Below are 57,671 nucleotides of genomic sequence, written 5' to 3' on the forward strand. Positions count from 1 at the left end.
AACTGGATTACATCAACGTATGAAGACAAACACAATTAAATATTTTATGACCCATTAGCTCAGTTGGTAGAGCATCTGACTTTTAATCAGGGTGTCGGGCGTTCAAGTCGCCCATGGGTCACCATTTAAAAAACAGGACTGCAAGAGATTGCGGTTTTTTTATTGCCGATAATTTCATAGTGATTAAATAAATGTTTTTAAATCCTTATAAAATCCTTACAATTACCCTTTATCATATAAATATCAAAAGAAAAAGGAGTAATTATAATGAAAGACATTATATTAGAAACAAGAAGTCTTACTAAGACATTTAAAAAACAGGTAGCAGTGAAAAATATTTCTTTATCACTCGAAAGAAATTCAGTGTATGGTCTATTAGGACCAAATGGAGCTGGAAAATCCACGATTCTAAAAATGATTACAGGCATGTTAAAACCTACTGATGGAGAAATTATTTTCAATAATCATCTCTGGTCGAGAAATGATCTTTCACAGATTGGTTCGTTGATTGAATCAGCACCTTTATATGAAAATTTGTCAGCGAGGGAAAATTTGAAGGTACGTACCCTGGTATTAGAAATTCCTGATACTAAAATTGATGAGGTTTTAGAAATTGTGGATCTAAGGGATACCGGAAAAAAGAAAGCTGGTAATTTCTCAATGGGTATGAAGCAGCGTCTTGGTGTGGCGATTGCACTTTTAAACAATCCAAAACTTTTAATATTAGATGAGCCTACCAATGGGCTGGATCCCATTGGAATACAGGAATTGCGTGAGTTGATCCGTTCATTTCCGGAGAAAGGAATTACAGTCATTCTTTCCAGTCATATATTAAGTGAAGTTGAACAGATTGCTGACCATGTTGGAATTATCTCCGGAGGTGTTCTTGGTTATCAGAATGAACTAAAATTAGGCGATAATTTAGAAAAACTGTTTTTAGAAACAGCAGCAAAGTACCGAAGGGTTGAAGCATAGATGACAACATATTTAAAAGCGGAAAATATAAAAATAAGGCATACAGCGATTCCGAGACTAGCTCTTCTAGCGCCGCTTGCAACCATTCTTCTATCTTTCTTTCTGGCATGTGATTTTTTTATGGTAGATAATTATAACTGGTGGTATAGTATGATTTTGCCCCTTTACATTACCATTATTAGTGGAATATTGATGCAGAAGGACGGAAAAATGGGAAATCGCGCCGTTATCTCATTACCGATTGACTTGAAAAAAATATGGATTGCCAAAATAATGATTGGAGTGGAACTACTTGGGGTATCCGATTTACGGGATATTATTCGCTCTCGATTAGTGATCCAGATTATCTGATGTCGATGATGGGAGATGTGCAGTTTGGTATCGTGACAGCAACTGTTTTAACTGCTTCGCTATTAGTTGCGGCAATTGTTTGGTTTTCTAATTATGAATCAAAAAATTGCATCGAAAGTTAAGTTTAGTGTTTGGATTGATAGGATAAAAAATAGCAATAGTTGGAGCGAAATTTGAAGATTTTTAATTTAAGGATACAGAAATATGGCAAATATTTTAGCAGTTGATGATGAAAAAGAAATCCTAATGATTATAAAACGGGCACTTGAAAAAACCGGTCATCGCGTAACAACAGTAGTCAGCCCGCTGAATATACAAGAAAACCAGTTTTCAAATTATGACCTAATTCTTTTAGATGTGATGATGCCGGATATGGATGGCTATGAATGTTGTCGGAAAATACGTGGATTGGTGGATTGTCCAATTATTTTTCTTACTGCTAAAGTCATGGAAACCGATTTAATTACTGGTCTTCGTGTTGGTGGCGATGACTATATTACAAAACCGTTTGGAATTGGTGAATTAAGAGCGAGGGGGGAGGCCCATCTCAGAAGGGATCATCGAGAAAAGCAAAATGTGTTTGCCATATCCGGGCTGCGATTTCACCTCGCCGCCAAAGAAGTCTATGTTGAAGCAGAATTAATTGAGGAAACGGAGCTTAATGAAGAACAGCGTGTCTGCAGTGTCAGTGTTCAAAAAAGTGTTGCCGATATGGAACGATATCTAATGATTCTGATGGATATCATTGAGTCTGAAAAAGAAAATAATCTGGTCTTTAAGGATATTTCTTTTACAACATTAATGGCGACAATCATTTCGGATGCTCGGTTAATCGCGGGCCAGAAAAACATTAGATTCACTCTGATTCAAGAGTCGGTTCCAGCTATTATCACCGTGGATGAAACAGCAATAAAGCGTGGTCTGATGAATGTGATTTCTAATGCGGTGGTACATACACCGACAGGTGGAGAGATCCTTTTAAATGTATCTGAAAAAAGAAAGTTTCTCTATTTTACAGTGGAAGATTCCGGGAAAGGATTTTCACGTGAAGAAATGAAGTCAGCATTGGAACCGTTTTATCAAGGAGAGAAAAGCCGAAATTCAAGGGAACATTATGGATTAGGTTTGTATATTGTGGATAATCTTGTAAAAAATCATGGTGGCAGTGTAAAGTTATTTAAATCGGATAAAACTGGCGGAGCTAAGGTGGATATTAAAATACCGGTAAATCATTTACTGATATAACCATATTAAAAACAGTGCCGCTCTAACTTTATATTTTATATAACGTTAGAGCGGCACTATTTTGTTAAGTAGACATTTGTTGGAACACTTTAAATATTTAATTTAAACACAACGTCAGTTTATTCTTAAGATTTTTTCTAAAGCTTTTACGAGAGCAGTGAAGCCGGATAACCAGCTTCTGTTAAGGCAGCGATGACAACCGCATCATCAATGCCATCAATTGCATTGAGTTTCGTTTCGACTCGTTTTACACAATGTTGACAACTCATGTCATCAATCTTCATTAATTATTCAATGGATTGAGAAGTTCTTCCTTTGGTTTTTGTTTCAAAATATTTACCGAGGGTAATTAATACTAATATAACGGTTATTGATTCAAAATACAATTCATGTCCACATTGATGGACTAATTCCATATTATCTTTAGAAAACCATAAACGAGGATGAAAACGACGACTACACCATATAAAAATGACGTACAAGTTCCCACTGCTTTAATGCCATTAATTTGGTTAAGTTTTCGTTGAATGGTGCCGTCGCAAGCTGTGCAGGTCATTTCATTAAATTTCACATCATTTTAATAATCATTATTAAAAACATAATAAAAATAGTATAAAATAACTTTAAAACAGCATATTACATGTTGTAGGAAAGGAGCACTTTTATGTTACACAGTGAAGATGCGGATATTAATATTGTTATTAGGGAAATTATAAATCTGGATAAAAAGGCAATCGACATTAAAAAAAATGTTGATGCAAGGGCAGTCGAAATATTGGAACAAGCAAAAAATAATATCAAAGAAAGAGAAAAAGTTGAATCAGAAAATGCTCAGAAGCTGGCGAAAAAAAATTATGAAATCGAAATGACAAAAGCAAAAGAGGAACGCATTTCAATTATCAATTCAATGGAGAAAGATTTGCTACAAGTGCGCTATCGGTATGATGAGAAAAAAGAAGAAAAGGCAATCGAAGTCCTGGAGATATTATTCAAAACGCCAACTGATCATATTTAAATATAAATTTTGAATTTAGAGAAAAGTGAGAAATTATATGTCTAAAAGTAAATATGCATGCATAAGTGTAAAAACACTTGCCATGAAGGCTCAAAAAATCAGAGAATTGGATTATCTTGAGCTGATCAAAGCGAAAAATATGACAGCTGTATTTCTGTATTTAAGAGATCATACCTATTACGGCGAGTTTTTAAAAAATCTGGATCCGTTAAATCTTCATCGCACGGAGATTGAGGTATGCTTAAGTGATTTCAAGGTCAAGGAAACTGAAAAACTCATGCATTATTTATATGGTAAGGATAAATCGTTTTTTAAAATGCTTTTAGTTCAGCTAGAGGTGGAATCTCTGATAGTTTTAATTCGTGGTATTGCCAGAAACGACGATTTGGAATCCTTACGAGACCTTATTGGATACTCTAAGAAATATACAAATGTGCCTTTTGAACGTTTGCTTCGTGTAAAAGATTGGGAGAAATTTAAAAAACTGCTTATTGACACTGATTATTATCGGGTCCTGGAAATTTTTAAAGATGCCTCAATTGAGCAGGATTTGGTGATGATTGAAAAGAGTTTGGATCGATATTATTATGATTTGTTAAAAAAAAGAATGCTTGAACTGGATAAAAAAATTAATCGAGATTTGATTAAGGCCCAACAGCGAAATTTTGATTTGCATAATTTGGTATGGATTTATCGTGGCAGAAAGTTTTATAATCTTTCGCGCGAAGTGTTGATTGCCTATTCATTGAGAGGTGGATTGGAAATTAATGAGAGGCGTTTATCAAATCTTGTTGAAGCAAAGAACACAGAAGAAATGAAGGAACAATTGATTAATTCAGATTATGCGTTTTTATTTAATCATACGAAAACCATTGATCTGTATATGGAGCGGCGAATGAAAAGGTATCTATATTATCTATATTTAAAACTATTTAGGATAGGAAGCGATAACTTAGGCAGGGCGTTTGCATATATTCAATTATTAGATTTCGAAATTGCGGATATAACTTCAATTATTGAGAGCAAGCGATATCGAATGGAGCCGGCAGAAATAAAATATTATTTAATCAGATCCTTTGACTAGGATGTGAAAGGAGGGTCTAAATGGCAATTGAGAATGTAATCATGATGGATGTCGTGGGAAAGATTGAAGATGTTGACAAATTTACTAAAGATATTTTTCTTTTCAATGACATCCAAATTATTGATGCCATGCGTGAAATAGATTCCGGCAGGTTTATTCTTCCCATACAAGAAGAAAACATTAATGGACTTTTGGGGTTTTCGCAGCTCATCTCAGGGGAAGCGAAAATGGGAGAAAAAAACTATATAAAAATGGTATATAAGTTGAATGAGCTTTATAAAGGATCCTTAAAGTTGAATATGAATTCTTTGGCAAATGGGGAAACTGATCTTGACAAGGCGTTAGAAAAAGTCGCTGAATTTGAACGCAATATCGTTGCTGAGTATGATGAAATCACGCACATCAATATTCAAATTGAAGAGTTGAAGAAAAGCAGAACCGCTTATTCATACATCAATGAAGTGAATGCTCGAATGTCCGAGCTTGACAGTTTAGAAAATTTCTCCTATAGTATCGGCTCGGTTACAAAGGACAATGCCGCTCGTTTGAAAAGCATATATAATAGCGTCACTTCAATTGTGTTTCATGTTGGGAACCAGCAAGATAATGAAGAAGTATTTATGATTATCACTCCGAAGGATTTTGAAATAGAATCCCATCGCATACTAAAAGCTCTTAATTATAAATCGATTGAAGGCTTTCGTTCGGATTATACTGAAACGCCCAGAGAAATTCTTCAATTGATTGAAGAAAAGATCAGTGAATTACAAGTGAAATGTGCGGTTCTGTTTAAAAAGTTAAATATCCATTTAGAAGAAAGTCGAAAAGATGCAGCAGCTAGTTTCAATACGCTTAGTTTATATGGAAATCTGAACATCATTGAAAAATACATGGCTTTCAGCGAGAAAAATTTCTATTTTTCTGGGTGGATTTCAAAACGAGATAAAGAAAAAATGGAAAATATTGGAAAAAAATATCCAGATTTGATTATGATGTTTTTTGAAATAAATAGTGGCAGCGGAAAACCGCCGACAAAATTAAAGAATAACTGGTTTTTTAGTCCTTTTGAAGCACTGGTGAAGATGTATGGGGTTCCTTCATTTGACGAACTGGATCCGACGCCTTTTCTAAGTATTACGTATATGTTTTGTTTCGGATTTATGTTTGGTGACATCGGACAGGGTTTTATTTTATCAGTTGTTGGATTCATTCTTGGGAAAAAAGGCGTGGAACTTGGAAAAGTGCTGTTGCGATTAGGCATTTGCTCCGTTTTTTTCGGATTTATGTACGGCAGCGTTTTCGGATTTGAAGAGATCATTAAACCAGTTTGGATCAGGCCATTTGATGAGATCAATACCATGTTAATGACGGCGGTTATCATTGGTATGATGATGCTTTTAGTTGCGTATATTTACAGTATTATCAATAAATTGAAGAAAAAAGAAATAAAAGAAGGTGTTTTTGGAAAAGATGGTATTTGTGGATTAATTTTATACTCGTCACTTTTAGGCCTTTTAGGACTCAATATGGGTATTTTCAAACAGTCAGGGCTATTTAATCTGATATTAATAGGAATTGCGATTCTAATGGTGGTGATTGTTCTTATCCGGGAGCCGCTTTCAAATTATCTATTTAAAAGTAAACAGCTTTATCAGGAGGAGGTATCAGAATATTATGTTGAAAGTGGATTTGAAATTTTCGAAATGCTTCTGGGAATGTTAAGCAATACGCTCTCATTCATTAGAATCGGTGCCTTTGCCCTAACCCATGTTGGCTTGTTTATGGCTTTTCAAACACTTGCCGTGATGGTTCAAAACGGCGTGATGAGTGTGGGAATACTTATTTTTGCGAATATTTTTATCATTACATTAGAAGGTTTAATCGTTTCGATTCAGGCACTAAGATTGCAGTTCTATGAATTGTTCAGCAAATATTACACCGGTGACGGAATCGAGTTCAAACCGATCGATCTGGAAATAAATTAATTTTAAAGGAGAAAAATAATGAATGTGCTTACACTCATAGCAATTGGAGCAAACTTGTTAGTATTAGGAACCATTGCCTTTGGGGTCTATTTTCTTTACAATGATTGCAGTGAGAATCGTTCGAAAATGAAACGATTTTTGCGCATTAATCTTACGACATTTATTCCGATGGTTGCGGCAGCTTTAATTTTTATGGCACCCAATATTGTGGCAGCAGCGACAACCGGTGCCTCTAACGGATTTACAGACGCTGGTTTAGGTTACATTGCAGCGGCGCTCTCGACTGGTTTTGCCTGTGCAGGAGCCGGCTATGCGGTGGGCGTTGTTGGCTCGGCAGCTCTGGGTGCAGTATCGGAAGATCCTAAAATACTTGGAAAAACCCTGATCTATGTTGGACTTGCAGAAGGGGTTGCTATCTATGGTTTGATTATTGCAATTCTGATTATTGGAAAATTATAAAATGAAATCATACATTATCAGTGAGAATCGGGATTCTTATTTGGGAATGAAATTGGCTGGCATCGAAGGTGTCTATTTAAGAAAAAAAAATGAAATCGAGATAGCGTTTAAAGAAGCACTGAAAAACAAAGAAATCGGGATTGTTTTTCTTAGTGAAAAAGCTTCTCTGATGATTGAAGATGAGGTTTTAGAAGCAAAGAAAAAATACTTTGTGCCGTTAATAACAATCATTCCTGACCGATATGGATATCAAAGAGAAGAGGGCATGATTATGCGGTATATTAAAGAATCTGTGGGATTGTAAGGAAGTGATCAAAATGATTTCAGTTGAAGAAAAACTTCGCGTATTTTCCCAGTATCTTTTAAATAAGGAAAGAACAAGGGGAAAGGGCATCATTGAAGAGGTGAAGAGTAAACAGCTAGAATTGCTGGAAGCATCGAAACAAAAAATCGAGAAAGAAAAAAAAAATATTGAGGAGCACAATAAAAAAATCATTTTCCGAGACAAGAATAAAATTATCTCAGAGGGTAAAAACAGGGCTAAAACACTGGAACTTGAAGAAAAAAATCATATTCTGATTGACTTTAATCAATTGATTATGGCAAAAGCGAAAGAATTTGTAGTAACGGATGTATACCGTGATTATCTCAGAAATTGCATGACCGGAATTCCTGAAATATTTGGAGAAAAAAGAGAGCTGGTAGTTTTTGTGAACAAAAGGGATTTAGATTATGTTAAAACATTGATTAACGATCAGATGATTGATTATACCGTTGAATATCGGAAGGAAATAAAAGACAGTATTGGTGGGATCGTTGTTGAAGATGCCGAAAGTCGAATTCACTGTGATTTTTCTGTTGAAAATTTAATCAACAACAAATATAAATTCATCGGAATGACTCTAAATGAGTTTATGGAAAAACAGGTGAACTAAATGGTGATGAGTAAAATTAATAAGGAAATCGGAATTATTTCCGCGATCAATGGTCCGGTCATTAAAGGAAAAAATATGTCTTCTTTTAAAATGCGGGAAATGGTTACGGTTGGTGAAAAACAACTTATCGGTGAAGTCATTGTCTTAGAAGGAGATATCGGAACGGTTCAGGTGTATGAAGAAACAGAGGGCCTCAAAACCGGTGAAGTCATTATCCCAACCGGCCGGCCACTCAGTTTGAAATTAGGACCCGGATTATTAAAAAATATGTTTGATGGCATTCAGCGACCGCTCAAGAAAATTCAAGAAATATCTCCGGTTTATATTCCTGAAGGGATTGGATTGCTCTCCATTGATGACAAAAAACTTTGGGATACAACGATCACTGCCAAGCTTGGCGATGTTTTAGCAGAAGGGAATATTTTTGGGCTGGTGCAAGAAACCGAAGTGATTCAAAATCGATTGATGGTTCCGCCTAATATTTCCGGAACCGTCGTTGAGGTTGTTACAAATGGCTTGTACACAATTGAAGCCGTGCTGGTAAAAATACAGGATGAAAAAAAAGAATTTCATGAATTGAAAATGGCTCAGGAATGGCCGGTGCGAACACCCCGTCCGAATGCATATCGACGTGAAACTTTAGTACCTTTGGTAACCGGACAGCGAGTGATCGATATTTTTTTTCCGATCGCCAAAGGCGGTACGGCCGCAATTCCCGGCGGCTTTGGAACCGGTAAAACCATGACCCAGCATCAGTTGGCAAAATGGTCAGATGCCGATATTATTGTTTATATCGGCTGTGGCGAACGGGGCAATGAAATGACGGAGGTCATTGAAGAGTTCCCAAAACTGCTGGATCCGCAGTCAGGAAAATCAATTATGGAACGAACGGTACTGATTGCCAACACCTCAAATATGCCGGTTGCCGCTCGCGAAGCGAGTATTTATACTGGCGTTACCATTGCCGAATATTATCGTGATATGGGTTATGCAGTAGCGTTGATGGCTGATTCAACTTCCCGGTGGGCAGAAGCCTTGCGAGAAATATCCGGCCGACTCGAAGAGATGCCGGCGGAAGAAGGATATCCGGCCTATTTGCCTTCGCGAATTGCAGAATTTTATGAACGGGCCGGAAGCGTTGAAACCCTGGGCGGCGGTGAGGGATCCATTACGATTATCGGCGCGGTTTCACCGGCAGGAGGAGATTTTTCAGAACCAGTTACGGAGAATACTAAGCGTTTTGTAAATGTTTTTTTGGCGCTTGATAAAAATCTTGCTTACGCTCGGCATTATCCTGCCATTAACTGGCTGGAAAGCTATAGTGGATACATAAAAATCCTATCCGATTGGTATGAAGACAATGTCGCTGAAGACTGTATCGAGTTACGAAATAAAATGCTTGAACTTTTATATGAAGAGAATAAACTTTTGGAAATGGTTATGCTTGTGGGTGAGGATGTTCTGCCAGATGATCAGCGCTGGATTCTGGAAATCGCAAAAATAATTAAGGTTGGTTATCTTCAACAGAATGCCTACAACAAAGAAGATACCTATGTGCCGCTGGAAAAACAATATGCCATGTTAAAATCGATTGAATATCTCTATGAAAAGGGTCGGGAGGGATTAAAACTAGGAATACCAACATCTCAGCTTAAGGATTTAGATATTTTTAATCAATTTATAAAAATGAAATATACGATTCCAAACGATGATCTCAGCGGTATTGACCGACTAAAGGATGATATTGACAGGTTCTACGATAAACTTTTAAAAAAATATGTAGATTTGGAGGGGAACAATGAAAAAAGAATATTTAAAAATTGACAAGGTAATTGGTCCCCTTATTGAAATATCTGAGGTGGATGATGTTTTTTATGGTGAAGTTGTTGATATTATTGATATTGATACAGGAAGTATAAAAAAAGGAAAAGTTATCAAAATTGAAGAAAAAAATGTAATCATTCAAGTTTTCCAAAATACCGCCGGTCTGGCGGCTGGGAACAGCATTATTAAATTTACTGGAGAGTCCTTTAATTTACCGATGTCTTTGGATTTGCAGGGCCGTATTTTCAATGGTGTTGGCGAACCAATTGATAATGGCAGTGCTATTTTCAGTGCCATTGAAGCGAATATTAATGGGCGGCCAATTAATCCGATGTCAAGGGAATATCCGCGAAATTTTATCCAAACAGGCATTTCATCAATAGACACACTGGCAACGTTAATTCGCGGTCAAAAGCTGCCGATTTTTTCGGGAAATGGTCTGCCTCATAATGAACTGGCAGCTCAGATTGTCAAACAGGCACAATTGGGCGAGAATACCGGCGAAGTTTTTGGCGTCGTTTTTGCTGCGATTGGCGTCAAACATGATGATGAAAAGTTTTTTAGAAAGAGTTTCAGCGAGGCTAACATCATGGATCATGTGGTTATGTTTGTCAACTATGCGGATGATCCCATAGCCGAGAGAATCACAACCCCGCGTTGTGCGTTAACCGCAGCCGAGTACCTTGCTTTTGAAAAAAACATGCATGTTTTAGTTGTTATGACAGATATGACAAGCTACTGTGAAGCGCTAAGAGAAATTTCATCCGCAAGAGAAGAGGTGCCTAGTCGAAAAGGTTATCCCGGGTATATGTATTCGGATTTGGCAGCTCTTTATGAACGTGCGGGAATGCTTAGGGATCGCAAAGGATCCATAACATTTTTACCAATTTTAACCATGCCGAATGATGATATTACCCATCCAATTCCGGATCTGACCGGGTATATTACCGAGGGACAGATTGTTTTAGGCAGAGATCTGTTTCAAAGAAGCATTTATCCGCCGGTAGCAGTTTTACCATCGCTATCGCGATTGATGAAAGATGGCATCGGTGAAGGTTTTACTCGAGAAGATCATGCTGATGTTACCAATCAACTTTTTGCATCATATTCAAAGGTTCAGGAAGTAAGAACTTTGTCACAGATTATTGGTGAAGAAGATTTAAGTCAGACAGATAAAAAATACATGGCTTTTGGTCGGGCTTTTGAGGCAGAATTTTTAAATCAGGGGTTTGATGAAAGTCGGAATATAATTGAAAGTCTTGACTTGGGATGGCGGCTTCTTTCGTTACTGCCATTGACTGAACTTGACCGGTTAAGTCCAGAGAACATTAAAAAATATTTTTCTCAGGAATCATAGGTGGTGGTATTATGGCCATAAAAATCACACCAACCAAGGCGAACCTGATAAAAACAAAAGGCCGGTTGAATTTTTCCGAAAAAGGATATGACCTTTTAGATAAAAAAAGGACCATATTAATTCAGGAAATCATGCAGTTGGTCAAGAAAGCTGAGCTTATTGAGAAAGAAATTGGACAATTATTTGGCGAAGCTTACGAGGCTTTGCAACAGGCTTGTATCAGCATGGGTCTTAATCATTTAGAGGAGTTTGCATTATCCGTGAACCCGGAGTTGCCTTTTGATATTCGTGCCAGAGGGGTAATGGGGGTTGATATACCTGAAGTGATTTATGCAAATGAAGAAGAAAAAGTTTTACCCTATGGCTTTTATGAGAATAATCCGGCCTTGGATATTGCGCTAAAGAAGTTTTCAGATGTGAAGTATTTATGTTATCAATTAGCACAAGTTGAAACAACTGCTTTCAAACTATCCCTGGAAATTAAAAAGACCCAAAAAAGTGCCAATGCATTGGATAAAATTCAGATTCCCCGGTTAAAGGAGGAGATCAAATATATTCAGGATACGATTGAAGAGAAAGAAAGGGAAGAATTTTTCAGATTAAAAAGAGTGAAGAATAAACGGTAAATTATTTTCTTGCATAAAAATTCCCATTGCATCCAGATGGATACAATGGGAATGCTTATTATTTAGAGGGTTTCCAGGAGCTTTTCAGGGAAACAATTTCGTTAAAGACCAGCTTCGCGGGCGTTGAATATTTTGGATCAACTGAGAAAAATCCGTTTCGAATAAACTGAAATTTTTCATACGGAGTTGCCTTCATAACTTCAGGTTCAGCGTAGGCTTTAACAATTTCAAGAGAATTGGGATTGATGTGTTCAAGGAAGTTGTCTTTGTTTATTCCCGCCTCATCATCAATGAGATAATCATAAAGATGAACTTCAATTTCTTTGGCGTGATTGATATCGACCCAATGGATGGTACCTTTAACTTTTCGTTCGGAAAAACCGCTGCCAGAACGGGTAGCCGGATCATAGGTGCATTTCAACTCAATAACATTGCCGTCTTCGTCTTTGACAACTTCGTTGCAGGTGATAAAATAAGCGCCTCTTAAACGAACTTCATTGCCAGGAAATAAACGATAGTATTTTTTCGGAGGCGCTTCCATAAAATCAGCTTTTTCAACAAATATTTCACGGCTAAATGGGGTAGTATAGTTTCCCATATCCGGATCTTCCTGATTGAGCGGCAGTTCAACCCATTCCACCTGATCTTCCGGATAATTGGTAATGGTCACTTTCAAGGGATCCATTACTGTCATTAACCGGGGTGCCTTTAGCTTCAAGTCATCTCTGATAAAATGTTCAAGCATGGCAATATCCACGGTACTATTGGTTTTGGCAACCCCAATGGCTTCACAAAAGGCCTGAATGGATTCAGGGGTATAGCCTCTTCGGCGCAAACCTGAAATCGTTGCCAGACGGGGATCGTCCCATCCATCAACGATTTTTTCGTCAACTAGCTGTTTTAAATAACGTTTTCCAATAATTGTTTTGGTCAAATTGAGTTTTGCAAACTCGATCTGTCGTGGCGGCTCATTTTGAAAATCATCAAGATTTGATAAAACCCATTCGTAAAAAGGACGATGGTCTTCAAATTCCAAGGTGCACAATGAGTGAGTGATGCCCTCAATCGCATCTTCGATGGGATGAGCATAATCATACATCGGGAATATAAACCAGTCCTTATCAGCGGTGTGATGTTTGATGTGAAGAATCCGGTAGATTGCGGGATCCCGCATATTCATGTTAGGGCTGGCCATATCGATTTTTGCCCGGAGAACCCGTGATCCTTCAGGTAGTTTGCCACATTTCATTTGCTCGAAAAGTTCCAGATTTTCTTCCACACTTCGTGAACGGTAGGGACTTTCTTTGCCCGGTTCGGTAAGATTTCCTCGGTACTCGCGCATTTCCTCAGAGGTGAGGTCATCCACAAAGGCCAATCCCTTTTTTATCAGTTCAACAGCATAGGCTGCCATTTTATCGAAATAACTGGAAGCAAAAAAGAGACGATCATCCCATTTGATGCCTAACCAGGCAAGGTCTTCTTTAATGGAATCAACGTATTCCATATCCTCTTTACTGGGATTGGTGTCATCAAAACGCAGATTGAATTTTCCTTGATATTCTTGCGAAATACGGTAATTGAGAAGCGAAGCTTTAGCATGACCTATATGTAAATAACCGTTTGGTTCCGGTGGAAAGCGGGTGTGAACACGATCATTGGTGTAGACCTTGTTGTCGATATCATGATCAATTGCATTGGTAATAAAATTTGTCTTTTTTTCTGTGGGCTCCATTAAAATCCTCCTGTTTTTCATATCAGCCAATAATATCATAAAGTGCCTTTTTTTACAATACAAGGTATGGGAAAGCTGAATCCCATTTATCGCTTTAAAAATTTTCCGTTTTTATAACATAGCTCGTCATCGGCATAGATTTCTCCGCCATCTTTCATGTCGCATAACATATCCCAATGAAGCAGAGAATCATTGACAGGACCACACTCGGGATAGGAGCTGCCAAGGGCTAGATGAATCGTACCACCTATTTTTTCGTCGAAAAGCATGTTTTTCGTAAATTTTGTGATACCATAATTGGTACCAATTGCGAATTCGCCGGCAAAATGCGAACCTTCATCTGTATCAATCAGAGACAAAAGCAAATCTTCGCCACGTTTGGCGGTGGCATCGGTAACTCTACCATTTTCAAAGGTAAGCCTGATGTCTTCAATTTCCTGTCCACTGTAAATGCCGGGGAACGTAAAACGAATGGTGCCATTAACACTTTCTCTGACCGGGGCGGTAAAAACTTCGCCACTGGGAAAATTATGGTGACCGTCTGAGTTTATCCAGGTTCGGTTGTCAGTGCTTAAGGTTAAGTCGGTGTCTTTGGCAATCACATGATAATTTTTTTTGGTATTTAAATAGTTAACCATTGCTTGCTGATCATCATGGATTTTTTTCCAGGAAGCAATCGGATTTGGGGTATTAATGAGACAGGCTTCAAAAACAAAATTTTCGTACTCTTCCAGGGACATATTGGCTTCTTGAGCACCGCTTTCAGTGGGATAGAGGCACAGGGTCCAATCCATCAAGCCAAGAGAAATACGGTCATTAAAGATTTTGGTAAGGGGAGCTCCGGCACGACGTTGAAGTGCAATTCGTTCACTTGGTATCGATGTGAGCGCTTTTAAATTATTGTTTCCTAAAATAGTGAGGACTTTATCGGCCTTTGAATAAGCTTCCATCATTAAGGGTGAATTAAATTGCAGCTGGTCATTGCTGGCTTCCTTCAACATGATTTCAGAAATACCATCCGGAATGAGTAAAACACTGGGATGTGCACCGACTTTCAATATTTCTCGATAGCATTCTTTAATGAGCGGCATGGCCAAATCTGAACCGCGGATGACGACCCATTCATTCTTTTTTACATAAAGGGAATAGTTGACAAGGCTGTGGGCATAATTTATTAAACGATGATCTCTCATGATTTATCTCCTTATAATTGAAATGATAGTATTAAATATATACGAAAAAAGAATTTAACTCAATAAAAAAATAAAAAAAAAGGTGACAAAATGACAAGAATATTGTATAATGTCACCAGTATAGATAATGATTAAAAGTTCATAAATGGTAACCACGTTAAGACAATACGTCCATGCTCCATTTAAAAAGAATAATCAGATCCTGTACAGTAAAATTAAGTGGAGGTAACTCATGGAAGACAGAACTTTAATTTGTCAAGATTGTGGTGAAGAATTTGTGTTTACAGTTGGTGAACAAGAATTCTACCAGGAAAAAGGTTTTGATAATGAACCAAAAAGATGTCGTGAATGTCGCACAAAAAGAAAACAAACTAGAAGACCAAGAAACAGCAATTTCTAGGAACAATTCACAAAAACAAATAAGATCCCTTTTAGGGATCTTTTTTTCTTTTGATGAAATTATTGCTATTATATAAAGAATCGCATTAATTTAAGATAAAAAAATGATAAGAACCAAAAATGAAAGAAAGACAAACAAATGATAGACAAAGCTTACGTTTATATCGTAGAATGTAAAGATGGTACATTATATACTGGCTGGACCAAAAACATAGAAGCGCGAGTAAAGGTTCATAATTCAGGAAATGGTGCAAAATATACGCGTTCTCGTCTTCCGGTGAATTTAGTTTTTTGGGAAGAATTTGAGACAAAATCAGAAGCGCTTATTCGCGAAGCGGCAATAAAGAAAATGACAAGAAAGCAAAAGTTGATTCTAATTAATGGTTTAGATAAACAGGAAAGAGGACGTTAATGAATCAGATAATGAATGAGTTGTCGGTTAATAATAACCTGGCAGATGGAAATGTCATTATTATTATTTATGATTTATTTATCGTTTTCCTTTTTATTTTTGAGCTTTTCCTTTTTTATAACAAAGATCAGTATGTAAGAGAACTAACACAGAATGGCAAGCATAAAATCAAGCCATTCAGACGTTTCTTTGTAAAATTAACCGTTAGCAATCAATATCAGGGAATTTTGACCGTGACCGGCGTTTTATTAGTCATCTCGCTCATTGTGGTTTCAAGTCACCATACTATTTTGCCCCAGGAGTTAATAGCTGTTTTAGGGAGCTTTGCAGCTTTTATTGTTGTTGTTATTTTTGTACAGCATTTTTTTATGAAATTGGATGAATTTCAAAATAATGTCGTATCCCGTTTTGTTCAACTCATTTATTATTTAATATTGGGCCACTCTTTTGTATTGTTTGCGAATTTTATTTCGCCACCGAGTTTATCCATTGGGCTAATTGGTTTAGGTGTTGCATTGATTTTATGCTTTTCGGTAATGATAAGCGCCATTGCTAATCCAAATTTGCTGCGAAGTTCGGTGTCGAAACATCGAAAATATCAAGTGACTGCCAGTATTCTAAAGGGTATGCTGGTTTTGGTTATCAGCGAACTGGGAATATTGTATCTGATGGTTTATAATTGTTTTAAAATAAATCATGGTTTTTATGCTTCAAGTTTAAATCGAAGTTTGGATGCCTTTGATATGTTGTATTATCTGATCATGACATTTGCTACTGTTGGTTACGGGGATATTATTCCTGTTCGGGTCGATGGTATGATTTTTAGCGAACTCGTTGCAATGATTATTGGATTGGTCAGTATGTTTAGTACAGCCTGCTTTGTTGGAGCAGTTGTTGCCGGTGCGGCACAAATGAGTTGGAGTCAAACAGAAGATGCCGATAAAGCAGAAAAGCCAGATCCGGAAGTCAATTCTGGTAATGAAGGAATATTAGCTGTGATTAGAAAAAAATTAAAAAACAAAGATATTTAAAAAGAGAGGCTATTCATAATGAAATTTTATTTTGCACTTTGGTTGGCAAAAATACTTGGCGTTGCCATTAATCTTGTCAGCAAGGATCGTGGAACGAATCTTCCAGGAGAAAAAGCTTTGGCAATTGATCCTAGCTTTGTGAAGAATTTTAAAAATATTGACTATTCAAAAGTAATATTTATTACCGGAACGAATGGAAAATCGTCGACAACCAATTTAGTTGATCATATTCTAAAAGAAAATGGAAAAAAAATCATATCAAATATTGAAGGAGCCAACCTTTTAAGTGGAATTGCGACGATATTAGCAAAAGAATCAACACTGACCGGAAAACTAAAGGCAGATTATTTTATTTTTGAGACCGATGAGCGATATCTGCCACTCGTATATGCTCAATTGCCGGCAGAAAATATGTTGATTACTAATCTGCAAAAAGATCAGGTCCAAAGAAATGGCGATCCTGATTTTATTTATCGTAAGTTAAAAGAAGTGATTAATCCCCAAATGACATTGATTTTAAACAATGAAGAACCGCGTTCTCGTTCCTTTGAAGAAAGTTCATACCGCTCGGTATACTACGGGGTTGAGCGTCATGATGAGTCCTTTAACAAAGGGATCGACTATCCAACTCAAGCCTGCCTAAAATGTCATCATGACATGGTGTTTGATTATTATAACGTGGACAGTATCGGAGCCTTCCATTGCGATTTTTGCGGTTATGCCAGTGAGACAATCCCGGAATATCAAGTAAATGATATTAATTTTAAAGAAAAAACATTTAAACTCAAAGGCGTTGACTATAACATGCCATATGATTTGCCTTTTATGTTTTATAATTATGCCGGGGCGCTGGCAATTTGCCAGGAGATCTGTGATATTTCCCCTCAAAAAGCGGCCAAAGCCTTCAATAATTTCAAGAATATTGGAGGACGGTTTGAAGTTCTGAAGTATAAAGACAAAACGATCAAATACATGCGGATCAAACAGGAAAATCCCGATACGCTTCAAAGTGCATTGAATATCATGGCGTTTGATAAACAAGAAAAAATGGTGGCATTAGGGCTTTATACGTTGGTTGACTTTATTCCGCACTATGCCAACACCTTTTATGCCTTTGATTGTGATTTTAAACCCCTGATTGACTCAAAGGTGGAACGTTACCTTTGCTTTTCGGAACATGTTTCCTATGATACCGCAAACCGACTCATTTACGAAGGGGTCGACAAAGAAGATATAACCATTATGGACAGCGATAATATAAAAGAAATATTTGCAGAAATTGATAAGGCAGAAACCAATAATATTTATTTAATCACATGGATTTCTACTTTCGAAAAGATGAAGAAATTTATCGAAGGAGGGCAGAATTAATGGATATGATATTAAAAATAGGGTGGCTCTTTCCTAATACATTTAACCTTCATGGTGATCGGGGCAATATTTTAGCGATAAAAGCTGAAGGATTGCGGCGCGGCTATAAAGTGGAGGTGTTTCAGATTAACCTGGAAACAAAAGATTTTGATCCTATGGATTATGATTTCATTTTCTGTCCGCCTGGGGAAATCGTCCATTTTAAACCGGTGATTGAATTTTTGAAGCCTCATAATGAGGCTCTTATGACGTTTATTGAAAACCGTCCGATGCTTGTTACCGGCACATCGATAGGAATTTTTGGAGAAGAAATACACCGCGACGATAACAGCAGCATAAAAGGACTGGGGATCGTCAATCTTGAAGTCTATGAGAGTCATGTTGTTTATGGTGACGATCTTTATTATCATTGCCAATACAATGGTAATAAAATGGAAATTATTGGGAATCAAATCCAAATGATGCATGTTGAGATTCAGGAAGAATCACCATTTGGACAACTGATATACGGTTATGGAAATACTGGCAATACAAAATTCGAGGGTGCCCGGAGCGGAAAAGGAATTTTCACCAATACGCTGGGTCCAGTGCTTGTTTGTAATCCCTGGTTAACGGAAGAAATTGTCAATCTGATTGAAGTCAATAAAGGCTTGCCGGTTTGGGAAGAAAAACGAGATAATTCACTGGAATTAAATTCTTTAAAAACTAAAGTAGCTTTGATCGAAAAGAAAGAGTCTAAGCTTATTAAAATAAGTGAGCGTTAAAATTAAAGAAAAGAATGTTGAGCTAATGTGTAAAAAAAAAGTTATTATCGGATTAAGTGGTGGAATTGATAGTGCCGCTTCTGCCTATCAATTAATAAAAGAAGGTTACGAGGTTATTGGCGTAACCTTCGATTTTTTTGGTTCGGAAAAAACCTTGGCAGCCGCTGGATTAGTGGCCGAAAGACTGGGAATAAAGCACCATATTGTGCATGCCCAAAAGCAGTTTCAAGAAAAGGTCATCGAGCCGTTCATTGCTGGCTACAAAAAAGGACAGACGCCCAACCCCTGTCTGTTGTGTAATCGGGAAATGAAATTTAAATTGCTGACCGAATTTGCAGACAGAAATGATCATGCTTTAATCGCAACCGGTCATTATGCCGAGGTTGTAAAAGTGGGAGATGAATTTAAACTTTTGGCAAGCCTGAATCAGGACAAGGATCAGTCCTATTTTTTATATCATTTGGATCAGAATGTATTAAGTCGAGTATTATTCCCGCTTGATTGCTTTCGTTCGAAAGATGCGGTCAGACAAAGCATTAAGGTATTATTACCAGATCTATCAACTGGAAATGAAAGCCAGGGGATTTGCTTTATTCCGAAAAAGAATCATACGCTGTTTCTGAAGGAAGCTGTTTTTGGTTCAAACCCGACACTACCCGGGAATTTCGTGGATACTGCTGGAAAAATACTGGGAATCCATCGGGGCATTCATGGATTTACACTGGGTCAGACCCGCGGCTTGGGAATCAAACAGTCAAAACGTTTGGTGGTGATTGACATTATTCCAGAGACAAACACGGTTGTCCTGGATGAAGAAGCGGCTCTTTTTAAGAATGAAATATGGATCGAACAGTTATACTTGCATTCAGGAGCAGATTTAACCGGAAGTGAATTGACTTTTAAAACGTGTCGTTGGGGTAATCATTATTACGGAAATGTTGAATGTCTTAACAATGGTCAAGCCATTGTCCACTGTAGGGAGTCGGTTAGAGCACCGACACCTGGACAAGCCCTGGTTTTTTATCGAGGACGTCAGGTTCTCGGTGGCGGAATTATAAAAAAGAATTTGATATAATTCAAACTTAGGTTATAATAATTTCGACTGTTTAAGATTACAGATAAATATTTTATTAGTATAGATGCTGATAAAGCAAGGTCAAATTGTCTTAAAATCTGAGATAAAACAAAGCAAATTAGGAGAAAACATAGATGGGAAAATTATTTGGAACAGATGGGGTTCGGGGTATTTTTGAAAAAGAACTGACTTTGGATTTAGCGTATCAATTGGGGCAGGCAGGCGCAGCTGTTTTAGGAGCCGGAAGGCATCAGGCAAAGATCGTGATTGGTATGGATACTCGTATTTCTGGGTGTGCTTTAGAGAAATCTTTAGCAGATGGTATTATGTCTGTCGGGGGAGAGGCCATTCTCGTTGGCGTATTGCCGACTCCAGCGATAGCGGTGATTACCAGAGAAGTAAAAGCAGATGCTGGAATTGTTATTTCGGCTTCCCACAATCCTTTTGAATTCAATGGAATTAAATTCTTCAATAACCGGGGTTTTAAATTACCAGATGCGATAGAAAATGAAATTGAAAATATTATTTTAGAAAAAAAAGAAATTATCCTCAAAAATGGCGGCATCAGCAGGCGCCTCGAAAGACCTGAGATTTATTATACAAATCATATAAAAAAGGCAATGAGTGGCAATTTAAGCGGATTGAGGGTAGTCCTGGATTGTGCCAATGGGGCAGCCTACATCATTGCACCAGAATTCTTTCAAAGCTTAGGCGCAGAAGTGATTGTCATGGGAAATAAACCCAATGGCAAAAACATTAACGATTGCTGCGGCTCTACCCATTTGGGACCATTGCAAAACCGCGTGATTCAAGAAAAAGCAGATATTGGAATTGCTTTTGATGGCGATGCTGATCGCTGTCTGGCTGTCGATAATTTTGGAAATGTGATTGATGGTGATAAAATCATGAACTTGATTGGCCGCAAAATGAAAATAAAGAATGTCTTGAAAAGAGATACTGTGGTTGTGACCGTGATGAGCAATATTGGACTGGATATGGCATTGAATGAAGTGGGTTGTAAAAGTATAAAAACAGACGTTGGTGATCGCTACGTTCTAGAAGCAATGATTGAAGGTGATTATAACCTTGGTGGCGAACAATCCGGACATTTAATCCTTTTGGATCACAACACAACCGGTGATGGGATGCTGACAGCGCTGATGCTTTTAGAATTATTGCGGGATGAATCACGGGATGCCAAAACGTTGGCGGATTTAATGACGGTATATCCGCAAATATTGGTGAATGCCAAGGTTGAAAATAGAAGAAAACAGGATTATATAAATGACGATCTCATTCAAAAACGAATTCATGAAGTTGAGACACATTTTCAAGGTCAGGGTAGGGTATTAATCCGGCCATCCGGTACTGAACCGTTGGTTCGGGTGATGATTGAAGGAAAAAATCAGGAAGAATTGACCGTTATCGCCAATGACCTGGCATCATTGATTGAACAGCGTTTAGGCGTGTAATAACTTTATAACAGTTTAAATCTTTTAAGAAGTGGGGGCTTTGGCGCTCATTTCTTTGTATTGGGAAAGCTTTTATGTTAAAATCATAACGTATGTTTTTCATGGTTTATAATTTTAATTGGGCCGCTGACCATGAAGCATTCAAAAAGCGCCAGAACTCAAGTGAAGGTCCACACATGATTTGAGTTGACGAGGACAGGGAGTATCGAAAATTCGGCGGATGCCCTGAAAGATAGCTGTACAAATCCGAAAAGTGATTTTCAAAACAAAAACAGCTTCAATTAAAGATAGAATAGGTGAAAAAAATGTGTGGAATTGTAGGTTATATTGGTGACAAGCAGGCACAGGAAGTTTTATTAGAAGGACTTTCACGATTGGAATACCGAGGGTATGATTCAGCCGGGATTGCGACCATTGAAAATGGCGTGATTCGGGTAGAAAAGAAAAAAGGGCGGCTAAAAAATCTAGAAGATTTTTTAGCAAAAGAACCACTTGCGGGAAACGTTGGAATTGGTCACACTCGCTGGGCAACGCATGGCGTGCCTTCTGATGTGAATGCTCATCCTCATTGTAGTTTGAATAATGAGATTGCGGTGGTCCATAATGGGATTATTGAAAACTACATGGCGCTTAAAGAAGAATTGATCGGTTTGGGTCATCAGTTTATTTCAGATACGGACACTGAAGTCATCGCGCATCTGCTCAATGAGCTTTACACCGGGGATATTGTCGAAACAATTCAAATGGCTCTGAAACGATTAAGAGGTTCTTATGCATTGGGAGTTCTTTGTGCAAATGAACCGGATAAAATTATCGCGGTAAGAAAAGATAGTCCCTTGATTGTTGGATTGGGACAAGGGGAAAACTTCATTGCCTCAGATATACCAGCCATCCTGAAATATACAAAAAATGTTTATCTGCTTGAAAACGGCGAGATGGCAATTCTGACCAAAAATGACATTAAAATTCTAAATGCTAAAGGTGAAACCGTCAATAAGGAAGTCTTTGTAGTTGATTGGGATCCGGGAGATGCTGAAAAAGGCGGTTACGATCATTTTATGATGAAAGAAATGATGGAACAGCCCAAAGCGATGAATGATGCCATAACAGGGCGTTGTAGCGGAAACAGCGTTTTATTCAGTGGACTTCACTTGGATTCTGAAATGATGAAACACATCAATCGCATTCAAATTGTGGCTTGCGGAACAGCTTACCACGCCGGGATGGTGGGTAAATACTACTTTGAAAAATTTGCAAGAGTCAGCGTGGAAATTGAAGCGGCCTCGGAATATCGCTATAAAAATCCCATTGTGGATAAAAACACCCTGTTGATTGTTATCAGTCAATCCGGGGAAACAGCGGATACGCTTGCCGCCATTCGGCTGGCAAAGGACAAGGGAGCCTGGGTTTTAGCCGTTACAAATGTTGTGGGGAGTTCGATTGCCAGAGAAGCTCAGGATGTTATTTATACTAATGCCGGTCCAGAGATTGCTGTTGCTTCCACTAAAGCTTATGTCACACAGGTGGGGTGTATGCTTTTACTGGCTTCCTATCTGGGGCAGCTAAATGGAAAACTGGGAGAAAATGATGCTGCCCGTTTATGTCATGGTTTATCCATCACTTCAGGACTAATTGAAACGGTATTAGACAACCAGGATAAAATAAAAAAATTCGCAGACGCAAACCATGAAATTTACGATTTGTTTTATCTGGGTCGTGGCCTTGATTATTGTACCTGCCTTGAAGGATCATTAAAACTTAAAGAAATTTCTTATATTCATTCTGAAGCTTATGCGGCCGGAGAACTCAAACATGGTCCCATTGCGCTCATCGATGAGGGAACCATCGTGGTGGCGGTCTGTACTCAAGAACATGTTTTCGAGAAAATGCTCAGCAATATAAAAGAAGTCAAGGCCAGAGGCGCTTATGTTTTAGCGATTGTCCAGCAAGCTCACGAAGAAATAGCATCTGAGGTTGATGAAGTCTGGACCATTCCTAATATGGATGATGATATCACACCGATTCCCACCGTAGTTTATCTTCAACTGTTGGCTTATTATTTGGCGGTTGCCAGAGATTGCGATGTCGATAAACCAAAAAATTTAGCAAAAAGTGTGACGGTTGAGTAGTTTATAAAGACAAGATATAGTAATTGTAGCTGCGCAAAAAATGACAAAAACCGCTTGATTTTCAAGCGGTTTTAATGGCGTTTCGTAAGAGTCTGGTTAGCTGAAAAAAAATTTACTGGTTACAAACAAAGCGGATGATCGCGATATTATCAGGATCATCCGCTTTGTTTAATTTATTTTAGTAATTGAGAAATTTTAACAATTTTAGTATGTTCAATCGGTTCCCAGTTTTCAATCGGTTTTAAGAAACAGACAACATTAATGGGGATCCATGAGACAAGGTAAAGCCAAAAGGAAAACATCGATATATTATTTAGTTGTCGAATCTTCTTACCCTCTAAAAAATTATTCGAAGGAATCTAATTTTTACAGATTTCATCAGAAATGGTGCTTATTATTGACAAATACATCATTTAAGGTTATGCTATAATATATGTTATAAAATATAACGAGTATAGCACGATAAATGAGTTGCTTCATGCAGATGGAGAAAAAATGGTGACGCATTTTAAAATTACAAAAATCAGTTTATAGAACACGATGTATTGTTAGCTGTATCTTCTGAGTTTTTCCAGTGGATACAGCTTTTTAAGTAGTAAAAAATGAGAACAGGAAAGAATGAGAATAAAGAATGACAACAAACAATTTTAATGATTACCCAATTAGTGATGAGATTTTAAAAGCAATTGAAAAATTAAATTTCAAAAATCCGACAAAAGTTCAAAAAGCAGTAATCCCTCTGGCCCTGGAAAAAAAGGATCTTTTGTGCAAGGCGCAAACTGGAAGTGGAAAAACGGCGGCTTATGGGATTCCTATTTGCGAGCTATTGGATTGGGATGAAAACAAACCCCAGGTGCTGGTCCTTACGCCAACTCGTGAGTTGGCAATACAGGTGCGAGAAGATATTTTTAACATTGGGAGATTTAAGCGGGTGAAGGTGTCGGCTCTTTATGGAAAATCGCCGATCAGACGTCAGGAAAAAGAACTGAAGCAGAAAACCCATGTGGTGGTAGGAACTCCCGGCCGGGTGATGGATCATATTGTCAGAGGAACATTTATCACCGATGAAATTAAATATTTGGTGATTGATGAAGCGGATGAAATGCTAAATATGGGCTTCATTGATCAGGTTGAAGAAATAATCAATGAAATGCCAGAAAATCGTGTCACCATGTTGTTTTCGGCAACTCTGGATTCAGAAATACAGCGTCTTTCGAAAAAATACATGAATGATCCTCAAGTCATTGAAATTGAAGCGGAAGCTGCAAGAACTGATGCGATTGAACAATTTGTCTACAAGATTGGCAATGAAGACAAACTGGATATGCTGATGGACGTATTAGTGGTTGAAAACCCCGACAGCTGCATTATATTTTGCAATACGCAAGAGCGGGTGAATGCCATCTATAATATTTTTGAAAAAAACAGCAAAGCCTGTGAGAAAATACATGGTGGCATGGAGCAGGATGAACGGACGCAGGTAATGTACCGCTTTAAAAAAGGTGCGTTTCGATACCTAATTGCCACAGATGTTGCAGCCCGTGGGATTGATGTCCATGATATCTCTCTGGTTATCAATTTTGATGTGCCTTGGGAAAAAGAAACCTATGTCCATCGGATTGGACGAACAGGACGTCAGGGAATGACCGGAAAAGCTATTACGCTTGTTTCCTATAAAGAAGGACGTTATTTTTCTGAGATCGAAAAATACAGCGAAAAAGAAATCGTTGAAAAGGAATGTCCGACAAGCAGTACAATTGAGTCATTAAAGCCTGCTTTCCTTGAAAAACTTCACGAAAAACCAGAAGAGAAAGTGGATAAAGCGAATGATTTAACGAAAGAAATTATGAAGCTTCATATCAATGCCGGTAAAAAAACGAAGATGCGACCCGTCGATATCGTCGGAACCTTATGCAATATTGAAGGAATGACGGCGGCGGATATTGGGGTCATTACGATTTTGGATGTTTCAACTTTTGTGGAAATATTAAACAATAAAGGCAGCCATGTATTAAAAGAATTGCAAGTGAAAAATATCAAGGGACGACCTCGAAAGGTTACCATCGCTGAAGATAAACCGGTAACGGTGCAACGAAATAGACCAATTCGACGTTTCTATTAATTCGCTAAAAAAACATGATTTAAAAGAGGTCCAGGATGCATTATCAAACAGCCATTTCAAATTTTAAAACCAGTTCCGCTCAGGAAGAAGCTGATAAAAAAACAATTTTGATGTTTATTGAAAAAAACGATCAGGATGTGTTATTGCGCGAAAATAAAATTGCTCATCTCACCAGTTCAGCCATGATTTTCAACGAAACAATGGATAAAGTCCTGATGGTCTATCATAATATTTACCGGTCCTGGTCCTGGACCGGAGGACATGCTGATGGTGATAAAGATTTACTTTATGTAGCGATGAAAGAAGCGAAAGAAGAGACCGGATTAACGCAAATTAAAGTTTGTTCCGATAAAATAGTTTCATTGGATATATTGCCGGTTTTCGGTCACATCAAAAAAAACAAAACGGTTTCCGCCCATTTGCATTTATCGGCGGCCTATGTTTTGCAGACTCAAGAAGATGAACCGGTGAAATCGAAACCGGATGAAAACAGCGGCGTTTTGTGGATTCCGATTAAAAAGCTGACCGAATACGTGAGCGAACCCCATGTCCAGGTTGTTTATGATAAAATATTCGATAAGGTCTTTAATCAATCATTTTTAGAGGAAGAAGGAGATTGCCATGTCAGTATTAAAAGCTATTGAGTTTTCAGCGAATGCCCATTTGGGCTATTTTAGAAAAGGGTCAAAAGTCCCTTATATTACCCACCCGTTTGAGGTGGCAAAAATATTAGCAGCGGCTGTTGATTCTGAAACCAACGAAGCTTTAATCTGTGCCGGCCTTCTCCATGACACGGTGGAAGATACGGAAACAACCATGGAAATCATCCAGCAAGAATTTGGCGCGGACGTAGCTGCTTTGGTGGCCTCTGATTCTGAAGACAAAACTCTTTCATGGGAAAAACGCAAACAAAATACCATTGACTTTCTTAATAACGAAGCCACCCTTGACATGCAGTTGCTTGCCTGTGCAGATAAATTGGCGAACCTGAGAAGTATCAAGAAGGACTACGCCATAATAGGGGATGAGGTTTGGAATATTTTTGTTCGCGGCAAAGAAAAACAAGCCTGGTATTATAAAGGCGTTCGTGATTCCCTGAAATCGTTGGGTGAGTTTTCAATGTATCAGGAATTCAATCAACTGGTTCAAGAGATTTTTGATTAGCAAAATTAATAGTGGAGAACATAAAAGCAGAGAGATTGAATTTGTAAATCGGCTCTGTTTTTTATTTAACCTGTTCTTAACATTCTCTTAACATTTGCAAAACCTTTTATTGATCAGTTCTTGGTATAATAATTATTCGAGGAATGACAATCAGGGAATTCTAAAGGAGAAAAAATGTCAAAATTTTAAAAAGAGCTTTAGTGTCACTTCTGATTGGCGCAACGGTATTGATTTTTGCAGGTTACCGTTCAACGTCGGTACAAAGTGAATGTTGACGGCGTAAAAGCATCGGTTGACAATGTTCTTAATAAAACTTATACTTTATCCTGACCATACTTAATATTCTATGACGAAAAGAAAATGGATCCGGCAACACTTGCTTTCATTGATTTCCTTATGAGTACCGATGGTCAGAAGCTTGTAACACAAGAAGGTGGAATAATAATATCAAAATAGAATTTTATGAAATCATTCTCAGGCTCCGCTAAGGAGCCTGCGTTTTGGGAAATTTACCCGATGGTAATAATAATAAAACCTGCGGGAATGAAAAGGAGCGTTTTTTTGGAAGCGATCAAACGTAAAAAATTGAAAGAAAAAATAATTGAGAACATTTTTCTCATTTGTGCGTGTGTAGCGGTTATCAGCCTTTTAGCGATAACATTTTTTGTGTTTTATAATGGATTAAAACCATTCGTTTCCAATAGCTATTCACTGTGGAGCTTTTTAACCGGGGTAGAATGGCGGCCCGGATCAAACTTGTATGGAATTTTATACATGTTTGTGGGGTCGATCTTTGCAACCTTAGGGGCCATTATAATCGGCGTGCCAGTTGCCATTCTGACTGCCGTTTTTATTGCCGAGTTGGCGGGATCAAAGGTTGGGAAACTGATTCGTTTTGCCGTTGAACTACTGGCTGGAATTCCTTCTGTTTTATATGGCGTTTTCGGATTGGGAATTATCGTTCCATATGTTTTAAAAATTTCGCCGATGGCTCAAGGGGAATCATTGTTGGCAACTATTTTAGTGTTGGCCATTATGATCTTGCCGACAGTGATCAGCATTTCGGAAACGTCATTAAGTACAGTACCCATGGAATATCGAGAAGGTTCCTATGCTTTAGGCGCATCTAAAATTCAGACGATCTTCCGAGTCGTTATACCAGCAGCACGATCAGGAATTATGACTGGAGTTATTTTAGGAATTGGTCGTGCTATTGGAGAAACTATGGCGGTTATGCTGGTTTGTGGAAATCCGATTGCCGGGATTCCGACCAGTATCTTTAGTCAGATACGGCCTTTGACAACCAACATCGCTCTAGAAATGGGATATGCAGCCGGAGTTCATCAAGAACTGTTGTATTCCACCGGAGTGGTTTTGTTTATCTTTATTATGATTATTAATTTTACAGTTAATAAATTGGTAAAAGCAAAGGTGGGTAGTTAGTATGGGTCGAAAAATGAAAGATGTTCTGGCCAAAAGTATTATCTATCTGGCGACGGGCATCACACTATGTGTTCTGCTTTTTATCGTTGGTTTTATTTTTGTTAAAGGGATCAGTTTGGTGAATTGGGACTTCTTGACACGTGATTACAATGAAAAAGTATTTTATGCTTTTGTTCAGGAAGAAGTGGTGCCAATGACCATCGACGCAGCGTCGTTGAGTCAAAAAGATCCATATGATAAACGCTATGAGTCTTCTTTAGAAGGACCGATCTATATCGAAAATATTGGAGCAGCTGTTTCCAAAGTAGCTTACAAAAACAATGCTACCGAGAAAGAGCAATTTGTCTTTTCCTATATTGAAAAAGATTCACCACTTTTAAGTGCAACAGATTCGACCGGAAAAAAACTGAGCATTGGGACAGACTACATATTGGAAAGTATCAATGGAACAGATTTTGAAGGTCTCTCTTTAGAAGATGTTGCCGCCCAAATTAATCATGAAACAGGTGAGCTGAAGATCAAAGTGGTTCAGCCAGGCGGAGGAGTAAGATCTAATATTATTACAACCTTATATATGGTTTTAGTATCGCTTCTGATCGCACTGCCGTTAGGTATTTTTGGTGCCATTTATTTAACTGAATATGCAAAACCGGGGAGACTTGTGAATATCATCCGTTTCGCGGCTGAATGCCTGGCGGGAATTCCTTCCATTATATTTGGACTATTTGGAATGGCGTTTTTTGTTGTTGCTTTAAAGTTCCAAATATCTTTATTATCGGGGAGTCTGACAGTGGCAATTATCTTGCTGCCCGTTATTATTCGAAGTACCGAGGAAGCTTTGAAAACAGTGCCGACAGCTTTTAGAGAAGGGTCCTTAGCTCTCGGGGCCACAAAACTTCAAACTATTTTCAAAGTGGTTCTGCCCTGTGCGGTACCCGGTATTGCTACTGCGGTGCTCCTTAGTATTGGTCGGGTAGTTGGCGAATCAGCAGCACTGTTATTTACCGCTGGGACGGTTGCTCAAATTCCCGGAACTCTTTTTTCTCCAGGCAGTACTTTAACGGTTCAAGCCTATTATGTGGCGAAAGAGGAAGGAAATATTGAATTAGCCTGTGCGATAGGGATTGTTATTATTGTGATTGTTATTGTACTGAATATTTTGTCGCGGATCACTTCCGACAAATTGAATGTCTTTAATAAAAAATGAGGAGTAAGATGAACAAAAAAATAAAGTTTAACACTAAGAATCTTGATTTGTATTATGGGGATTTTCAAGCTCTTAAGTCAATCAATCTGGAAATATATGAAAAAGAGGTTACCGCGTTTATCGGACCATCCGGGTGCGGGAAATCGACTTTTTTGCGTTGCCTGAATCGGATGAATGATCTGATCGATTCGGTAAAAATAGAAGGTGAGATTATCTTTGAAGGTCAGGATATTAATGGCGATATCGATGTCATCAATCTTCGAACCCGGGTAGGAATGGTTTTTCAAAAACCAAATCCTTTTCCGATGAGTATTTATGAAAACATCGCCTATGGTCCAAAATGCCAGGGTGTAAAAGACAAAACGCAATTGGATACCCTGGTAAAAGAAAGTCTTGTCAAAGCAGCACTGTGGGAAGAAGTGAAGGATCGACTGAACAAGTCCGCGCTGGGCCTTTCAGGCGGACAGCAACAGCGTCTTTGCATCGCGCGAGCCATTGCCATGCAACCAGAGGTTATCTTAATGGATGAACCGACATCCGCCCTGGATCCTATTGCCACTGCAAAAATTGAAGATCTGATGTCGAAATTAAAGAAAGACTATACGATTATTATTGTGACTCATTCGATGCAACAGGCAGGTCGAATTTCCGATAAAACTGCTTTCTTTCTAATGGGAGAAGTGGTAGAATTTAACGAAACACCGGTGATTTTTACAAATCCTGCTGATAAACGAACAGAGGACTATATTACAGGACGTTTTGGATGATAAAGGAGGTATACAATGCGAACAGAATACAATAAAGAATTGCAAATGATTAAAGATGAAATTTTGTTAATGTCCACGATGACAGAAAAAATGTTGTCAGATTCAGTATTTGCCCTTAATTCAAAAGATGTTGAATTGGCAAAAACGGTGATTGACCGGGATGATTTGGTAGACGCAAAGGAAATTGAACTGCAGTTAGTGGTGAGTAAGATTATTGCGACACAAAGCCCGGTAGCGACTGACCTCAGACGATTGGCTTCAACCTATAAAATCATTACCAATCTGGAACGAATTGCGGATTTGGCGGTAAACATATCTAAACGTGTGATCGAGCTCTCAAACGAAGTTTATATGAAGTCTTTGATTGATATTCCGTTGGAATGTGAATTAGCGGAAAAATTGTTGAAGCTTTCAATTCAGGCATTTATTCATGAAGATATCAGCCGATTAAGAGAAGTTGTTGATTTAGAAAATGAAATAGATGACACAAATGAATCAATTAATAGTGAATGCATGGCCTATATGATGAAAGATGCGAAAAATATTCATCAGGGAACAGTATTTTGTCTCATTGGAAGTTACCTCGAACGAATCGGGGATCATGCCACTAATATTTTTGAAACAGTCTTTTATATTGTAACGGGAAACTACATTGATTTTAACGATCTTGATGATCAGACAATTAATGAAACGTTAGGGTTGGAACAAACGTAAAAATGAGCATAAAAAAGTCGAAATGTCTAAAAGCTGATTTCTGTAATATACAGAAGTCGGCTTTTTTTTAAGTGTGCCCATTATTAATAAATCCAATTTAACAAACGCTTTACATAAAGTTTACAGAGTAATGCTATTTGCTGAAACGAAAAAAATATATATTTAGTTATGAAGTTAAGAAAAAAAAGAAAAAAAGGAGAAACTAAAAAATGAAAAAGATTTTCGCACTTTTTATGGCAGTAGTACTTGTCGGTATTACTATGACTGCATGTTCCACGAATACCAAAAGCAGTACCGGTTCAACAACGACATCAGAGGTTACAGGTAGTATAACAGCTGCAGGTTCTTCAGCCCTTGCACCCCTTGTTCAGGTTGCCGCTGATAATTTTCAACAGCTTAATCCTAAAGCTTCAGTCAATGTTAGTGCTGGGGGATCAGGCACAGGCCTTACACAGGTTGCTAACAAGTCCATTGATATCGGAAATTCTGATGTAACAGCCGAGTCAAAACTTACCGCAGATCAGGCCGCAACGCTTAAAGATCATCAGATTTGTGCGATCGGTGTTGCTGCAGTTGTTAATTCTGATGTAACCGTAACTAACCTTTCGAAACAACAACTAAGCGATATTTTTACCGGAAAAATCACTAACTGGAACCAGGTTGGGGGAGCGGATGAAGCGATTACTCTTATCAGCAGGCCTGAGTCTTCTGGTACACGTGCCCTCTTTAAACAATATGCGCTGGATAATGCTGTTGAATCAAGCAACACCGCTTTGAGCAGTGATGATTCTGGTACACTTGAAACGAATATCGCCAGCACCAAAGGATCGATCGGTTATCTTGCTTTCTCATACCTTGTTGGCAAATACGATGTCAAAAAGATGAGTATCGATGGCGTAGCCCCGACGTTGGAAAATGTTTATAATGGCTCATATCCAGTGTGGGGTACTGAACATATGTACACTAATGGCGATGCGACGGGCGTAACTAAAGCATTCCTGGATTATATGGGAACCGACACTTTCCAGACCCAGATGGAAAATCTAGGATATAATGTCATCAGTAAAATGACCACCGCAGCAGGAAAGCATTAATCAACTTCAAAATTAGCTTATTAAATTCAAATACAGATTGTATTGTAAAACCAAAGGTCAGCGGCTAAATGTCCGCCGACCTTTAGTTTTGAAAGAAAGTTGGTGATTTGTTTGATAGAAAAATTAAAAAAAGAGTACCTTGGTCGTTCGATCGTGACGTTGTTAGGTATTGTTATTATATTAGTGACACTTTCGATCACTGGATTTTTGTTTTATAAGGGCCTTGGCACTTTTGTTACCTATAATCACAGTGTCTGGGAGTTCCTTTTTTCATCGGATTGGAAACCGGCCGACAACTTTGATGGCGGCGGTAAAGTGGGGGCTGCTATTTTCATTGTTGGTTCGTTACTGATAAGCTTCCTGGCTTTGCTGATCGCAACGCCATTTAGTATTGCATCAGCAGTTTTTATGACTGAGATTTCACCGATACTTGGAAAAAAATTGCTGCAGCCGGCAATCGGAATATTTGTCGGGATTCCATCAGTGGTTTATGGCTGGGTTGGCTTGACAGTTCTGGTACCGGCGATTGCCCACGTTTTTAATCTACCTTACGGTTTTAGCGTGCTGGCAGGGGGAATTGTCCTGGCACTGATGATCTTTCCGACCATTACAAGTGTTTCGGTTGATGCGATTGAAAATGTTGATAATGGGTATAAAGAAGCCTCTTATGCATTGGGAACGACAAGGTGGCAATACATTTATAAGGTCATGCTGCCAAGCGCGACGTCCGGTATTCTCACCGGTGTTATCCTCGGGCTGGCAAGGGCTTTTGGCGAAGCACTTGCGGTAGCGATGGTTATCGGGAAAATGCAGACATTTCCAGACAATATCCTTTCGGCAACAAACAACATGACAGCAGAGATTGCGTCTGACATGGGTAACTCGGCACAGGGAGGAGAGTTCAATGATGCCCTGTGGTCCATGGCACTCTTGCTTCTGATCATCTCATTCATATTCATATTGATTATGCGGATAATCGCCAAAAAGGGGGAAGAAGTTAAATGAAGAGTGAACATAAAAATGCTATTGTAGCAGATAAAATTGCTACGGTCATCCTTTATTGCATTGCCGGATTCTTTCTCCTATTACTAGCAGGATTTACAGCCTATATTATTGTGAAGGGGATAATGGCATATCAGCCGGGAATTTTTAGTTTTGAACGGACTGGAATCGGCGTCGAGCTTTTCAATACCGTTTATCTGGTACTGATTTCGCTTATTATCAGTGTACCGATTGGCGTGGGAGCAGGGATTTACATGGCTGAATATGCGAAAGCCGGCAAAGTGACGAACTATTTGCGTATTTGTATTGAAACACTCTCGTCTTTGCCGTCGATTGTTATTGGTTTATTTGGATATCTTGTTTTTATCTATATGACAGGGTCAAAATACAATCTTTTTGCTGGTGCGCTGGCGGTGTCGATTCTCAGTCTACCGTTGCTTACAACCGTTACTGAGGATGCGATCAGAGCAGTACCAAGTATTTACAAAGAAGGCAGTTTAGCGGTTGGAGCCACACATTGGCAAACCATTGTACAGATTTGCTTACCGGTTGCCACCCCAAGAATAATCACCGGGGTTATCCTGGCTGCCGGCCGGGGTTTTGGTGAAGCGGCGGCACTGCTTTATACCGCCGGTATGAGTTCCAATGTGAACCTAAATATCTGGAATCCCTTTGACCCAATGTCGCTGCTCTGTCCTTTCAGGCCAGGGGATACTCTGGCGCTGCACATCTGGGCTCTAAAAACAGAATCGATGACGCCAAACGCCGATCAAATTGCCAATTTCTCAGCAGCGGTATTGCTGGTTTTGATCTTTGCATTCAGTTTAGGATCTCGCCTTCTTGGGGCCAGATTAGATCGGAAAATGTCGGGGAAGTAGTCTGATCGCTGCAGATAAGTTAGATTTTTTAATTAGCATTAAAGATAAGGAGTAATATGGACAAAATAAAGTTTGATACAAAAAGCTTAGATTTGTTTTATGGCGATTTTCAAGCACTCAAATCGATCAATATAAAAATATGCGAAAATGAAGTCACCGCTTTTATTGGGCCTTCAGGATGTGGCAAGTCAACCTTTTTACGTTGCTTGAACCGGATGAATGATCTCATCGATTCGGTTAAAATGAAAGGTGAGATTATCTTTGATGATAAAGATATTAATGGCGATATTGATGTCATCAATCTTCGAACCCGGGTGGGAATGGTTTTTCAAAAACCAAATCCTTTTCCGATGAGCATTTATGAAAACATTGCCTATGGTCCAAAATGCCAAGGGTTGAAAGACAAAACACAATTAGACACCCTGGTAAAAGAAAGTCTGACAAAGGCAGCTTTATGGGAAGAAGTGAAGGATCGACTGAACAAATCCGCCCTGGGACTTTCAGGCGGACAACAGCAGCGACTTTGTATTGCGAGAACGATTGCCATGAATCCGGAAGTTATTTTAATGGATGAGCCAACATCCGCTCTGGATCCCATCGCCACTGCAAAAATTGAAGATTTGATGTCAAGTCTAAAAAAAGATTATACCATTATTATTGTCACCCACTCGATGCAGCAAGCGGGACGTATTTCCGATAAAACGGCATTCTTCCTGATGGGAGAAATCGTTGAGTTTGATGAGACACCTAAAATTTTCACAAATCCAAATGATAAACGAACAGAAGACTATATTACGGGCCGTTTCGGTTGATAAAGGAGATACAAAAATGCGATCACAATATAATGAAGAATTACTGAAGATAAAAGAAGAAATATTGTTGATGTCCACGATGACAGAAAAAATGTTGTCAGATTCAGTATTGGCCCTTAATTCAAAAGATGTTGATTTGGCTAATAGGGTGATTGACCGGGATGATTTTGTCGACGCAAAGGAAATCGAACTGCAGTTAGTGGTCAGTAAGATTATTGCGACACAAGGCCCGGTAGCGACTGACCTCAGACGGTTGGCTTCAACCTATAAAATCATTACTAATCTGGAACGAATTGCGGATTTGGCGGTTAACATTTCTAAACGGGTGATCGAGCTTGCAGAGGAAGTTTATATGAAACCTTTGATTGATATTCCGTTGGAATGTGAATTAGCTGAGAAATTGCTGAAACTTTCAATTCAGGCATTTGTTAATGAAGATATCAGCCGACTAAGAGAAGTTGTTGATTTGGAAAATGAAATTGATGACACAAATGAAGCAATTAATAGTGAATGTATGGCCTATATGATGAAAGATACGAAAAATATTCATCAGGGAACAGTATTTTGTCTTATTGGCGGTTATCTGGAACGAATCGGGGATCATGCCACTAATATTTTTGAAACAGTCTTTTATATTGTAACGGGAAACTACATTGATTTTAACGATCTTGATGAGCAGACAATTAGTGAAATATTAGGGTTGGAACAAACCCAAAAATAAATATAAAAAAAGCCAGGATTAATAAATTCCTGGCTTTTTTTGTTGAATTATTTTAAAGATCAAATGCTTTGGCTGTCTCCGTGACGGCGAGTTCTCGATCTTTTGATTTGATGATACAGCTAATGCGGATTTCCGACGTTGTAATCATCAGCATCTGGATATCATTGTCGGAAAGAAGTTGGAAAAATTTGGCGGCAACTCCGGATTGGCTCCGCATGCCAACGCCAACGACTGATAGCTTAGAGACGTTTTCATTTATCAAAATACGGATACCGGGATGTTTTTCTTCAAAGGCCGACAGAATAATTTTTGCATCTTCCAAATCTGAGGTCGGAGCGGTAAATGAAATATTGATGAAACCGTCAATCGGAGCACTTTGACTAATCATATCAATGTTAATGCTTTTATTGGCTAGTTGGCTAAAGAAATGAGAGGTAATATTCAGATCAAAAGGAATATTACGGATGGTAATCATCGTTTCATCATTATCGATTGCCAGCCCGGTTATGGATTGTCCTTCCATGTTATGTTCTCCTTTTTTGATGATTGTTCCAGGTAAGTCAAGCATGCTGGAAGCAACCAAAATTTTAGTATCGTATTTACTGCCGAGTTCAATGGCTCGAGGGTGCATGACGCCAGCACCCAGGCTTGCCATTTCCAGCATTTCTTCATAATTGACGGTATCGAGCTTTTTAGCCTGGGGGTATAGTCGGGGATCGACCCCATAGATTCCCTCAACATCGGTATATATTTCACAAGGCGCATCCAAAACACAGGCAAGCGCTACGGCACTGGTATCCGACCCGCCACGTCCAAGCGTGGTCACATCATCATTTTCATTGACGCCTTGAAAACCCGCAACAATCACAATTTTATCTTCATTTAAAGCATCAAGGATTTTGGTGGTGTCAATCCCTTCGATTCTCGATTTGGTGTGTCGGCCGCTGGTTCGAATTCCGACCTGCGGGCCGGTAAAGGAAATGGCATCGTGACCCATTGCCTGTAAGGCCATGGATAATAAGGAAATGGAGATTTGCTCACCGGTAGACAAGAGCCGATCCAGCTCACGTTTGGGCGGGGCTTTGCTGATGTCATAGGCGAGTTTTACCAGGTCATCGGTTGTTTTTCCCATGGCGGAGACCACGACCACAATTTGATGGCCGCTTTTTTTCTTTTCAATAATTCGCTTTGCAACGTTCTTAATACGTTCAACGGAACCGACTGATGTTCCGCCGTATTTTTGAACAACTATATTCATTGGAAATCCTTTCTTAAATCAAAATGATGTGTCTAGTCGCTTACCACCATGGACATATCGTATAGTCCGGGTTTCTTGTTAATAAGGTATCGAGCTGCCTTGACAGCCCCTTCAGCAAATACTTTTTTTGAAAGTGCCGTATGTTTGATTTCAATGAGTTCATCATTCCCGGCAAAAATAACGGTGTGTTCGCCGGGAATGGTGCCGCCGCGAATGGCATGAATACCGATCTCATTTTCGGTGCGTCGGCAATCTCGGCCGTGTCTTCCAAAGGTGTAGTCTTTTTTCTGAGCCAGTCCGCTATTGACGGCATCGGCTAGAAGCAATGCGGTACCACTGGGAGCATCGATTTTTTTATTATGGTGTTTTTCAATAATTTCAATATCAAATCCATCTTCCAGTTTCCCGGCGATATCTTCAAGTGCTTTTGCCAGAAGGTTGATACCAATGGACATGTTTGCGGTTTTAAATATCGGGAATTCTTTGGCGCCCTGGTCAATAGTCTGTAAATCTTCCTCGGATAAGCCGGTTGTAGCAACTACGATGGGAATTTTATGGGCTTTGGCATAAGCGAATATCGCTGGAAAAGCTTTGAAATGGGAAAAATCAATAATGACATCTACCTTTTCTTGACAGTTTTCTAAATTGGTATAAACGGGAAAGGGCAGGGACGTGTTTTCGAGATGATCAAACCCGGCGACAACTTCACAATCGGAAGTGGCAGCAATAATCTGTTGAAGCATGCTGCCCATAGCGCCGGAAACACCGGTGAGTAAAATATTTATCATATCCGTATCGCCTACAGCAGTCCGTAGGTTTTTAGATCAGCAATCAGTTTTTCTTTGTTGGCTTCTTCCATCTCGACGAGTGGCAGGCGCATTTCTCCGGTATCCAGGCCCATCAGCTCCATGGCGGTTTTAATCGGGATCGGGTTTGTTTCATAAAACATGGCGAGATTGACAAGATTTGTTTTAAATTGAAGTTCTCGGGATTTTTTAAGATCACCGGCCATGAAGCTGGCCACTAAATCGTGCATATCCCGGGGGATAATATTGGCAGAAACGGAAATAATACCTTTGCCGCCGACAGCCAAGATCGGCAGTGTCTGATCGTCATTGCCACTGTAAATGTCAAGATCCTTGCCACAAACACGGGCAATTTCGGTAATCTGACTGATATCGCCGCTGGCTTCTTTAACGGCTGCGACATTTTTGATTTTACTGAGTTCTTTCATGGTATTGACGGTGATGTTCATCCCGGTACGGCTGGGCACATTGTAGATGATTACCGGAATGGTAATCGCCTTGGCAATCGCCGAAATATGAGCGATGATGCCACGCTGAGTCGATTTATTGTAGTAGGGATTAATAATCAGAGCCGCATCAGCGCCGGCCTTTTCGGCTTCGATTGAAAGCCAGATCGAATAGGCCGTATCGTTACTTCCGGTACCGGCAATAAATGGAACACGCCCATTGATATATTTTCCTGCATCCTGAAGCAAATTCAGATGTTCATCATCAGTGAGGGTTGAGGTTTCACCGGTGGTTCCGGCAATGAGAAGGGCATCGGTCTTGTTTTCAATTTGCCAATCAATCAGTTGGTGAAATTTTTCAAAATCAATTTTGTTATTCTTAAATGGTGTTACCAGGGCAACACAACTTCCTGTAAAAATACTCATTTGGTTCTCCTTTTTTGTTTAAGATAGAATGGGGCAAAAAACAACTAGATTAATTCACGTTTAACAAGTTCAAAGGCAATTTGAACGGCATTGGTAGCGGCGCCTTTACGAATGTTATCAGCAACAACCCAAAGATTTAAGCCGTTGTCAACACTAAAATCCCGGCGAATACGCCCGACAAATACTTCATTTCGGTTTTCGGCAATTCTCGCCAGGGGGTAAATATTATTTTCCGGGTCATCCATCAGAACAATACCTGGAGCGTGGGCAAATAAATCTTTCACCTGATTCAATTCATAGGGCTTTTTCAGTTCCACATTAACGCTTTCGCTATGGCTGTAAAAAACGGGAACACGAACGGTGGTGGCGGTGATGCGGATATCATCATCATGAAGAATTTTACGCGTTTCATTAACCATTTTCATCTCTTCTTTGGTATACCCATTTTCCAAAAATGAATCGATATGAGGTAAACAGTTGCCGGCAATTTGGTGCGGATAAAATTTGTTTTCTTCACCTTTTAGACCATTTTCAAGATCGGCATAGCCTTTAACACCCGATCCAGAAACAGCCTGATAGGTTGAATAGACGATGCGTTCGATTCCGAAAGCATCCTGTAGCGGCTTCAGGGCCACCATTGCCTGAATGGTCGAACAATTTGGGTTAGCAATGATGTTTTTATGCCAGTCTAAATCTTCTGGATTAACCTCAGGGACAACCAAGGGCACCGTGGGATCCATTCGGAAAGCACTGCTATTATCAATGACAATTACACCTTTTGATGCGGCTATCGGTGAAAAACGGGCGCTGGTATCTCCGCCGGCAGAGAAAAGGGCAATATCAATATCCTGGTCAAAGGATTCGTCACAAAGTTCCTGAACCACGTATGGTTTTCCATTAAAGTTGATTTCTTTGCCAGCAGAACGGATTGATGCCATCGGAAAAAGATTTTTAACCGGAAATTTTAATTCCTCTAAAACTTCAAGCATTTTTTGACCAACCATTCCGGTGGCACCAACAACAGCAACATTATAAGATTTCATAATTCCTCCATAGTTTCGAAAATTAAAAAAAAGCCAGTATTTTTATACTAGCTAAAATTCAAAGAAAGACTCTCTAACGAGATTCAATTGTTTTTTAGATAGCACTCCATCAGTTGAATGATGACAGTCTTACTGATTTTAACAGTAAGCCCAGGAATTTGACGGCTATTCAAAATCCTTCGGCGAGCTTTCCTTTCATTACGCTTCATCCCATTTGCCATGGTTGACGTAATTAGTCATAAAGACCGCACCTCTATCAGTTTTATATTAAGTTCTGACCATTGTAACAATTATCAGTAATGATTTCAAGTATTACTTTTATTTTAAATAAATAAAAGACAGAATTAAATTTAAGGATAACATTTATCTGGTTTCAACCTACCTGATAATGTTATCCTTAAAATTTTTTTAGGTATTGGTTATTGTTCTTTAGTCAGATCAATCGCCTCAATTGCATCATTAATTGATTTAATTAAAGCATCAGGATCAATACCGTGTGCAATGGCGCCAGCTTCAATGTTTTCAAACCGAGCAGCCATACAGCCAAAACAATGCATTCCATAAGCCTGAAATACGTTAACTGAATCCGGATATGCATTAACAGCATCTAATATGCCCATATCTTTTGTTACTTTCATTTTTTCCACCTCCGCAAAGTGTCTGAATTCTACATACTTATTGTACATTATAAAACTTAAAAAAATATTTTTCAACAAAAAAGAAATAAAAGTCTGTATACTTGCTAAATTTGTTTAGTCGCGCTATAATGTTATCATAGGGGAATTTTATAGTAAAGGGGTGGATTATTGTGATAGTTGATAAAGTAATTGTTACGAATAAGGCGGGACTTCATGCAAAACCAGCCTCTCTATTTGTTCAAAGAGCCAATGATTTTAAAAGTGAAATCTATATCAAAAAAGAAGCAACACGTGTTAATGCAAAAAGCATTATGGGCGTTATGATTCTAGCGGTACAAAAAGGCGACGAGATACAAATTGAGGCAACTGGTGACGATGAGAAAAAAGCTGTTGAGCAATTAAGATTATTAATTGAAAACAAATTTGATTTTGTTGATGAAGTATAATAAATAAAGAATCAAAAATGAGAATAGTTTCGGAAATAAAGTATGGATGCAAATTCATGCTTTTATTTGCGGTCGGCAGTGGTCAAATGTGTGCTAGCACACACTAAGCGGCTGCCTGTAAACCATAGAGAAACGCGCTCGGCGCGTTTCTTGTGGTTTTTATGATAAAAATTAATTGACCATTGTTGATATCTTACAAACTGGAGACTAGAATGCGAAAAATTTTAATAGCAATTTCATTTTTTACCCGAATTCCAATTAAATTAAAAAATGTAACCGATGATGAGTTCTACGACAGTATGATTTTAATCCCTTTTGTCGGCGTGTTCATCGGTTTAATATTATATGGCGTTTCACTGTTGTTTTCGCTGATTCATTTTGTGAATCTTCAGGCCCTGCTAATGGTAATTACCTATATCTGGTTAACTGGCGGGCTTCATCTTGATGGGTTTGCAGATACGACGGATGCCTTGTTTAGTGCCAGAGATCGAGAGAAGATGATGGTAATTATGAAAGACAGTCGTTTAGGCGCTTTCGGAGCCATTGGTTTAATTTTACTGCTGTTAACAAACTGGATGTGTTATACCATCATTCTACCGGAGTATAGTGCAGCACTATTGATCATACCGGTATTTGGCCGGGTCGCTTCCGTTATGTCAAACTGCTTTTCAAATTACGCTCAAGGGGGCGGTGGATTGGGAAAACGGGTTGTTGAGATGACCGAGCCGCATCATTTTATTATTTATCTGGCGGGTTTATTGATTCTGGCAACGTTTGTATTAGGAATTCCGGGATTGGTGGCATCAGTCATTGGTTTTATTCCGGCTTATGTGCTGATGAAAAACCTTCAATATCGAATCGGCGGAATGACCGGAGATACAATCGGAATGACGATCGAAATGAATCAGACGTTTTTTATGGTTATCTATAGTATTATGATTATAAATTTTCCACTGTATTTTTCTCTTTTCAAAGGCCTAGTTTAAATAAAGGCAAAAAAGATTGTTGGATATTTTTTTAGAAAGGAATTGAATGAAGAACACAATCGCTCCATTTTCAAAGCAAGATCATTACACCAGTAAAGATTTTCTCCCGATGTCAAAAAATGAAATGAAAAAATTAGGCATCAAACAATGCGATTTTATTCTCATAAGCGGTGATGCTTATGTCGATCATCCTTCTTTTGGGACGGCCATTATTGGAAGAGTCCTTCAATCGAAGGGCTATCAGGTGGGAATCATTGCCCAACCAAATTGGCGCGCAGATGAGGACTTTAAAAAATTGGGAGAGCCGCGGTTAGGCTTTTTAGTTACCGCCGGAAATCTGGATTCTATGGTCAGTCATTTCACTGTGAACAACAAACGGCGGCATGAAGATGTCTATTCACCAGGAGGCGAGGCCGGTCTGAGACCGGATCGGGCAACCATCGTCTATTGTGGTAAAATCAGAGAACTTTTCGGTGACGTTCCTATAATTATCGGCGGAATAGAAGCCAGTCTGCGGCGATTTGCGCATTATGATTATTGGCAGGACAAGGTAAGACGGCCCATCTTGTTTGATTCCAGAGCCGATCTTTTGGTATATGGCATGGGGGAAAGGGCAATGATTGAGATTGCCGAGGGTTTGGATGCGGGTATTCCCGTGGCGGCACTCACCTATATAAAAGGAACGGCATTGATCGTTAAAGAACCAACCTTTGAAGAGACGGTGGAGTTGCCATCAGTGGAAGAAGTGATCACCGATAAGGCCCTATATGCAAAAACGGCGCGGCTCATTTATAATTGTAATAATGCCTATGATGATCACAGTTATCTGCAAAAAAGCGGAAATCGGTACTTATGTCAGAACCCGCCACAAATGCCATTAAGCCAAAGCGAATTCGACTCGCTATATGATCTTCCATTTACGTATACCTGGCATCCTTCCTATACTGAAAAAGGTGGGATACCCGGATTAGCAGAGGTGAAATTCAGTATTACGGCGAATCGCGGTTGTTACGGCAATTGCAGCTTTTGTGCGTTAGCCATTCATCAGGGAAAATATGTGCAAATGCGAAGTAAAGATTCCATTGTCAGAGAAGCTAAGCGGATGATTAAGGATCCTGATTTCAAAGGATATATTCATGATATTGGCGGACCGACTGCCAATTTCAGCCATAAAGCCTGCAAAAAACAGGAGACCCATGGGTATTGTACCAATCGGGAATGCTTATTTCCGGAACCCTGTAAAAAGATTGACAGCAGCCATCAACCTTATCTGGAGACCTTGCGAGCAGTTCGCAAATTGCCGGGAGTTAAAAAGGTGTTCATCCGTTCTGGAATACGCTACGACTATTTAGCTTTGGAAAAAGACAAAGCCTTTTTCCAGGAATTGGTCGAACATCATGTCAGCGGACAATTGCGGGTAGCCCCGGAACATGTATCAGAAAAAGTGCTGCGTTACATGGGAAAACCCGCTTTTAAAACTTACGAAGCTTTTGTGAAGAATTTCAAAAAATATAACGAACGCACCGGGAAAAAGCAGTATGTTTTGCCTTATTTCATTACCGGACATCCTGGATGTACCTTGGATGATGCGATTGAGTTGGCTGAGTACATCAGAGAGATGGAATTTGTTCCGGAGCAGGTACAGGATTTTTATCCAACTCCCGGCAGCATCGCAACCACGATGTATTATACCGGGTTGAATCCATTGACGATGGAAGCGGTTTATGTGCCGAAGGGGCGTGAGAAACACATGCAAAGAGCGCTGGTGCAATACAATAAGCGTGAAAATTACCTGCTTGTTTATGAAGCACTGACAAAGGCTCAGCGGGAAGATTTAATTGGACCGGGGAAAATGACTTTGATACCCGAAAAGACAGTCAGTCAGACACCAAAAAAGACGAAAACGGATACTAAAATAAAAGGAAAAAATACGAAAAGCCAGAATAATGGTGAAAAAACTAGAGGTAAATATGGAAAAAAAACTAACAGAATCCATTGAGGATTATATTGAAACCATCTACCTGGAAGATAAAAAAAATGGCAAAGGTGTGCGGATTACCGATGTTGCATCGAAATTAAATGTCAGCAAGGCTAGTGCGAACGATGCTGTTCGGAAACTTAAAACGTTGGGACATGTTGAACAGGAACGCTATGGGCAAATATTTCTGACCGAATCAGGTGAAAAATTAGCGATTAAGGTTTATGAAAAACATCGTTTTATTGCCGAGTTTCTGGTTAAAGCGCTTGATGTATCGATAGAAAATGCTCAAAAAGATGCCTGCGGTATTGAGCATATTATCAGCGATGAAACCTTTCAAAAAATAAAACTATTTTTAAAAAACACAAAAAACAATGAAGACTGAAAAAGACGTAAAGAGGTTGTTGCAAAACTCTGATTTAATTTCATTTTTTTGCCATTGCCCCTTTTTTAAACATGAGAATGATTGGTTGTTCGGGGTATAAAGACCTTATGAAATATAAAAAATAAAGAAATAAAAAGGATGAAATAATGAACGAAAATATCAAATCGATAGCAGTTGGAGAAAAATATACCATGGAGATAGTGGATATCACCCATAGTGGCGAAGGTCTGGGACGATTGGAAAATATGATTGTCTTTGTTGAAGGTGCGCTTCCTGGTGATGTGGTGGAAGTTGAAATCAAAACGGTGAAGAAAACCTATGCGCAAGGGAAACTTCTAACGATTAAAGAAAATTCACCTGAACGCGTTGTACCGGAATGTCAATACTTTAATGAATGCGGTGGCTGTCAGCTGTTGCACATGAGTTATGAAGGTCAGTTGCGAATAAAATCGAAACTGGTTAAGGATGCGCTCGAACGGATCGGCGGACTGAAAGATCTCGCTATCGAACCCATCATTGGCATGGAAGAACCCAGCCGCTATCGAAATAAGGCGCAATTTAAAGTGGATCAAAAGGGAATGGGCTTTTACGCCAAAAGAACCCATAACCTTGTTCATATCGATGATTGCTTGAATCAGCCGGAAAGTGCAGCCGACGTTATTAAGACCATGAATGCCGTTATCAAAGATTTAAATCTTAGTATTTATGATGAAAAAACCCGCAAGGGATATGTTCGAGGCGTTTTGCAGCGAACGAATCTCAAGGGTGAAAACATGATCACAATCATTGTCAATGGCAAAGATTTGAGCCAAAGAGAAGCGATTGTGAATGCTATTCTCGCCGGAGTTCCCAATGTAAAGAGTGTTTATGTCAATATCAATCGGGAAAAAAGCAATGTGATTCTCGGCAAGAAAAGCCTCTGTGTCCATGGTGTAGCAAGAATTGTTGAAGAAATCGGAGATCTGAGCTTTTCCATATCACCAAACTCGTTCTTCCAGATTAATTCTAAACAAACCGTGAAGCTCTATGATCAAATAAAGGAAATGGCTTCATTAAAAGGAACCGAGACAATTTTTGATCTCTATTGCGGAACGGGAACCATCGGTCTTTATTTAGCCAAAGAAGCCAAACAAGTCATCGGTATCGAAAGTGTCGGAGATGCGATTCTCGATGCCCGAGAAAATGCCGGATTGAACCACTTTGAAAATGTAACTTTCTATCAGGGCCGAGCCGAAGAGGAAATGCTGCGCATTACCAAAGTTGAAAAGATCAAACCCGATTTGATCATTCTCGATCCCCCTCGAAAAGGCTGTGAAGAAACCCTCTTAAATGCGATTGGTGATTTAAAAACACCGCGGGTAATTTATGTATCTTGTAATCCCTCTACCTTAGCCAGAGATATAAAAATCCTGAGTGAATTTGGTTACGCGGTAAAAAAAGTACAACCGGTCGATCTTTTCCCCGGAACCGGGCATGTGGAGACGGTAGTATTGATGTCACGTAGTGGTAAAAACGATAAATAAACCACTCTGACAACAAGAGGTTGTGGCTTTGAAGCAAAAAATGGGCAAAAATTAGGCTAAATAATGCCCGATTTTTGCCCTTGTTTTTAGGGGGAAATATTGATGACATAGGGTAATTCGGAAATTGAAAGAAGGTGTTTTATGAAAATTAATGTTTTTTATTCATGGCAATCGGATTTGCCATCAAATAAAAACCGATCCTTTATAGAAAGTTGTATAAAGCAAGCTATTAGTGTAGTTTATGAAAAACAAAAAAAAATTTCTGAAATCATCTTAGAAAGTGATAGCCGAAATGAAATAGGAACACCAGATCTATCCGCGACTATTTTTAATAAAATTGATTGTTGCGATATTTTTATAGCGGATATTAGTTTAATTAATCCTAAAACCAATGAACGTATAACCCCCAATCCAAATGTGATGATTGAACTTGGATATGCAACCAAAACATTAGGATGGTCTAACATTCTCTGCATCTATAATACAGAATATGGGAAAATAGAAGAATTACCATTTGATATTAGACAGAGAAAACCTATCAGTTATAATACTTTAAAAGATAAAGCAAATGAAAAGAAGAACTTAACAAAATTTATATCAGAAGCTATTATAGATATTATAGAAAATCGAATTATTGATAAAAAAGAATTTGTTCAAACAAAAAGGCAAATAGATTTAGGACTACAAGCTATATTGATTGATATTTGCAGCCTACTCTATAAAAACAAAAATGATACATTCAAATATGACTATGTTAGATTGCTAAATTGTAATACTACTGATATTATTAGTTTGATCAGTGATGAGAATTTTATTGGCTTTGAATTTTATAAAAATATTTTGTTAAATATTAATGAATTTACTGACTTTTTTAAAGATGAATTAGAAACATACTTTCTATCTGATAAAGAAAAGAAGCTTCTTGCTAAAATTATTTATTCATTAAGAAATTATAAACAAATTATAATGAGCGATTGCTTTTTAGATTTTAAACAAATTTCAAATGAATATAAGGTTATTGCAGGCAAAGACTTAAATCCTACAAATCCACCAAATACATATTTATTATTAAAAGTTATAGACTCTGAGAAAGGGCAAGTTATTAGTGGCGGTAACTTTGAAGGTATAGATATAGCGTTACTATTAAATATTTATAGTATCAATAATGAAATGCAAAATGTTTATGCAAATTGTTTGTATAATATTATTTCAATTATCAACGACTGGATTAGAACAACAGGAAACTATTTTATTTATAACCTGAGACATCTTGATTCTTGATTTAAACAAGAAAAGCCAGAGACATTGAGATAGTATGACGAGGGGACGTTTCGTTTGTCATGACTTTTTATCTGTGATATACTTAAAAAAACGGGAGGTGAAATCAGAAATGGCAAGACAAGCGCGGAAAAAAAGCACTACTGGCATTTACCATGTGATGCTGAAAGGTCTGGATGGGCGTAATATTTTTCTGGATGATACGGATCGCTCAATTTTCATGGAAAAGCTGAATAAGGCCAGAGAAACCGGCGGCTTTCAGTTGTATGCCTATTGTCTGATGGATAACCATGTTCATCTGCTGATCAAAGAAGGGGAAGAACTGGGCACCAGCATCAAACGGATGACGGTTGGCTATGTGCAATTGCACAACAACAAATACGGTCGAACCGGCCATCTTTTTCAGAATCGTTTTAACAGTGAAGCAGTCGAAGATGACCAATATCTGATGACTGTGATTCGGTATATTCACCGCAATCCCTTAAAAGCCGGTATGGTTTCTCGACTGAAGGAATATTCATGGAGTAGTTATCAACAAATTATTCAGGCTTATCAGGGAAACTCGTCGATCATCGATATGGGGATCATCAAAGACTATTTTCCGACCATCGCAGATTTTATTCGATTTTCTGAGGAAGAAAACCAGGATGAATGTCTGGAAATAAACCTGAAAACCAGGTGCAGTGATGAACAGCTTACTGTCCTGCTGAGTAAAAATCCCGAATACCGGAATCTGGGGGAACTGTCGGTAGACAAGCGAAATCAACTGATCCGTCAGATTCAGCAGGAAACCAGCGGCAGTATCCGCCAATTGAGCCGGGTGTTGGGGCTGGGAAAAATGATGGTGGAGCTGGCATTGAAGCGAAGAGCATGACGAACGAAACGTCCCTCTTGTCATATTGTCATAAGTTGTATAGTTGTTGGCGAAAAGATGTATGGTTTGTGGTGAAAACCTGTATGCTTTCATTGGCGTAAATCGGTATGGTTTATTTTACCATTTACAGCAGTTTTTCAATTGTTGATATTTCAATGTAGGGTTATAATTTCCCTGTAATACATAAACAGAAATTTGAAAGGCTGCATGATGAGAAAGATTTTACTAAATGCAAAATATCATATTGATTTAACAATAATGGTATTTGTAGAGGGAACGATCATAAAGCCGAAATCATGGTTGTCATTATATAATCATAATCGTTATGTCCCGATTGGAAATGCAGTAAAAATCATAAAGACGTGGCAACAACAAGGAGCGAACATCATTTTCTGTACGTCACGAAAGAAAAGCCAAGCTGATGATATTGCAATCCTCTTAAAAGAATATGGATTTATTGGCTCTTTCTTAATAGCAAGAGAACCTAAAGAGAGTTATAAAGACATCGTCGAAATGTTACAGCCTGACATTTTGATTGAAGATGATTGTAAAAGTATCGGAGGAGCGTGGCAAATGTGCATTACGAAAGTGAACCTAGATATCAAGAAAAACATATTATCTATTGTTGTACCAGAATTTCAAGGGATTGATCATCTTTCTTTAAATATTGAGCAATTATATGACGTGGGGACGTTTTAATTGTCATGTTAGCGTATGTCAGGGGGGATGCTTCGATTGCCAGGCATTCAAAACGTCCACTCAACATTAGTGAGTTTATAGACATAATACTTATTAATTATATAGTAAGTTACTTTACATAAGGAATGGTTTAAATATGGTTAAGGATCATTTAGGAAAGAGTTATAAGAGCGTTAAAGAGATGTGTTCAGCATACAATATCAGTTATGCAGTTTTTCTTGATAGAAGAAGTCTAAGTTGGTCTTTAGAGGATTGTTTAACGATTATGGTAGTAGACCATAAAGACAGAGGCTATAAATCAGAAGAAGATATGTGTAACTATTGGGGTGTTAAGTATTATGTGTTTAAAGATAGACTTTCTGAAAATTGGACATTAGAAGAGGCTTTGGAAGGTAGACAACCGGATAGTATTAAGGATCATCAAGACAGGGGTTTTAAAACAAAGTCTGCAATGTGTTTACATTGGGGTGTTAAAGAGTATGTTTTTAATGATCGGATAAAGGATGGGTGGTCATTAGAAGAAGCTTTAGAAGGAAAAAATCCTAATACTGTAGTTGATCATTTGGGTAAGAAGTATGACACAGAGAAAGATATGTGTGCTTATTGGGGAATGAAAAGCTATATCTTTAAAGATAGAATAAAAGATGGTTGGAGTTTAGAAGAAGCTTTAACTATACCATATAAGTTGTAGTAAATAAGAGTTAGATTACCGCTGTGGTGAATGACACAGAGACGTTTCGACTGTCATATTAGGGACAGTGAATATCAGAATCTGGGAGAACTGTTTGTTGAAAAGAGAAATCATTTAATTTGACAGATTCAGTAGGAACTCTGTGGCAGTGTCAATTGAGTTGGGTGCTGGGACTGGGTAAGATGATAGAGGAAGAGGCATTGAAGCGATGAATATGATGAAACGTCCCCGCATCATTCCAAGTTATTTTGTGCCATGAGTGAAACGAAAGGGCTGGTTATAGAAATGAACAAAATGATTAAGATTAGGAATGAAGAAGAAGCAGATTATGAGACAGTAGAAGAAATCACAAGGAGATCTTTTTGGAATTTATATATTCCAGGGTGTAATGAACACTATTTAGTTCATATTATGCGATCCCACGAAGACTTTCTGCCGGAATTGGATCTGGTGATTGAAGTTGGTAATCAGATCATTGGGAATATCATGTATACGAAAACGAAGCTAATTGATGAGACCGGGGAAGAAAAAGACATCCTTACTTTCGGTCCAGTTTGCATTTTGCCAGAATATCAGAGAAAGGGATATGGAAAAAAACTATTGGAGTATTCCTTTGAACAGGCTGTGGCACTTGATTATGATGTGATTGTAATATTTGGAAATCCGAATAATTATGTAAACCGCGGTTTTAAGAGTTGCAAAAAGTACAAAATCTGTCTTGAAAATGGCACCTATCCGTCGGCAATGATGATAAAAGAACTCAAACCAGGAGTTTTGGATGGAAGAAAATGGGTTTACCATCAAAGTCCTGTATTTGAGATAGATGAACAAGAAGCTGAGCGCTTTGACGAGGGTTTAGAAAGCATGGAGAAAAAATACCAGCCAAGGCAGGAAGAATTTTTTATTCACAGCCATTCTGTTATACAGTAAGTTTGTGATATGACGAACGAAACGACCCCGAGTACCCAAGTCATATAGGGGTTATTCTGATTGAAAAGACATCTTCGGGGCAGCAGAGATATAACAAAGTATAAAGGAGATGGGTCATATGTATATATCAAAAATTAGTATTGAAAACTATAGAAACTTTGATTCTATTACTGTAGATTTTCGAGATGGTATTAATTTATTAATTGGACAAAACAATGCTGGGAAATCAAATTTATTAAGAGCTTTAGCGATAATATTTGATAGTTCTTCTAAAAAGCAATTATCAATAAATGATATTTACAATAATATATCATTGGAAGAATTAAAGAGTCGTTCTCCTAAAGTATCAATTACTGTATCATTGTCGCAATCGGAAAATGAAAATTTATTAGGAGATGAATTGGTTACTGTTAGTAATTGGCTCGTTTCGTTGGAGGAACCATATTTAGCCCAAGTACAATACGAGTTCTTTTTGCCAGAAGCTCATGAAAAGAAATATAAGGATCGAATACAAGGTGCAGCCAATAAAGAAGAAGCGTGGAAAATCATCACAGACAACTTTATAAGATTATATATCAATAAAACATGGGTCGGAAATCCTGATAATCAGGTTCAAATTGATGGAGATAGTCTAAATAAATTTGACTTTCAGTTCTTAGATGCCATTCGTGATGTTGAACGAGATATGTTTTCTGGGAAAAATACATTGTTAAAAAATGTGATCGACTTTTTTATAGATTACGACATTAAATCTGACAAAGAACTTACAGAAGAACAGCAAATTCAACAGATATCAAGTAGAAAAGAAGGGTTTGAGACTACGTCACAAGTACTTTTAGAGAAACTTCAGGAACGACTCAAAAGTGGGAACAAAGAAATATTGTCATACGCAGACGGGATTGGAGCTTCATTCGATAACTCTGAACCTGATTTCGAAGGTAAGATAACAGAGAGTGAGTTGTATTCTGTCTTACAGTTAATTGTAAAGCAAAATACTGGTATGAGTATACCAATATCGAACAATGGACTTGGATATAATAATTTGATTTTTATGTCATTATTATTAGCTAAAATGCAAGTTGATTCAGATGGAAAATATTTAGGAAGTAATGCTAAGGTTTTCCCTGTATTGGCGATAGAAGAGCCAGAAGCTCATCTACACCCAACTATGCAATTTCAATTTATTAAGTTCTTAAAGAATAATATCAACGATAAAAAAGTCAAGCAAGTTTTCATAACATCACACTCGACACATATTACTTCTTCAACGCAGCTTGACGATATTATTTGCTTGTACAAAGAGCAAGGAAAGACAGAAGTTTCTTATCCAGGTAAAGTTTTCTTCGATATTAATAGTGATGGAACAATTGAAAATAGGGCAAATAGCAAAAAGTATGTTCAGCGATTTCTTGATGCAACAAAATCAAACATGCTTTTTTCTGAAAAAGTAATTTTTGTAGAGGGTATCGCTGAACAGTTATTAATTCCCATTTTTGCGGATTATATGAATAAATCGTTAGAAGATAATCATATTTCGGTTATAAATGTCGGAGGAAGATATTTTGAACACTTCCTTTACTTATTCGATGGCAACAAAGACAATACGATTAAACGGAAAATTGCTTGCGTTACAGATCAAGACCCAGCTCGAAAAGAAAAAAACAAAGAAAAGGCGAAATTTAAAAAGTGTTATCCCTTTGAAATGAATGTTGATCCATCGAAGTATGATTATGAATTGAACTTAAATATGGTGAAGTATCAAAAGGGGAAACATGCTAATATTCGTTCATTTACCCAAGATGAAATTTATGGTAAAACTCTGGAGTACCAATTGGCTTTTGATAATGAAAAGAGTCGTTTATTAATTACACCTTCATTGCAGAATGACATAGAGTTAGACGAACTGATGATTTTAATCGATCAGGGTAAACCATTAAGTGAATTGTTGGATAAACTTCGAGGTAGTGATGAAAACGAACGAATTAAAGATTCACTTAATAAATCTAGTGGAGATGCTTGGATTGATGAGATAAAGAAGAAAGCTATTATTGCTTCAAGATACTTAAAATCTGTTGGAAAAGGGGAGAACGCTCTTGAATTGTCGTCTATATTGAGAGAAAACCTTTTAATAAAAGGGGAGGCAGGATTCCAAGATTTTAATGTACCAACCTATATTAAAGATGCAATTGAATGGATGTGTGAGAGCATATGAATATTACATCAAAAGATAAAATAAATATAGACGAAGACTTCAAAATAGAGGCAGGTCCTGGAGCGGGAAAAACAGAGTTTTTGGTTAATCATATTAAGACTGTTCTTCAAAACTCAAATAGATTATCTTGTGCACGAAGAGTTGCGTGCATAACTTATACAAATACAGCTGTTGAGACCATCCTAGAGAGGATTGGTAAAGGTGTTTCTGACAAGGTTGAAGTATCAACAATCCATAGTTTTTTATATAGAAATGTAGTAAAACCTTATTGTTCATTCATTCCAACTGAATATGAATTATGTTGCAAGAACGTTAAGGGACATGATGAATTCTATATTAATAATAAATATATAAGAGAATGGTTTGAAAATGAAGACTTAAGTGAACTAAAGCACCCAAATACTAAAAAACAAATCTTATCTTTACCAGCATTAAATCAAGCATTACAAAATTGGCTTTTATCAATCAAATGTGTTTATAAGAATGGAATTGTTTCATTCGAATGTGACAATAAAAAAGCTGTTGGATATGATAAGAATAATAAAACCCATATTGGTATTAACGCAAAGAGCTTAAAAGTATTATCAAATAAAATAACAGGTTTGAAAAAAATATATTGGCGAAAAGGGAAGATGGATCATAATGACATATTGTATTTTTCGTATATTCTCATTGATAAGTACCCATTCATATTAAATGTACTTAGGGCAAAATTTGCGTATATGTTTATAGATGAATATCAAGATACAAATCCGATACAGTCATTTATTTTAAATGAAATAAGGAAAAAAGATACCGTGGTAGGAGTAATAGGTGACAAAGCACAATCGATTTATAAGTTTCAAGGTGCTGAGCCATCATTATTTGATTCGTTCAAAGTTGATAAAAATAATGTTTATACCATATGCAACAATCACAGAAGTACAAATCAAATTATAAAATTTTTAAACAATATACGTAATGATATAAGTCAAGTTCCATGTGAGAACGTTAATGACATTGAAGCTATTATATATATAGGCGATAGAAATGCTGGATATAACAAAGCCTGTGAGCTCTGTTGTGGCGAAACTGTGGTTTCTCTCTCTAGAGACAATATCAATTCAAACGCCATGAAAAAAGAAATTGAAGGTAAGGACTTAAACAGAAAGTTGCTCGAACAGTACTCAGAACAAGACAGTAATAGCGAACGACGGAATTATATATTGTCATTTATTCAAGCTATTGAATTAGCTATAAACGGCAAATACAAAGAAGCCACAAAGAGGATAGAGTGGATCTTTAGAAAGGAAGAGAATCCAAAGAAAATGGCGTTGTATTCTTTAGTGAAAATAATTAAAATTTACAAGAATTATTGTGATGATACATTAATGAAATTTTATGATTTAATCTGTCGAACGCTTAATGCTACCTTATCTGGTTTTAGAAAAGGCGCAGCAAAAGATTTCTATGAGAATACGTTGTATAAAAGTGTGGCAATATGTATTAATATTACAGAAGATAACAGTAATCATATTACAATTCATAAGGCAAAGGGATCTGAATTTGAAAATGTTATGCTGGTTGGGAATAAGCACATTAAGGAGTTTTTACTGACCCCTGATTTGAATAATAACGAAGAGCATAGAATAATATACGTTGCTATGAGTAGAGCTAAAAGAAGATTGTTTTTACAAATAGAAGAACTCAGTGATACTGATGAAATGAAGATATCTAAAACATTCAATTATTTGAATGTTGAAAGGTTGTGAATATAACGAGGATTAATTGATATACAGATCTTTAAGAGGACAATGGTTGGCGATCGGACTGGAATTTTGTGGCGTGGCATTTTTAACGCTGATCAATGGAGTCGTATCGGTTAACATCGGGGTGTTCTGGCTCTTTTTGGCGGCGCTGGTTTTAAGCTTTTATAATCTTTTACAGCGGAAGCTCACTAAATCTTATGCGCCCTTGCAAACAGCGGCCTATAGCATTTGGGGGGGAACGATTCTGCTTGCGGTCTTTCTGCCGACGTCGGTATTGATTTGCAATTAAAAATGACCAGCAATTCAAATAAGTGGTCGATTTTACTTGACAATCAACAGTCGGTGAATCAGGTGATTATGGCGCCGCCAATGCAATGGGTCTATGTTCTGATTCTGGGAGTATTCTCCAGCGCCATTGCCTATGTTGCTTGGACGAAGGCTCTGTCCGTAGCAGAAAAGACATCCCAAGTCAGTAATAATATGTTTTTAACCCCCTTTTTGACCAGTGTGTTGGGTTTTTTGATTGCTGGTGAAATCCCGGAGTAGTCAACAATCATTGGTGGTACAATTATTCTGTTTGGAGTCTTTCTGTTTAATTATGGTGAACGGTTAAAAGGTTTTATTAAACCCCGCAATTAGGCTAAAAAGCCCTTCGATCAGAATAAATCCGACCAGCAGTGGCGAAACAATCGATCATGGTTCCGATAAGACATATTGAGGAACGTGATTTTCAAATAAATCGCGATTTAAAAACAAACATGGAAGCGATCAGGATGCCAAACGTGACGTCTCTTTGTCATCAAAAGTCGCCTAATTAAAACGAAGGAGAGGAACAACAGATGGACACAGTTGAGCGTTTTGTCAAAGCTCAGGAAGAAAGCTATGGGCAGGCACTAACGGAAATAAAAAATGGCCGCAAGCGCAGCCATTGGATGTGGTATGTTTTTCCCCAGCTTAAAGGGCTGGGAAGTAGTGAAACGGCCAGGTATTATGGAATAGAGAATCAGCAAGAAGCAAAGGCATACATGGCGCATCCGGTGCTGGGTTCGCGTTTATTGGAGATTTCCGGGGAACTGTTAAAGCTTGAGTCGAGTGCTGCCAATGCGGTATTTGGCCGACCCGATGATTTGAAGCTGAAATCATCAATGACCCTGTTTTATCTGGTCGATGGTAATCCGACGTTTAAGGCAGTGCTGGATAAATATTTTGGTGGTGAGATTGATGAAGTTACTGCTGATCAACTAGACAAGTGATAAATGAACGCTTACGACGAAAAGTCTCCGCGTCACATAGCGATGATTTCTTTTTACCATCGTCGATAATTTCGATTTCTCGATAATCAAACCAGATGGATTCGATAAATGGGTCTTCACGAAAAGAGGTTTTAGAAACCAGATTAAGTTCTTTAAGAAATATTATTTATAATATGACGCTATGCTGTCACATTTAAGATGTTACAATTAATTAAAAATGCAGGTAAGGGAGAAATGAAGATGGCCAGACCAACAACTAAGCCCAGCTTGATGGCAGAAGCAGATAGTAATTATCAAAAACTGAATCAACTGATTGATTCAATGACCGAAAAAGAGTTGTCGATAGCATTTGATTTTTCAGATGATGATCGAAAAAAAGAGGCCCATTGGGGAAGAGATAAGAATCTTCGAGACGTTCTGGTGCATTTATATGAATGGCATCAGCTTGTTTTGAACTGGGTGGATTCCAATATGAAAGGTGAAGATAGACCTTTTTTGCCGGCTCCGTACAACTGGAAAACATATGGAGCGATGAATGTGGCTTTTTTTGAAAAGCACCAGAACACTTCACTTGATCAATCCAAAGAAATGTTTGAAAAATCACACCAGGATGTTCTAAAGTTAGCGGACACCTTTACAAATGAAGAACTGTTTACAAAAGGGACCTATAAATGGGTTGGCGGAAGCACATTGGGTTCATATTTTGTGAGTGCGACAGCAAGTCATTATGATTGGGCGATGAAAAAAATCAAAGCACATATTAAAAATTGTAAGGGTATCGAAAACTAAGCAGAGAGGTTTAGATGGCTTGTGCCTATCGATATGGGCTGGACGTCGATCAATCTGAAACGTCCCCTCGTCATATATTTTACCTCATTTCCTTGCAATATGGGACTGCACTTTTATGATATTACGCTAGATCAAAAATGTCATCTTTTAGGACTTGTTTTCAGACGAAAGATAGATGATATAGGTTGATTCTGATGGCGACAAATTAATAAATATAATCATACCATTAAAAACAGAAAAGAATATTTTAGGTGGTGAAAAAATGAAGCGTTGCATTGCAATTGCCGGAATAGATCTGAAAAAAAATTAATATATTAGGAGGATTTGTAATGTCTATTCCGGAAGAAAAAATATATCCACGGACTGGTGATGCGCAAACCATTTATCTAAATGCGGCTATCACCAATCCCAATATTAAGATTGGCGATTTTACAATGTATAATGACTTTGTCAATGATCCGATTGATTTTGAAAAAAATAATGTTTTATATCATTATCCAATCAATCATGATAAATTGATTATTGGTAAGTTCTGTTCCATTGCTTGCGGCGCTAAGTTTATTTTTACCAGTGCCAACCATAACCTGAAATCTCTCTCAACTTATCCGTTTCCGCTTTTTTGGGAAGAATATGGGCTTGAACAGCAGGATGTAACACAGGCTTGGGATAACAAGGGTGATATCATTATTGGAAATGATGTCTGGATTGGGTATGAAGCGGTTATTATGTCCGGCATTCATATTGGCAATGGTGCAATTGTAGGAACAAGAGCAGTTGTAACAAAAGATGTTGAGCCCTATACAATAGTCGGTGGTGTGCCGGCAAAGCCGATTAAAAAGCGATTCAATGATAAAACAATTGAAAAATTACAATCAATTTGTTGGTGGAACTGGGATAAAGAAAAAGTGCATGAAAAAATAAATGATATTATGGGCGGGAATATAGATAAATTGTAAGGATTTATTTTATTAAACGCAAAACAAGAAAACCCAGGGGCACTGAGATAGAAAAATCTTGGTGCCTCGTTTTTGTTGTTTGCGATATGTCTTAGTAGAAATAATTGGAATAACGATGTATAATAAAATAAATCTTTATATTTGGAGGATGCTTCTAAGGCTGAAAAAATTATGAAAAAGCGTTGGAAGATATGAAAGTGAAGTTGCATGGTGAAAAATGAACGGCTTTCTTTGCTCTGCATATTTGAAGAACATAAGGCAAAGGAAACTGCAAAGAAAAAGAAATAACGCATCAGCTTGGAAGGAGGTCTGCAATTATGATATTGAAAACAGAACGTTTAATACTGCGCCCTTGGCAAGAGTCGGATGCAGAAGATTTATATAGATATGCAAGTAATCCGCAAGTTGGACCGATAGCAGGCTGGCCAGTGCATACCAGTGTAGAGAACAGCCTTGAAACAATAAAAGGGGTATTATCAAAACCGGAAACCTATGCAGTTGTACTTAAAAGCGAAGGTTATGCTGTCGGAAGCATCGGTTTAATGATTGGCGATGCCAGTAATATTGGTCTGCCTGAGACGGAAGGTGAAATCGGATACTGGATCGGTGTGCCTTTCTGGGGACAAGGCCTGATACCAGAAGCATTGAATGAACTAATTCGTTACAGTTTCGAGGATTTACACCTTAAGAAATTATGGTGTGGTTATTTTGATGGCAATACAAAGTCAAAGCGAGCACAAGAAAAATCTGGATTTGTATACCATCATACGAATGAGAATATTGCTTGGCCTTTAATGGGCGATATTAGAACAGAGCATATTACTTGCTTATTAAAAAACAAGAGGTTAGTATTTTGACAGAAAATAAATCAGCTAAAAGTGTTATCCCAGCAGTAATCATGATTAGCCTTGCGCTGGCATTTCGGCAGATGTCGATGACGATTGTAAT

58 protein-coding genes, 1 tRNA gene, 2 pseudogenes and 1 riboswitch (1 of these 62 running past the window's edge) are annotated in these 57,671 nt (G+C 38.1%); of the genes and pseudogenes, 53 read left to right on the forward strand and 8 right to left on the reverse strand.

Annotation, left to right across the window (positions count from 1 at the left end):
* The first annotated feature begins 48 nt into the window (after positions 1-48).
* The 5 genes and pseudogenes from FZC40_RS01495 to FZC40_RS17330 form a co-directional block, all read left to right on the forward strand.
* A tRNA-Lys gene (locus FZC40_RS01495) sits at positions 49-124 on the forward strand.
* A gap of 143 nt (positions 125-267) precedes the next feature.
* Positions 268-975, forward strand: a complete 708-nt coding sequence (locus tag FZC40_RS01500; protein ID WP_148602182.1) for a lantibiotic protection ABC transporter ATP-binding protein — start codon at positions 268-270, stop codon at positions 973-975.
* On the forward strand, positions 976-1,326 hold the full coding sequence (locus FZC40_RS01505) for a lantibiotic immunity ABC transporter MutE/EpiE family permease subunit (RefSeq protein ID WP_148602183.1): 351 nt from the start codon (positions 976-978) through the stop codon (positions 1,324-1,326).
* A 204-nt stretch (positions 1,327-1,530) separates the two neighbouring features.
* Positions 1,531-2,007 (forward strand): annotated as a pseudogene (locus FZC40_RS17325) (response regulator transcription factor); the annotation flags it as partial.
* A 228-nt stretch (positions 2,008-2,235) separates the two neighbouring features.
* Positions 2,236-2,571, forward strand: a pseudogene (locus tag FZC40_RS17330) (ATP-binding protein); the annotation flags it as partial.
* A 146-nt stretch (positions 2,572-2,717) separates the two neighbouring features.
* On the opposite strand, the gene FZC40_RS01515 reads toward FZC40_RS17330, so the two are convergent.
* Positions 2,718-2,855: a cation transporter gene (locus FZC40_RS01515; RefSeq protein WP_148602185.1), complete on the reverse strand. Its 138-nt coding sequence runs from the start codon at positions 2,853-2,855 to the stop codon at positions 2,718-2,720.
* Positions 2,856-3,235: 380 nt separating this feature from the next.
* Here FZC40_RS01515 and FZC40_RS01520 point away from each other — a divergent pair, with 380 nt between their 5' ends.
* Genes FZC40_RS01520 through FZC40_RS01560 form a run of 9 tightly spaced genes read left to right on the forward strand, consistent with a single transcriptional unit; the run spans position 3,236 to position 11,856 of the window.
* Entirely contained in the window at positions 3,236-3,586 is a 351-nt protein-coding gene (locus tag FZC40_RS01520) for a hypothetical protein (RefSeq protein ID WP_148602186.1), read from the forward strand.
* 37 nt (positions 3,587-3,623) lie between these two features.
* On the forward strand, positions 3,624-4,670 hold the full coding sequence (locus FZC40_RS01525) for a V-type ATPase subunit (protein ID WP_243135718.1): 1,047 nt from the start codon (positions 3,624-3,626) through the stop codon (positions 4,668-4,670).
* 20 nt (positions 4,671-4,690) lie between these two features.
* On the forward strand, positions 4,691-6,655 hold the full coding sequence (locus FZC40_RS01530; protein ID WP_148602187.1) for a V-type ATP synthase subunit I: 1,965 nt from the start codon (positions 4,691-4,693) through the stop codon (positions 6,653-6,655).
* Between the two features lie 18 nt (positions 6,656-6,673).
* Positions 6,674-7,114 (forward strand): ATP synthase subunit C, encoded by a 441-nt coding sequence (locus FZC40_RS01535; protein ID WP_148602188.1) that lies wholly within the window; start codon positions 6,674-6,676, stop codon positions 7,112-7,114.
* A 1-nt stretch (position 7,115) separates the two neighbouring features.
* On the forward strand, positions 7,116-7,418 hold the full coding sequence (locus FZC40_RS01540; RefSeq protein ID WP_148602189.1) for a V-type ATP synthase subunit F: 303 nt from the start codon (positions 7,116-7,118) through the stop codon (positions 7,416-7,418).
* A gap of 13 nt (positions 7,419-7,431) precedes the next feature.
* On the forward strand, positions 7,432-8,049 hold the full coding sequence (locus tag FZC40_RS01545) for a V-type ATP synthase subunit E (protein ID WP_148602190.1): 618 nt from the start codon (positions 7,432-7,434) through the stop codon (positions 8,047-8,049).
* 6 nt (positions 8,050-8,055) lie between these two features.
* Positions 8,056-9,873 (forward strand): V-type ATP synthase subunit A, encoded by a 1,818-nt coding sequence (locus FZC40_RS01550; RefSeq protein ID WP_148602191.1) that lies wholly within the window; start codon positions 8,056-8,058, stop codon positions 9,871-9,873.
* On the forward strand, positions 9,848-11,230 hold the full coding sequence (locus FZC40_RS01555; protein WP_148602192.1) for a V-type ATP synthase subunit B: 1,383 nt from the start codon (positions 9,848-9,850) through the stop codon (positions 11,228-11,230). Before FZC40_RS01550 ends, FZC40_RS01555 begins: the two co-directional genes overlap by 26 nt.
* 11 nt (positions 11,231-11,241) lie before the next feature.
* Positions 11,242-11,856, forward strand: a complete 615-nt coding sequence (locus tag FZC40_RS01560; RefSeq protein WP_148602193.1) for a V-type ATP synthase subunit D — start codon at positions 11,242-11,244, stop codon at positions 11,854-11,856.
* 58 nt (positions 11,857-11,914) lie between these two features.
* On the opposite strand, the gene FZC40_RS01565 is transcribed toward FZC40_RS01560, so the two are convergent.
* Positions 11,915-13,588, reverse strand: a complete 1,674-nt coding sequence (locus FZC40_RS01565; RefSeq protein WP_186843854.1) for a glutamine--tRNA ligase/YqeY domain fusion protein — start codon at positions 13,586-13,588, stop codon at positions 11,915-11,917.
* Between the two features lie 86 nt (positions 13,589-13,674).
* Positions 13,675-14,781: an aminopeptidase gene (locus FZC40_RS01570; RefSeq protein ID WP_148602195.1), complete on the reverse strand. Its 1,107-nt coding sequence runs from the start codon at positions 14,779-14,781 to the stop codon at positions 13,675-13,677.
* Positions 14,782-15,013: 232 nt separating this feature from the next.
* On the opposite strand from FZC40_RS01570, the gene FZC40_RS01575 reads away from it, so the two are divergent.
* The 20 genes from FZC40_RS01575 to phoU (FZC40_RS01675) all read left to right on the forward strand — a co-directional run bounded on the left by FZC40_RS01575 (position 15,014) and on the right by phoU (FZC40_RS01675) (position 35,358).
* A complete protein-coding gene (locus tag FZC40_RS01575; RefSeq protein WP_041668887.1) occupies positions 15,014-15,181 on the forward strand; it encodes a zinc-ribbon domain-containing protein in 168 nt (55 codons plus the stop codon).
* A 138-nt stretch (positions 15,182-15,319) separates the two neighbouring features.
* Positions 15,320-15,592 (forward strand): GIY-YIG nuclease family protein, encoded by a 273-nt coding sequence (locus FZC40_RS01580; protein ID WP_186843853.1) that lies wholly within the window; start codon positions 15,320-15,322, stop codon positions 15,590-15,592.
* Positions 15,592-16,623, forward strand: a complete 1,032-nt coding sequence (locus FZC40_RS01585; protein WP_148602196.1) for a potassium channel family protein — start codon at positions 15,592-15,594, stop codon at positions 16,621-16,623. The genes FZC40_RS01580 and FZC40_RS01585 overlap by 1 nt, the downstream gene beginning before the upstream one ends.
* An 18-nt stretch (positions 16,624-16,641) precedes the next feature.
* Complete coding sequence (locus FZC40_RS01590; RefSeq protein ID WP_148602197.1) at positions 16,642-17,994, forward strand: MurT ligase domain-containing protein; 1,353 nt, start codon at positions 16,642-16,644, stop codon at positions 17,992-17,994.
* Positions 17,994-18,758, forward strand: a complete 765-nt coding sequence (locus FZC40_RS01595; protein WP_148602198.1) for a type 1 glutamine amidotransferase — start codon at positions 17,994-17,996, stop codon at positions 18,756-18,758. Before FZC40_RS01590 ends, FZC40_RS01595 begins: the two co-directional genes overlap by 1 nt.
* Positions 18,748-19,833, forward strand: coding sequence for a tRNA 2-thiouridine(34) synthase MnmA (gene mnmA / locus FZC40_RS01600; protein WP_279233303.1), 1,086 nt, complete (start codon positions 18,748-18,750; stop codon positions 19,831-19,833). The genes FZC40_RS01595 and mnmA overlap by 11 nt, the downstream gene beginning before the upstream one ends.
* A 134-nt stretch (positions 19,834-19,967) precedes the next feature.
* Positions 19,968-21,305, forward strand: coding sequence for a phosphoglucosamine mutase (glmM, locus tag FZC40_RS01605; protein ID WP_148602200.1), 1,338 nt, complete (start codon positions 19,968-19,970; stop codon positions 21,303-21,305).
* A 305-nt stretch (positions 21,306-21,610) separates the two neighbouring features.
* Complete coding sequence (gene glmS, locus FZC40_RS01610) at positions 21,611-23,434, forward strand: glutamine--fructose-6-phosphate transaminase (isomerizing) (protein WP_148602201.1); 1,824 nt, start codon at positions 21,611-21,613, stop codon at positions 23,432-23,434.
* 631 nt (positions 23,435-24,065) lie between these two features.
* Positions 24,066-25,556 (forward strand): DEAD/DEAH box helicase, encoded by a 1,491-nt coding sequence (locus FZC40_RS01620; protein ID WP_148602202.1) that lies wholly within the window; start codon positions 24,066-24,068, stop codon positions 25,554-25,556.
* A 35-nt stretch (positions 25,557-25,591) separates the two neighbouring features.
* Complete coding sequence (locus FZC40_RS01625) at positions 25,592-26,200, forward strand: NUDIX hydrolase (protein ID WP_148602203.1); 609 nt, start codon at positions 25,592-25,594, stop codon at positions 26,198-26,200.
* Entirely contained in the window at positions 26,178-26,720 is a 543-nt protein-coding gene (locus tag FZC40_RS01630) for an HD domain-containing protein (protein WP_148602204.1), read from the forward strand. Before FZC40_RS01625 ends, FZC40_RS01630 begins: the two co-directional genes overlap by 23 nt.
* A 543-nt stretch (positions 26,721-27,263) precedes the next feature.
* A complete protein-coding gene (pstC, locus tag FZC40_RS01635; protein ID WP_243135728.1) occupies positions 27,264-28,163 on the forward strand; it encodes a phosphate ABC transporter permease subunit PstC in 900 nt (299 codons plus the stop codon).
* A 1-nt stretch (position 28,164) separates the two neighbouring features.
* Entirely contained in the window at positions 28,165-29,370 is a 1,206-nt protein-coding gene (pstA, locus tag FZC40_RS17690; RefSeq protein WP_148602206.1) for a phosphate ABC transporter permease PstA, read from the forward strand.
* Positions 29,371-29,378: 8 nt separating this feature from the next.
* Positions 29,379-30,137 (forward strand): phosphate ABC transporter ATP-binding protein PstB, encoded by a 759-nt coding sequence (gene pstB, locus FZC40_RS01645; RefSeq protein ID WP_148602207.1) that lies wholly within the window; start codon positions 29,379-29,381, stop codon positions 30,135-30,137.
* Positions 30,138-30,152: 15 nt separating this feature from the next.
* Positions 30,153-30,851 carry a phosphate signaling complex protein PhoU gene (gene phoU / locus FZC40_RS01650; protein ID WP_148602208.1) on the forward strand — a complete coding sequence of 233 codons (699 nt, stop codon included), beginning with the start codon at positions 30,153-30,155 and terminating at the stop codon, positions 30,849-30,851.
* Between the two features lie 209 nt (positions 30,852-31,060).
* On the forward strand, positions 31,061-31,945 hold the full coding sequence (locus FZC40_RS01655; RefSeq protein ID WP_148602209.1) for a phosphate ABC transporter substrate-binding protein: 885 nt from the start codon (positions 31,061-31,063) through the stop codon (positions 31,943-31,945).
* A gap of 102 nt (positions 31,946-32,047) precedes the next feature.
* Complete coding sequence (pstC, locus tag FZC40_RS01660) at positions 32,048-32,950, forward strand: phosphate ABC transporter permease subunit PstC (protein ID WP_186843851.1); 903 nt, start codon at positions 32,048-32,050, stop codon at positions 32,948-32,950.
* A complete protein-coding gene (gene pstA, locus FZC40_RS01665) occupies positions 32,947-33,825 on the forward strand; it encodes a phosphate ABC transporter permease PstA (protein ID WP_148602211.1) in 879 nt (292 codons plus the stop codon). The genes pstC (FZC40_RS01660) and pstA (FZC40_RS01665) overlap by 4 nt, the downstream gene beginning before the upstream one ends.
* A gap of 56 nt (positions 33,826-33,881) precedes the next feature.
* Positions 33,882-34,637 carry a phosphate ABC transporter ATP-binding protein PstB gene (gene pstB / locus FZC40_RS01670; protein ID WP_148602212.1) on the forward strand — a complete coding sequence of 252 codons (756 nt, stop codon included), beginning with the start codon at positions 33,882-33,884 and terminating at the stop codon, positions 34,635-34,637.
* A gap of 16 nt (positions 34,638-34,653) precedes the next feature.
* A complete protein-coding gene (gene phoU / locus FZC40_RS01675) occupies positions 34,654-35,358 on the forward strand; it encodes a phosphate signaling complex protein PhoU (protein ID WP_148602213.1) in 705 nt (234 codons plus the stop codon).
* A gap of 52 nt (positions 35,359-35,410) precedes the next feature.
* Here the strand turns inward: phoU (FZC40_RS01675) and FZC40_RS01680 are convergent, their stop codons facing one another.
* The 5 genes from FZC40_RS01680 to FZC40_RS01700 all read right to left on the reverse strand — a co-directional run bounded on the left by FZC40_RS01680 (position 35,411) and on the right by FZC40_RS01700 (position 39,975).
* A complete protein-coding gene (locus FZC40_RS01680; RefSeq protein ID WP_148602214.1) occupies positions 35,411-36,616 on the reverse strand; it encodes an aspartate kinase in 1,206 nt (401 codons plus the stop codon).
* A gap of 32 nt (positions 36,617-36,648) precedes the next feature.
* Positions 36,649-37,404, reverse strand: a complete 756-nt coding sequence (dapB, locus tag FZC40_RS01685; protein ID WP_148602215.1) for a 4-hydroxy-tetrahydrodipicolinate reductase — start codon at positions 37,402-37,404, stop codon at positions 36,649-36,651.
* A gap of 11 nt (positions 37,405-37,415) precedes the next feature.
* The gene (gene dapA / locus FZC40_RS01690; protein ID WP_148602216.1) at positions 37,416-38,294 is read right to left on the reverse strand and encodes a 4-hydroxy-tetrahydrodipicolinate synthase; all 879 of its coding nucleotides are present in this window, start codon (positions 38,292-38,294) and stop codon (positions 37,416-37,418) included.
* Positions 38,295-38,338: 44 nt separating this feature from the next.
* Positions 38,339-39,337 (reverse strand): aspartate-semialdehyde dehydrogenase, encoded by a 999-nt coding sequence (locus tag FZC40_RS01695; RefSeq protein ID WP_148602217.1) that lies wholly within the window; start codon positions 39,335-39,337, stop codon positions 38,339-38,341.
* 91 nt (positions 39,338-39,428) lie between these two features.
* Positions 39,429-39,601, reverse strand: a riboswitch (Lysine riboswitch).
* 155 nt (positions 39,602-39,756) lie between these two features.
* A complete protein-coding gene (locus FZC40_RS01700) occupies positions 39,757-39,975 on the reverse strand; it encodes a DUF1858 domain-containing protein (protein ID WP_186843850.1) in 219 nt (72 codons plus the stop codon).
* Positions 39,976-40,145: 170 nt separating this feature from the next.
* Here FZC40_RS01700 and FZC40_RS01705 point away from each other — a divergent pair, with 170 nt between their 5' ends.
* The 19 genes from FZC40_RS01705 to FZC40_RS01790 all read left to right on the forward strand — a co-directional run.
* The gene (locus FZC40_RS01705) at positions 40,146-40,421 is read left to right on the forward strand and encodes an HPr family phosphocarrier protein (RefSeq protein ID WP_148567254.1); all 276 of its coding nucleotides are present in this window, start codon (positions 40,146-40,148) and stop codon (positions 40,419-40,421) included.
* A 212-nt stretch (positions 40,422-40,633) separates the two neighbouring features.
* Positions 40,634-41,407, forward strand: a complete 774-nt coding sequence (cobS, locus tag FZC40_RS01710) for an adenosylcobinamide-GDP ribazoletransferase (protein ID WP_148602218.1) — start codon at positions 40,634-40,636, stop codon at positions 41,405-41,407.
* A 46-nt stretch (positions 41,408-41,453) separates the two neighbouring features.
* Positions 41,454-43,406: a YgiQ family radical SAM protein gene (locus FZC40_RS01715; RefSeq protein WP_148602219.1), complete on the forward strand. Its 1,953-nt coding sequence runs from the start codon at positions 41,454-41,456 to the stop codon at positions 43,404-43,406.
* Positions 43,378-43,770, forward strand: a complete 393-nt coding sequence (locus FZC40_RS01720; protein WP_148567251.1) for a metal-dependent transcriptional regulator — start codon at positions 43,378-43,380, stop codon at positions 43,768-43,770. Before FZC40_RS01715 ends, FZC40_RS01720 begins: the two co-directional genes overlap by 29 nt.
* Before the next feature lie 146 nt (positions 43,771-43,916).
* Complete coding sequence (rlmD, locus tag FZC40_RS01725) at positions 43,917-45,293, forward strand: 23S rRNA (uracil(1939)-C(5))-methyltransferase RlmD (protein ID WP_148602220.1); 1,377 nt, start codon at positions 43,917-43,919, stop codon at positions 45,291-45,293.
* Between the two features lie 141 nt (positions 45,294-45,434).
* Positions 45,435-46,574 carry a hypothetical protein gene (locus FZC40_RS01730; protein WP_148602221.1) on the forward strand — a complete coding sequence of 380 codons (1,140 nt, stop codon included), beginning with the start codon at positions 45,435-45,437 and terminating at the stop codon, positions 46,572-46,574.
* A 109-nt stretch (positions 46,575-46,683) separates the two neighbouring features.
* A complete protein-coding gene (locus FZC40_RS01735; protein ID WP_148602222.1) occupies positions 46,684-47,445 on the forward strand; it encodes an REP-associated tyrosine transposase in 762 nt (253 codons plus the stop codon).
* Between the two features lie 210 nt (positions 47,446-47,655).
* On the forward strand, positions 47,656-48,144 hold the full coding sequence (locus FZC40_RS01740) for a hypothetical protein (RefSeq protein WP_148602223.1): 489 nt from the start codon (positions 47,656-47,658) through the stop codon (positions 48,142-48,144).
* A 136-nt stretch (positions 48,145-48,280) separates the two neighbouring features.
* On the forward strand, positions 48,281-48,835 hold the full coding sequence (locus FZC40_RS01745) for a hypothetical protein (protein WP_148602224.1): 555 nt from the start codon (positions 48,281-48,283) through the stop codon (positions 48,833-48,835).
* Positions 48,836-49,120: 285 nt separating this feature from the next.
* Positions 49,121-49,765 carry a GNAT family N-acetyltransferase gene (locus FZC40_RS01750; protein WP_148602425.1) on the forward strand — a complete coding sequence of 215 codons (645 nt, stop codon included), beginning with the start codon at positions 49,121-49,123 and terminating at the stop codon, positions 49,763-49,765.
* 118 nt (positions 49,766-49,883) lie between these two features.
* A complete protein-coding gene (locus FZC40_RS01755; protein WP_186843858.1) occupies positions 49,884-51,977 on the forward strand; it encodes an ATP-dependent nuclease in 2,094 nt (697 codons plus the stop codon).
* Positions 51,974-53,728: a UvrD-helicase domain-containing protein gene (locus tag FZC40_RS01760; RefSeq protein ID WP_148602226.1), complete on the forward strand. Its 1,755-nt coding sequence runs from the start codon at positions 51,974-51,976 to the stop codon at positions 53,726-53,728. Before FZC40_RS01755 ends, FZC40_RS01760 begins: the two co-directional genes overlap by 4 nt.
* A gap of 16 nt (positions 53,729-53,744) precedes the next feature.
* On the forward strand, positions 53,745-54,014 hold the full coding sequence (locus tag FZC40_RS17240; RefSeq protein ID WP_207706693.1) for a hypothetical protein: 270 nt from the start codon (positions 53,745-53,747) through the stop codon (positions 54,012-54,014).
* 2 nt (positions 54,015-54,016) lie between these two features.
* Positions 54,017-54,271, forward strand: a complete 255-nt coding sequence (locus FZC40_RS17245; RefSeq protein WP_207706694.1) for a DMT family transporter — start codon at positions 54,017-54,019, stop codon at positions 54,269-54,271.
* Positions 54,272-54,564: 293 nt separating this feature from the next.
* Entirely contained in the window at positions 54,565-54,978 is a 414-nt protein-coding gene (locus FZC40_RS01770) for a DUF1810 domain-containing protein (protein ID WP_148602227.1), read from the forward strand.
* 240 nt (positions 54,979-55,218) lie between these two features.
* Entirely contained in the window at positions 55,219-55,767 is a 549-nt protein-coding gene (locus tag FZC40_RS01775; RefSeq protein WP_148602228.1) for a ClbS/DfsB family four-helix bundle protein, read from the forward strand.
* A 329-nt stretch (positions 55,768-56,096) separates the two neighbouring features.
* Positions 56,097-56,723 carry a CatB-related O-acetyltransferase gene (locus tag FZC40_RS01780; protein ID WP_148602229.1) on the forward strand — a complete coding sequence of 209 codons (627 nt, stop codon included), beginning with the start codon at positions 56,097-56,099 and terminating at the stop codon, positions 56,721-56,723.
* Between the two features lie 317 nt (positions 56,724-57,040).
* On the forward strand, positions 57,041-57,580 hold the full coding sequence (locus tag FZC40_RS01785; RefSeq protein WP_148602230.1) for a GNAT family N-acetyltransferase: 540 nt from the start codon (positions 57,041-57,043) through the stop codon (positions 57,578-57,580).
* Positions 57,577-57,671, forward strand: partial view of an MFS transporter gene (locus FZC40_RS01790; protein ID WP_243135720.1) — the beginning only. Its footprint extends 1,096 nt past the window's final position; only the first 95 of its 1,191 coding nucleotides appear in the window; its start codon is at positions 57,577-57,579; the stop codon falls past the right edge of the window. The genes FZC40_RS01785 and FZC40_RS01790 overlap by 4 nt, the downstream gene beginning before the upstream one ends.

Origin of the sequence: Acetobacterium tundrae (genome assembly GCF_008086615.1) — a bacterium.
GTDB classification, from domain to species: domain Bacteria; phylum Bacillota; class Clostridia; order Eubacteriales; family Eubacteriaceae; genus Acetobacterium; species Acetobacterium tundrae.

Coding starts and splice junctions, on each gene's coding strand:
- FZC40_RS01555 (WP_148602192.1), top strand. CDS start 9,848: ATGAAAAAAGAATATTTAAAAATTGACAAGGTAATTGGTCCCCTTATT.
- FZC40_RS01500 (WP_148602182.1), top strand. CDS start 268: ATGAAAGACATTATATTAGAAACAAGAAGTCTTACTAAGACATTTAAA.
- dapB (WP_148602215.1), bottom strand. CDS start 37,404: ATGATAAATATTTTACTCACCGGTGTTTCCGGCGCTATGGGCAGCATG.
- FZC40_RS01655 (WP_148602209.1), top strand. CDS start 31,061: ATGAAAAAGATTTTCGCACTTTTTATGGCAGTAGTACTTGTCGGTATT.
- pstC (WP_243135728.1), top strand. CDS start 27,264: ATGAAAAGGAGCGTTTTTTTGGAAGCGATCAAACGTAAAAAATTGAAA.
- FZC40_RS01785 (WP_148602230.1), top strand. CDS start 57,041: ATGATATTGAAAACAGAACGTTTAATACTGCGCCCTTGGCAAGAGTCG.
- FZC40_RS01550 (WP_148602191.1), top strand. CDS start 8,056: ATGAGTAAAATTAATAAGGAAATCGGAATTATTTCCGCGATCAATGGT.
- FZC40_RS01595 (WP_148602198.1), top strand. CDS start 17,994: ATGGATATGATATTAAAAATAGGGTGGCTCTTTCCTAATACATTTAAC.
- FZC40_RS01565 (WP_186843854.1), bottom strand. CDS start 13,588: ATGGAGCCCACAGAAAAAAAGACAAATTTTATTACCAATGCAATTGAT.
- FZC40_RS01680 (WP_148602214.1), bottom strand. CDS start 36,616: ATGAATATAGTTGTTCAAAAATACGGCGGAACATCAGTCGGTTCCGTT.
- FZC40_RS01715 (WP_148602219.1), top strand. CDS start 41,454: ATGAAGAACACAATCGCTCCATTTTCAAAGCAAGATCATTACACCAGT.
- FZC40_RS01580 (WP_186843853.1), top strand. CDS start 15,320: ATGATAGACAAAGCTTACGTTTATATCGTAGAATGTAAAGATGGTACA.
- FZC40_RS17245 (WP_207706694.1), top strand. CDS start 54,017: ATGACCAGCAATTCAAATAAGTGGTCGATTTTACTTGACAATCAACAG.
- FZC40_RS01530 (WP_148602187.1), top strand. CDS start 4,691: ATGGCAATTGAGAATGTAATCATGATGGATGTCGTGGGAAAGATTGAA.
- FZC40_RS01570 (WP_148602195.1), bottom strand. CDS start 14,781: ATGAGAGATCATCGTTTAATAAATTATGCCCACAGCCTTGTCAACTAT.
- FZC40_RS01750 (WP_148602425.1), top strand. CDS start 49,121: ATGAACAAAATGATTAAGATTAGGAATGAAGAAGAAGCAGATTATGAG.
- FZC40_RS01515 (WP_148602185.1), bottom strand. CDS start 2,855: ATGAAGATTGATGACATGAGTTGTCAACATTGTGTAAAACGAGTCGAA.
- dapA (WP_148602216.1), bottom strand. CDS start 38,294: ATGAGTATTTTTACAGGAAGTTGTGTTGCCCTGGTAACACCATTTAAG.
- FZC40_RS01695 (WP_148602217.1), bottom strand. CDS start 39,337: ATGAAATCTTATAATGTTGCTGTTGTTGGTGCCACCGGAATGGTTGGT.
- glmS (WP_148602201.1), top strand. CDS start 21,611: ATGTGTGGAATTGTAGGTTATATTGGTGACAAGCAGGCACAGGAAGTT.
- FZC40_RS01545 (WP_148602190.1), top strand. CDS start 7,432: ATGATTTCAGTTGAAGAAAAACTTCGCGTATTTTCCCAGTATCTTTTA.
- FZC40_RS01735 (WP_148602222.1), top strand. CDS start 46,684: ATGGCAAGACAAGCGCGGAAAAAAAGCACTACTGGCATTTACCATGTG.
- phoU (WP_148602208.1), top strand. CDS start 30,153: ATGCGAACAGAATACAATAAAGAATTGCAAATGATTAAAGATGAAATT.
- FZC40_RS01620 (WP_148602202.1), top strand. CDS start 24,066: ATGACAACAAACAATTTTAATGATTACCCAATTAGTGATGAGATTTTA.
- pstB (WP_148602207.1), top strand. CDS start 29,379: ATGAACAAAAAAATAAAGTTTAACACTAAGAATCTTGATTTGTATTAT.
- FZC40_RS01740 (WP_148602223.1), top strand. CDS start 47,656: ATGAGAAAGATTTTACTAAATGCAAAATATCATATTGATTTAACAATA.
- FZC40_RS01625 (WP_148602203.1), top strand. CDS start 25,592: ATGCATTATCAAACAGCCATTTCAAATTTTAAAACCAGTTCCGCTCAG.
- FZC40_RS01780 (WP_148602229.1), top strand. CDS start 56,097: ATGTCTATTCCGGAAGAAAAAATATATCCACGGACTGGTGATGCGCAA.
- FZC40_RS01730 (WP_148602221.1), top strand. CDS start 45,435: ATGAAAATTAATGTTTTTTATTCATGGCAATCGGATTTGCCATCAAAT.
- FZC40_RS01745 (WP_148602224.1), top strand. CDS start 48,281: ATGGTTAAGGATCATTTAGGAAAGAGTTATAAGAGCGTTAAAGAGATG.
- FZC40_RS01575 (WP_041668887.1), top strand. CDS start 15,014: ATGGAAGACAGAACTTTAATTTGTCAAGATTGTGGTGAAGAATTTGTG.
- rlmD (WP_148602220.1), top strand. CDS start 43,917: ATGAACGAAAATATCAAATCGATAGCAGTTGGAGAAAAATATACCATG.
- pstA (WP_148602211.1), top strand. CDS start 32,947: ATGAAGAGTGAACATAAAAATGCTATTGTAGCAGATAAAATTGCTACG.
- pstA (WP_148602206.1), top strand. CDS start 28,165: ATGGGTCGAAAAATGAAAGATGTTCTGGCCAAAAGTATTATCTATCTG.
- FZC40_RS01760 (WP_148602226.1), top strand. CDS start 51,974: ATGAATATTACATCAAAAGATAAAATAAATATAGACGAAGACTTCAAA.
- FZC40_RS01720 (WP_148567251.1), top strand. CDS start 43,378: ATGGAAAAAAAACTAACAGAATCCATTGAGGATTATATTGAAACCATC.
- FZC40_RS01505 (WP_148602183.1), top strand. CDS start 976: ATGACAACATATTTAAAAGCGGAAAATATAAAAATAAGGCATACAGCG.
- FZC40_RS01540 (WP_148602189.1), top strand. CDS start 7,116: ATGAAATCATACATTATCAGTGAGAATCGGGATTCTTATTTGGGAATG.
- FZC40_RS01520 (WP_148602186.1), top strand. CDS start 3,236: ATGTTACACAGTGAAGATGCGGATATTAATATTGTTATTAGGGAAATT.
- FZC40_RS01535 (WP_148602188.1), top strand. CDS start 6,674: ATGAATGTGCTTACACTCATAGCAATTGGAGCAAACTTGTTAGTATTA.
- glmM (WP_148602200.1), top strand. CDS start 19,968: ATGGGAAAATTATTTGGAACAGATGGGGTTCGGGGTATTTTTGAAAAA.
- FZC40_RS01700 (WP_186843850.1), bottom strand. CDS start 39,975: ATGAAAGTAACAAAAGATATGGGCATATTAGATGCTGTTAATGCATAT.
- pstB (WP_148602212.1), top strand. CDS start 33,882: ATGGACAAAATAAAGTTTGATACAAAAAGCTTAGATTTGTTTTATGGC.
- cobS (WP_148602218.1), top strand. CDS start 40,634: ATGCGAAAAATTTTAATAGCAATTTCATTTTTTACCCGAATTCCAATT.
- FZC40_RS01775 (WP_148602228.1), top strand. CDS start 55,219: ATGGCCAGACCAACAACTAAGCCCAGCTTGATGGCAGAAGCAGATAGT.
- FZC40_RS01525 (WP_243135718.1), top strand. CDS start 3,624: ATGTCTAAAAGTAAATATGCATGCATAAGTGTAAAAACACTTGCCATG.
- phoU (WP_148602213.1), top strand. CDS start 34,654: ATGCGATCACAATATAATGAAGAATTACTGAAGATAAAAGAAGAAATA.
- FZC40_RS01590 (WP_148602197.1), top strand. CDS start 16,642: ATGAAATTTTATTTTGCACTTTGGTTGGCAAAAATACTTGGCGTTGCC.
- FZC40_RS01585 (WP_148602196.1), top strand. CDS start 15,592: ATGAATCAGATAATGAATGAGTTGTCGGTTAATAATAACCTGGCAGAT.
- FZC40_RS01770 (WP_148602227.1), top strand. CDS start 54,565: ATGGACACAGTTGAGCGTTTTGTCAAAGCTCAGGAAGAAAGCTATGGG.
- FZC40_RS01755 (WP_186843858.1), top strand. CDS start 49,884: ATGTATATATCAAAAATTAGTATTGAAAACTATAGAAACTTTGATTCT.
- FZC40_RS01630 (WP_148602204.1), top strand. CDS start 26,178: ATGTCAGTATTAAAAGCTATTGAGTTTTCAGCGAATGCCCATTTGGGC.
- FZC40_RS01560 (WP_148602193.1), top strand. CDS start 11,242: ATGGCCATAAAAATCACACCAACCAAGGCGAACCTGATAAAAACAAAA.